Source organism: Xylophilus ampelinus, assembly GCF_003217575.1.
Taxonomy (GTDB): Bacteria; Pseudomonadota; Gammaproteobacteria; order Burkholderiales; family Burkholderiaceae_C; genus Xylophilus; species Xylophilus ampelinus.
In genome coordinates this window covers 1-54,053 of record NZ_QJTC01000026.1, presented here as the reverse complement: position 1 = coordinate 54,053, position 54,053 = coordinate 1, and the positions used below count along the sequence as shown (strand labels likewise).

The following is a 54,053-nucleotide window of genomic DNA, read 5'->3' as shown; positions in this document are numbered from 1 at the left end:
CCTGATCTGGTCATCTTTGTAGTTTCCTGGACTTGGAAACTCATGGATAACCATTCGTCAACTTAGTTCGGCTTATTTTTGAGACACCACACTAGCGAGCAACCCGGGTGTGCCGTGAGGAGCGAGGACGTACGGCAGAACGGCGCAGACCAAACCGTTCGATCGGACAGCGCAGCAGGTTCTTTTCTCTCTCAATGGAAATCCCGGCTGCGCGAAATCGCGTTGTCGGGCATGGCCAGCAGCGGCGTCATGTCCTTCATCCGGCGCGCCAGCAGGTGGCGCACCTGGCCGCCGCTTTCCTTGTCGCGTTGCCAGACGCCTTCCACCGCCAGCAGACGGGCCTTCAGCAGCGGCTCGCGCTGCTCTTCCACCAGGTCCTTCCAGACGATGACGTTGACGATGCCCGTCTCGTCCTCCAGGGTGACGAACATCGTGCCCTTGGCGGTCGGCGGGCGCTGGCGCATGGTGACGATGCCGCAGGCGCGCACCGTCCGGCCGTGCGGCAGCGGCGCCAGTTGCCGGGCGGTGAGCAGACGGCGGCGGCCCAGGTAGTCGCGCAGCAGCGCCAAGGGGTGGCGGCGCAGGCTCAGGCCCAGCGCGGCGTAGTCGCCGGCGATTTCCTCGGCCTCCTGCGCGGCCGGCAGTTCCAGCCGGCCTTCGTGGATCGGCACGCCGCGCAGCAGCGCGGGCGACAGCCGTTGCGCGGTGGCCTCCCAGACCTGCTGGCGCCGGTGGCCGGCCAGCGACCGCAGGGCATCGGCCGCGGCCAGCGCCCGCATGTCGTGGCCGTCCAGCTGCGCACGCAGGGCCAGGTCTTCGACGCTGGCGAAAGGCGCTTCGGCCCGCGCCGCCACGATGCGCCGCATCGCCGCGTCGGACAAGCTGGCGATGCGGCGCAGCCCCAGGCGCACCGCGGGCTGGGCCAGGCGCAGCGGCTGCGGCACGGTGGTGCCGGGCCAGACGGTTTCGCCGGGCGCGGCGCGAGCCGGCAGGCCGAGGCCCACCGCGGGACGCTCGGCATCGGTGGGCGGCATCCGCGTGGCGTTGCCGCCCGCGCGCCGGCCGCCGGGATCGCCGTCGTGCACCGGATGCGCCTGCCGCTCCAGCGACGAATGGACGACGCTCACCGTCACGTCCACCGGCCGCACCTCCACCCCGTGGCGGCGCGCGTCCTGCACCAGCTGCGAGGGCGAGTAGAAGCCCATCGGCTGCGCATCGAGCATGCCGGCCAGGAAGGCCGCCGGCTCGTAGCACTTGAGCCAGCAGCTGAAGTACACCAGCAGCGCGAAGCTGGCCGCATGGCTCTCGGGGAAACCGTATTCGCCGAAGCCCTTGATCTGCTCGAAGATGCCCTCGGCGAACGCCAGCGGGTAGCCGCGGCGGGTCATGCCCTCGACCAATGGCTCCTTGAAGCGGTGCACCCCGGCGCTGCGCTTCCAGGCGGCCATCGAGCGGCGCAGCGCATCGGCCTGGTCGGCGCTGAAGCCGGCCGCGTCCATCGAGAGTTGCATCACCTGTTCCTGGAAAATCGGCACGCCCAGGGTGCGGCCCAGCGCGCTGCGCAGCTCGTCCTTGATGTACCTGATGTCCTTCTCGTCGCGCCGGTCCTGCCGCGCCTGCAGGTAGGGATGCACCATCTTTCCCTGGATCGGCCCGGGCCGCACGATCGCCACCTCGACCACCAGGTCGTAGAACTCGCGCGGCCGCAGCCGCGGCAGCATCGACATCTGGGCCCGGCTCTCGACCTGGAACACGCCGATGGTGTCGGCGGTGCAGATCATGTCGTAGACCTCCGACTGCTCGGTCGGGATATCGTGCAGGCCCCAGGCCGTGCCGCGCCAGGCGTTGCGGAATTCCAGCCCGCGCCGCAGCGCGCTCAGCATGCCGAGCGCCAGCACGTCGACCTTCATCAGGCCCACCGCCTCCAGGTCGCGCTTTTCCCACTGGATGATCGAGCGGCCCTCCATGCTGGCGGCCTCCACCGGCACCAGCCGCGTCAGCGGCCCGTCGGTCAGCACGAAGCCGCCGACATGCTGGCTCAGGTGGCGCGGAAAGTCGCGCAGTTGCGCCGTCAGCTCCACCCACAGCGCGAGCAACGCGGGCGATTCGCGCACGCCGCAGCGGGCCATGGCCTCCTCCATCCTCTGCTCCAGGATGCCGGCGTCGAACCAGTAGTGGTCCTTGGCGAAGTCGTCGACCAGGGCCGGGTGCACGCCCAGCGCGGCGCCCACGTCGCGGATCGCCATGCGGGAGCGGTAGCGGACCACCACCGCCGCGATGGCAGCGCGCTCGCGGCCGTATTTTTCGTAGATGTACTGGATCACCTCCTCGCGGCGCTGGTGCTCGAAATCGACGTCGATGTCGGGCGGCTCGTCGCGCTCCCTGCTGATGAAGCGCTCGAACAGCAGGTTGCCCAGGTCGGGCGGCACTTCGGTGATGCCCAGGCAATAACAGACGACCGAGTTGGCGGCCGAGCCGCGGCCCTGGCAGAGGATGCGCCGGCTGCGGGCGAAGCGCACGATGTCCTCCACCGTCAGGAAATACATCTCGTAATTTTTGAAGGCGATCAGATCCAGCTCGTGTTCGATCTGCCGGCGCACCTTTTCGGTCTCGCCCTGCGGGAACCGGCGCCGCACGCCCTCCTCCACCAGCCGCCGCAGCGCCTGGGCCGGCGTCATCCCCGCCGGCACGCTCTCCTGGGGATAGCGATAAGCGATCTGCGACAGGTCGAAGCTGCAGCGCGCCGCCAATTCCACGGTGCGGGCGAGCAGCTCCGGCGGATAGAGCCGCGCCAGCCGTTCGCGCGGCCGCAGGTGGCGCTCTGCGTGGGCCTGCAGCGCGAAGCCGCATTCGGCGACGGTGCGGCCCTCGCGCACCGCGGTGATCACGTCCTGCAGACGCTTGCGCTTGCGCACGTCCATGTGCACGTCGCCCGCCGCGACCAGCGGCATGCCGTGCCGCGCGCCGGCCTTCTGCAGCGCGGCCAGCCACAGGTCGTCGTCCAGGTCCTGCAGCAGTTCCACCACCAACCACAAATCGGAGCCGAATTGGCCTCTGGCCGTTGCCAATCGACGACCTATAGCTATTGAATCTATAGCATCGCCCGGGGTGCGGGCCGGGATGAAGAGCCGCTCGCAGCCCGCCAGCAGCGACCAGTCGGTGGCGGCGTCCAGCAGATAGCCGCCCTTCTCGGCGGCCATGCGGGCGGCGGTGATGAACTGGCACAGGCCGCCCCAGCCGTCCAGGTCGCGCGCGATCGCGACCAGCCGGCCGCCGCAGGGCAGTCGGAACTCGCTGCCGAAGAGCAACCGGAACGGCGCATGCGGCGGCACCGGCGTATCGGGACAGGCCTTGCGCCAGGCCTCGTCGTGGTCCTTCTGCATCTGCCGCAGGCCGTCCCACATCCGCACCACGCCGGCGACCGAGCATTCGTCGGTCAAGGCCATGCCGTCGTAGCCGAGGCGCAGCGCCTGCTCCACCAGCTCCTCGGGATGCGCCGCGCCGCGCAGGAAGCTGAAGTTGGAGATGCAGTGCAGCTCCACATAGGCCGGTAGCCGGTGGCGCTCGGGCGGCTCCGGCGCATCGCCGGCGGCGTGCCCGGGCCGGCGCTGCGGCAGCCTCGGAAACCGCAGCACCGGGGCCGGGCGGCCCTGCAGGGGAATTTCGCGCTCAGGCATAGAGACCGTGCAGGAACCAGGCCGCAGGCGCCGCAGCGCTGGACGCGCGCCCCTCGGCCGATGCCGCCGAAGCACTGGCGACTGCCGAAACGGCAGCGCCGTGCGGCCGTTCGCAGAACACCCAGACCAGCCCGGCCGACGGGCTCTCGGCGATGTAGTAGTCGCGCACCGCCGGCGCCGGCTGGCCTGCATCGGCGGCCGCCGGGGGCGCCCACCAGCCGGTCTCCATCCGCTGCGGGCCGGCCAGCATCCGCAGCCGGCCGCGGTAGCAGGGACCGTCGTCCTGCAGCTCCAGCCGTACCGGGCGCGCAAGCAGCCAGGGCGGGTAGAGGGCGTCGGGCTGGAGGACGGCCGGGCGGGCGGGTTTGGACGCGCTCCTGGGTTTGCTGCCGATCGCGGCACCGGCCGTGCTCGTGCTGTTGCCACTTCCGTTGCTGGTGCTGGTGCTGGTGCTGGTGCTGGTGCTGGTGCTGCCGCTGCGCGCATGGCCTGCCGGATCGCTCTTGCCTAGGCCGGATCGCTTCTCGAAAATGCCGCCGGCGTCGGATTGCGCCGCCCGCCGCTCTTCCCGCGCCTCGGCCTCCGGCACCCCGTCGATCGACATTCGGCCGGCCGGTGCAGACTCGGCGAGCCCGTCGTCGTCGTCGTCCGGAGCTGCGTACCCCGCCTCGCCCGCCATCGGCTTCTGCCGGCGCGGCAGGCCGGTGGCGGCGGGGACACCCGTGCCGGGGACGACCGTGGGCGCGCCGAAAGCTGCCACCAGCGCGCCGATGCGGCCCTGCGCCGGCTCCCAGCGCTGCATCGCCTCGGGCCGGTGGTCGGCCTGGGCGACCGGGGTGAGCACGCTGCCGGCACCCAGCCGCTCCGACAAGCGCTCGACCAGCTCGTGCAACTTGTCGCCCTTGCGGCTGTCGTCGGGCAGGAAGGTGGTGCTGGCGCCTGCCAGGGGCGCCGTCTCCAGGCTGCGCAGCCGCAGCCAGCTGGCGGGCGCCGACATGCGGGTGCGGCCCAGCCGCTCGCCCAGCAGCCGCTTCAGGTGGGCCATGTCCTGCACCGGCTCGGCGGTGCGCACCACCAGCGATTCGTGGGGCGGCAGGTCGATGCCGTCGACCCGCCGCAGGTCCAGCGTCCATTGCAGCTCGACCGCCAGCACCCCGCGCTGCCGGCCGCGCAGCCAGATCTGCAGATCGGCCAGCAGCCCGGCCGCGGCCCACATCAGCTCGCCCGCGGAGTGGGCCAGGGCGCGCAGCTCCACCTTGCGGTCGAAGGATTCGGGCAGCGCCAGCCAGCGGTAGCCGTCGGGGACCAGGCCCCAGGCCCGGTCGAGCGCCTGCCGCAGCGGCGTGCCGAAGCGCCGCGACACTCCGGCCCGCGGCAGCGCCGCCACGTCGCCCCAGGTGCGGCAGCCCATGCGCTCCAGGATGAAGAGATGCGGCCGGGCGGCGCTGAGCGTGTGCAGCGGCAGGGCGGCCGGCATGTCCGCCGTGGGGCGTTGGCCCTGCATGAACAGCCGCAACCGGCCCAGCGCTATCAAACTAGTAGCACCTTGTCCGCACAGGACACCGGCCGGAGCCGGATTTCGCTTGCGAATCTCGGCCAGCAGCCCGAGCCGCCCGCCCCAGATGCGCTCGCAGGCCGAGACCTCCAGCAGCAGCGCCTCGTCCACCCAGGCGGCATGGGGCGTGAACTGCAGCGCCCACCAGCCGAGGGCTTGCGCAGAAGGCGGCTCCGCAGTGGCCTTGACCGGGGATGCAGATGCCGAAGCAGCCGCCGAGGCCAGGGCCGAAGCCGGGGCAGGAGCGACAGCCGGAGCCGGAGCATAGGATGGCGAAGGCGACGACGAAAGCGCAGGGCCGCCTCCCCCCGGCGCCTTCGGAGCCGCGCCCGCACCGGCGTCAGGCGGCCACTGCAGCGCGAGCCAGTGCATCGCCCTCTCCCCTTGCCGCATCGGTCGTCCCGGTGTCGCCTGCCGGGCCGTCGCCCGTCCGGACCGGTGGACAGGGAGCCGGTGGCGGCGGCCGGCCCGGTGCGGCCGGCGGCACGGCGGCCCGCACCCGGAGGGCGGCCGCCACCCCCGACACGCCTCCCTGGAAATCCAGCCGCACCACCTTGGCCGTGGACGGCGGCGATGCGGGCGGTGCAGCCACCGCCGCCGGCGACGGCCCCTGCCAGCGCTGGCCCAGCCGGCTGGCGGCGATCAGCGCGGAGAGGCGCGGCGGATGGGCCGGCACCTGTACCGGCCGCTCCAGCGGCGGGCCGCGCCGCTTGAGGATGTGCAGTTCCAGTGCGCTGCCGTGTTCGCCCGCGGCTTCCACCCGGATCCGCAGCCGGGCCGGCGCCGAGCTGCCCGCCGCCTCGGCCGGCCGGAACACCCACAGCAGCGCGTCGTGCTGGGCCGCCGCCAGCTGCAGCCGCCGCAGTTCGGCCGGCCGCGCCTGCGGCAGCCAGGCCAGCACCGCGGCCACGTCGGCACAGCGCAGCGCCTGCTCGCAGGCCCAGAGGCGTGCCGCCGCGGCCTGGCTGCGCACCCACAACAGCTGCGCCGGCGGCAGGCCCTGCGCCGCCAGCGCCGGCCCGAAAGGCAGGTGCGGCGCCCCCACCAGCAGCACCGGCCGGCGCCGCGCCGACACCGCCGGCCCCAGCGCCGGCAGCAGCAGCGGCCATGCGAAGGTTTCGGGGCCGGCGTGCAGGATCTCGGTCATCGCGCCCACCGGCCACCCGCCGCCGGGCAGGACCGCATCCAGCGCCGCGAAGCCGCTGGCGCTGACGCCGGTGTGCGAGGCGCTCAGTTCGTCGGCGCACCAGACGTCGTCCCGTACGAGGGGCTGGAGCGCAAGGCTGATGGTCGCGAGGACGGGCATGGGGAAGTTGGCACACAAACATTCGGTGGGCCAAGAATACTGTAATTTCATACAGTCATCCACATATGACTGTTTTTTCGTCCAGCTTTTCTGGCTCCCTTCCCGGCTACCAGAACGATCCGGGGCCGGCGCGCTCTCAGGATCGTGGCGCTTGCATTCGGCATTCTTCAGCCTGGTCCCAGGTCTCCGGCACGCAAAATCCGATTCGTTTGTTTCGAATTTCGTTTATTTCGATTAAAATTGCGGTTTGCAATTGCATTCAAGCCAGGAGCCCACCATGACCAGCACGACAACCCACGCAAAGGTGACCTTGCCTGCTGCAGGGGAAGTGAAGGCGGCCGTGCAAGGGCAAAGGGCTTTGGCCGCATATCTGGCGACTGGCTTCGAAACTCAGCAGATCCAGATCTTTGACGATCACAAGCAGGCCCACCTAGTGGAGTTGCCTACTTCGGCTTTGCGACTGCTGGTAGACATATTGGCCGAATTGGCTGATGGCAATGCGGTCAAGGTCGTGCCCGTGCACGCCGAACTTACGACGCAAGAAGCGGCCGATCTGCTCAACGTCTCCCGCCCGCATCTGGTCAAAATGCTCGAACAGGGGGTGCTGCCGTTCCAGCGCGCCGGCAAGCACAGGCGCGTCAAATTCGCTGACCTGATGCAATACAAGGATGCGCGCGACAAGGCCAGCACCGATGCCATGGCCGAACTCACCCGTCAGTCCCAGGAACTGCGCATGGGCTACGAATGAGGCATTCCCCGTTTACTGTCGTCTATGGTGGAATTGCGCCTCGACGCCCTCGCCCCTTTTCTCCCTTTCCGCCCCGGAGTCCTGTTTGTTCCGATATTTCGAAGACCGCCTCGCCCCGTTCCCCGACACCGTTCCCACCCTGCCGCCGACGGGCCTTGTCGCCTTCATGTGGTCCTGCCTGAAGGGGCTGCGGGGGGCGGTGCTGCTGATGGTGCTGCTGACGGCGGCCATCTCGGCTTTCGAGGCGGTGCTCTTCGCGCTGCTCGGCCGCATGGTCGACTGGCTGGGCCAGGTGGAGCCGGCGCGGCTCTGGACGGAGCACGGCACGCTGCTCGGCGGCATCGCGGCGCTGGTCGCGGGCAGTGTGCTGCTGGTGGGGCTGCAGACGCTGGTCAAGCACCAGACGATCGCGGTCAACTTCCCGATGCGGATGCGCTGGAACTTCCACCGGACGATGCTCGACCAGAGCATGGTCTTCTACCAGGACGAGTTCGCCGGCCGCATCACCACCAAGGTGATGCAGACCGCGCTGTCGGTGCGCGACATCGTGTTCCTGATGACCGACATGGTGGTGTCGGTAGGCGTGTACTTCGTCGCCATCGTGGCTCTGGTGGCCGCCTTCGACCTGCGGCTGGTGCTGCCGCTGGTGGTCTGGGCGGCGGTCTATGCGGCGGTGTGCGTCTGGTTCGTGCCGCGGCTGGGCGCGGTGGGCCGGGCCCAGGCCGATGCCCGCTCGCTGATGACCGGCCGGGTGACCGATGCCTACACCAACATCGCCACCGTCAAGCTGTTCTCCCACGGCGGGCGCGAGGCCGGCTTCGCGCGCGACGCGATGCGCGAGTTCATCTCCACCGGCCATGCGCAGATGCGCCTGGTGAGCGCCTTCGAGACGATCAACCGGGCGCTCTCGATGGGCCTGCTGCTGGGCGTCTGCGGCCTGTCGCTCCGGCTCTGGTCGCAGGGCCAGCTGGGCATCGGCGCGGTGGCCGCCGGCACCGCCATGGCGATGCGGCTGACCGCGATGTCGCAGTGGGTGATGTGGCAAATCTCGGGCCTGTTCGAGCAGATCGGAACGGTGCAGGACGGCATGGCGATGCTGGCCAGGCGCCGCACCGTGCTCGACCTGCCGAACGCGCCCGCGCTGGTGGTGCCGCGCGGCGAGGTGCGCTTCGACGCGATCACCTTCGGCTACGGCGGCAAGCGCAACGTGATCGACCAGCTGACGCTGACGGTGCGCCCGGGCGAGAAGATCGGGCCGGTCGGGCGCTCGGGTGCCGGCAAGTCGACCCTGGTCAACCTGCTGCTGCGCTTCTACGACCTGGACGGCGGCCGCATCCTGATCGACGGACAGGACATCGCCGGCGTTACCCAGGACAGCCTGCGCAAGCATATCGGCATGGTGACGCAGGACACCTCGCTGCTGCACCGCTCGGTGCGCGACAACATCACCTACGGCCGTCCCGACGCCGACGAGGCCGCCCTGCACCTGGCCGCCGAGCGCGCCGAGGCGACCGATTTCATCGACGAGCTGGTCGATCCGCAGGGCCGTGCCGGCTACGAGGCGCATGTGGGCGAGCGCGGCGTGAAGCTCTCGGGCGGCCAGCGCCAGCGCATCGCCATCGCCCGGGTGATGCTCAAGGACGCGCCGATTCTGTTGCTGGACGAGGCCACCAGCGCGCTGGATTCGGAAGTCGAGGCCGCGATCCAGGCGAGCCTCTACCGCCTGATGGAAGGCAAGACGGTGATCGCCATCGCCCACCGCCTCTCGACTATCGCCGCGATGGACCGGCTGGTGGTGCTGGACCAGGGCCGCATCGTGGAGGAAGGCGACCATCACACGCTGCTGGCCCGCGGCGGCGTGTATGCCCGGCTCTGGGCCCACCAGAGCGGCGGCTTCCTGGGCGAGGCGACCGACGACGCGGTCGAAGAGGCCGTGCCGGCATGACGACCCGGCCCGCCCCGCGGGCGGCCTGCGCCGCGGGCCCGGGCACAGGCCGGGCCGACCTTTCCTTGGCCTGCTCTCATGGGCGCCCGGTCGATGCAGGCGGCCGCTGATTCCGTCCGTACTGCGCCCGCAGGCTCGGCGACCGCCCGGCCGTCGCTGCAGGCCGCCCTGCTCACCGAGGCAATGCGCTGCGCCGAGCTGGCCGGCCCGCTCGACGATGCCGACGTACTGCGCACCGCCCGGGCCGCAGCGCCCGACGGCCCCGGCCGCCTGCAGGTGCGTGCCCGGCTGCTGGCCGAACGGCTGGGCCTTCCCCCGCTGATCGACCGGGCGCGCGCCTGGTCCAGCGTGCTGCTGCTGGCGATCGCGGCGCTGGTGCTGGTCGCGGGGCTGGGCCTGGCCGACCGGGTGCTGGGCGGTGGCGGCAACCGGCAGATCAACGTGATGGCGGCGCTGGCGGGGCTGCTGGGGCTGCACGCCCTGACGCTGCTGGCCTGGGTGGGCAGCGTGTTGTTCGCGCCCGGTGCCTTCCGGCTCTCGCTCGGCGGCCTGTGGCTGCTGCTGACCGCCCGGGTGGCCGGCGGCCGGCAGGGCCAGGGGCCGCTGCTGCTGCAGGCCGCATGGCAGTCGCTGGCGCGTGCGCGCCTGTTGCCCTGGGCGCTGGGCCTGGCCAGCCACGCGGTCTGGACGCTGGCGTTCGCCGTGGCGCTGGCGTGGCTGCTGTTCGCCCTGGCCTTCCACCGCTACACCCTCGCGTGGGAGACCACGATCCTGTCGCCCGGCTTCTTCGTGCGCAGCGTGCAGGCGCTGGGCTGGCTGCCGTCGCAGCTCGGATTTCCGATGCCCGATGCCGCGACGGTGCTGGCCGCGACGTCCGCCCCGCCGGCCACCGACCCGGCCGGCCAGCGCACCTGGGCGCTGTGGCTCACCGGCTGCCTGGTGGTCTACGGTTTGCTGCCGCGGCTGCTGCTGGTGACGCTGTGCACCGCCGTGTGGCGCGCCCGGCGGGGTGGGCTGCAGCCCGATCTTTCCGATCCCTACTACCGGCAGGTGCTGGCGCGCTTCGATGCGCTGGCGCCCTCCCGCGTCGTGGAGGCCGACCCGGGCCGGCCGGTGCAGGCGGCACCGCAGGCGCTGCCGCCGGCCGAGGTGGCCGACCTGCTGCTGGTTGTCGGCTTCGAGTTGCCACCCGAGGCGCCCTGGCCGCCCGCCGGCCTGCCGCGGGGCGCGGAAGCGCTCGCGGTCGATGGCAGCGTCGCCCAGCGCAACGCCCTGCTCGACCGGCTGGCCCTGCTGCGGCCGCGCCGTGTGCTGGTCGCCTGCGACGCCTCCGCCAGCCCCGACCGCGGCACCGAGCGCTTCCTGCGCGCGGTGGCCGGTCATTGCGGGGCACTGCAGCTCTGGCTGGTGCCGCCGGCGGATACCGACCCCGCCCGTTCGGCCGCCGCGGCCGGCCGCTGGCAGGCCTGGCTGAGGGACTGCGGGCTGATGCAGATCGCTGCGCACGGCGGCACCTTGGCCGAGGTGCTGGAGCGAACGCAATGACATCGCCTGCGATGGCCCCCGCTTCCGTACCGGGCAGCGAGCCGATCCGCATCGCCGTGGTGGGCCATACCAACGCTGGCAAGACATCGCTGCTGCGCACCCTCTCGCGCCGGATCGATTTCGGCGAGGTGTCCGACCGGCCGGGCACCACCCGGCATGTCGAATCGATCGACCTGCGCGCCGACGGCCGTGCCGCGGTGCGCTTCTTCGACACGCCCGGCATCGAGGACGCGGTGGCGCTGCAGGAGCATCTGCACCTGCCGTCGATGGCACCGGCCGACGCACTGCCCGCCGAGCGGGTCCGCCGCTTTCTGGCCGGCCCCGAGGCGCACGGCGTGTTCGAGCAGGAGGCGAAGGTCCTGCGCACCTTGCTCGGCGCCGACGCGGCCTTCCTGGTGATCGACGTCCGCGCACCGGTGTTGCCCAAGTACCGTGCCGAGATCGCGCTGCTCCACGCCTGCGCCCGGCCGGTGCTGCCGGTGCTGAACTTCGTGCGCGACGGTGCCGGCCGCGAGGCCGACTGGCGCGCGCTGCTGGCCGATGCCGGCCTGCACGCGGTGGTGCGATTCGACGCCACCGCGCCCTTCACCGGCGCCGAGCGCGACCTCTACCAGGACCTGGGCACGCTGCTGCCGACGCACCGCGTCACGCTGCAGCGGGTGGTCCAGGCGCTGGGTACCGAGGCCGAGGCACGGCAGGGGGCGGCCCTCCGCGAGATAGCGTCGCTGCTGGTCCGCTGCACAGCCTTGCGCCGCAGCGTGCCCGACGCCTCCGCCGCGGCGATGCGATCGGCGGCCGATGCCTTGCAGGCCGAGGTGCGGCAGGCCGCCCGGCACTGCATCGACACGCTGCTGGCGCTCCACGGTTTTCGTGCGGACGATGCCGACGAAGCGCCGCTCCCGCACCTGGAGGGCCGTTGGGAGATGGACCTGTTCAGCCCCGAGGCCTTGAAGGCGGCCGGGCTGCGCCTGGGTGCCGGCACCGCGGCCGGTGCCGTGGTGGGCGTGGTGACCGACATCGCGCTGGCGGGCCTGTCGCTGGGTGCCGGCGCTGCGCTGGGCGGCGCGATCGGCGGCGCGGTGTCGCAGGGCTGGGGGCCGCTGGGCCGCAAGGTCTGGAACCGGGCGCGCGGCGTGCGGGAACTGACGGTCGACGACGCTGCGCTGGCGCTGCTGGTGCGGTGGCAGCGGGTGCTGTTGCAGGCGCTGGAGCGGCGCGGCCATGCCGATCCGCAGCGGTTGCAGACATCGTCTCTGCCCTACGACACGGCGGCGGGCAGCGCCATGGCCGCGTTGCGGGCCGCCCATCCGGCCCGCAGCCACCCGGATTGGGCCGACCTGCGCAGCGCCGACCCGGCGCGGCAGGCGCTGGTGAAGGCCGTGGCCCACGCGCTCCGGGCCGGACAGTCCGGCTGACGGTCCACACCGGCATCGTCGGCCTGCGACTACACCGCCCGTCGGATCGATGCGCTAAGGTGACGCTCTTGTCCTTTCTGCCGGAGTGCCTCCATGAACCCGCCTTCCTCCCCGACCGGTGCACGGCCTGCAGAGCGCAAGCATTTCTCTATGATCCGCGGCTTCCACCTGGCCGATTTCTTCACCCTGGGCAATGCGGCCTGCGGCGTGGCGGGCGTATTCCTGGCGATGGCCTATATGGCCAGCCGGTCGGTGACGCAGTTCCTCTGGGCGGCGGCGCTGGCGCCGGCGGCCTTCGTGTTCGACGTGTTCGACGGCCGCATCGCCCGCTGGCGGCAGACCCATTCCTCGCTCGGCCGCGAGCTGGATTCGCTGGCCGACATCATCTCCTTCGGCGTGATGCCGGCGGCCCTCGGCTTCGCCGCGGGCCTCGACGGCGGCTGGGACTGCCTGCTGCTGATCTACTTCGTCTGCTGCGGCGTGAGCCGGCTGGCCCGCTACAACGTGACGGCCGAGGCCCTCTCCGAAGGCGCCGACAAGGTGAAGTATTTCGAGGGCACCCCGATCCCCACCAGCGTGGCCCTGGTCGGCCTCCTGGCGCTGGCCGCCTGGCAGGGCCGGATCGGCGATGCGCTGTGGGGCGGTGCCTGGATGCTCGGCCCGTGGCAGCTGCATCCGCTCTCGTTCGTCTTCGGCCTGTCGGGCAGCCTGATGATCAGCAAGACGCTGCGCATCCCCAAGTTCTGACACCGCCCGCGGCGCCCGCACCATGCTCTACCGCTACCTGCTGTTGGTCCTGGCCGGCACCGCGCTTCTGCTGGGCATCCAGATCCCGAACTTCGTCGACCAGTACCAGAAGCGAGTCGATGCGCACCTGGTCGAGGTCGAGACCAACCTGCGCGGCTTCCAGCAGATCGCCGACCGCTTCGACAAGGGCTCGCTCGACGCGCTGATCGCCCGCCACGAGGCCAGCAACGACCCGGCCTTCCGCGCCGAGGCGGTGCCGCTGCGCGACATGGTCGAGCGCCGTGCCGCCTTCCGGGCCGAAGCGCTGGCCCTGCAAGCGCCGATGCCGCAACAGGTGGTGCATCTGGCGCTGCGCGGCAACCGGCCGCTGATCGCCGAGACCCGCGCCGCCTACAGCTTCAACATCCCGTTGACCCGCGACGCGGTGCTGGCCGGCGCGGTGTCGGCCCTGGCCGTGGTGCTGGTGCTGGAACTGCTGAGCTGGCCTGTGCGCCGTGCTCGCCGAAGCGGCGTGCCGGTGCGCGGCACCTCCCGGCTGCGCGACCTGTAGACAGGTTTTAGGAGACTGCGCGCCGCGGCCACCACCGGCGGCGCGCCCGCACGGAAACGGTCGTTTCCCGCCGCAGCCAGGCACTGGCCGCATCGACCAGCACCACCAGCGCGAACATCGCCAGCAGCACCGTCATCGACTGCGCCTGCTGGAACAGCGACAGGTGGAAGTACAGCATCTGTCCCAGCCCGCCCGCGCCGACGAAGCCCAGCACCGCGGCCGTGCGGATGTTGATCTCCCAGCGATAGAGGCCATAGCCCAGCCACTGGGGCGCCGCCAGCGGCAGGCTGGCATAGGTCCAGGCGGCCACCGTGCCGGCACCGGCCGCGCGCAGGGCCTGCTCGGGCGCGGGCGGCAGGTTCTCCAGCGTCTCGGCGAACAGGCGGCCCAGCACGCCGGTGGTGTGCAATGCCAACGCCAGCGTGCCAGCGAAAGGCCCCAGCCCCGCGGCCAGCACCATCAGGGCGGCCCACACCAGCTCGGGCACGCTGCGCAACAGGTTGAGAAACAGGCGCGCCGCCGGTTGCGCCACCCGGCCCCAGCGGCCTGCGGCGGGCAGGGCCAGCGCCACGGCGGCGGCGGCCGCCAGCAGCGTGCCCAGGCTGGAGACGGCCAGCGTCTGCAACGCCGCCCAGCCGGTCTGCACCAGGAAGGCCCGCGACGTGTCGGGCGGAAAGAATTCGGCCATGAAACGGCCCATGCGCCGCAGCGCGTCGCCGGCCAGCAGCCCGCGCCAGTCCACCGCCAGATAGGCGAAGCTGGCCGCCACCGCCGCCACCAGCACCGCCAACATCCCCGCGCCGGCCAGGGCGATGCGCAGGGCACGCGGGTCGAGGTGCTTCATGCCAGCATCCGCCGCAGCAGCGCGCTAAGCGCGTCGGCCAGCAGCACCAGGGCCAGGAAGGTCAGCAGGATCGCGCTGGCCTCGCCGCCATCGAGCATCTTCATCGACCGGTCCATCAGCTGGCCCAGGCCGCCGGCGCCGACGAAGCCCATCACCACCGAGGCCCGCACCGCGCACTCCCAGCGGTAGACGGTGTACGAGGCCAGCTCCTGCGCCGCACCCGGCACCAGGCCGTAGCAGAGCGCCGCCAGCCGGCCGCTGCCCGCCTCCAGCAGCGCGCGGGCAGGGCGTGTGTCGCCCGACTCCAGTATCTCGCTGTACACCTTGCCCAGCATGCCGCCGTAGGCGATCGCGATCGCCAGCACCCCCGCGCCCGGCCCCAGGCCGAGCGCGCGCACCAGCACCAGGGCCCAGACGATCTCGGGCACCGCCCGCAGCACCGTCAGCACCAGCCGCGCCACCGGCCGCAGTGCCGCGGCCCGCAACGCGCCCGGCCCGGGGCCGATGCGGGAGATCGACAGCGCCCGCGTCACCGCCAGCGCCAGGGGCGCCGCGATCAGAAACGCCAGGAAGGTGCCGGCCGTCGCCATCGCCAGCGTCTCCAGCGTGGCGCGCAGCAGCAGCGTGCCGAAGGCCGCATCGGTCGCGGGCGGCCAGAAGCCGCGCAGGAAGCCCTGCATCGCCTGCAGGCCCTGGCCGTCGAACAGCACCCAGGGCCGGAACTCGGCCAGCACCAGCGTCGGCCAGGCGATGGCCAGCGCGGCGACGGTCCAGAGGCAGCGGCCGCGCCAGGCCGGGTCGCGCAGCGGCACCGCCGGCAGCAAGGGTTGCGCCGCACGCGGGGCGGTGTTCACAGGCAGTCGGGCCGGGCGACGCCGCCGCGCGGTGCAAGGGTGGCGGTGGCGGTGGGTGCCGCATCGCGCCCCGCGTTGCCCGCATCGTCCGACGCGTACAGCGCCCGCAGCATGCCGGGCGTCACCGCCGCCGCCGACAGGTCGAAGACGATGCGCCCCTCCCGCATGCCGACGATGCGCGGAAACCATTTCAGCGCCAGCTCGACGGTGTGTAGCGATGCGACCAGCGTCGCGCCGCTGCGGTCGGCCTGGGCGGCCAGCACCGCCAGCGCCCTGTCGGCCAGGGCCGGGTCGAGCGAGGACACCGGCTCGTCGGCCAGCAGCAGGTCGGGCGCCTGGTAGAGCACGCGGGCGATGCCCACCCGCTGCAGCTGGCCGCCGGAGAGCCGGTCGCAGCGGTCGAACAGGCGGTCGGCCAGCTGCACTTCGGCCAGCACCGCCGCTGCGCCGCGCAGATCGCTCGGGTACACCAGAGAGGCCAGCGCCCGCCAGAGCGGCCACTGCCCCAGCCGCCCGGCCAGCACCGCGGTGACGACCCGCAGCCGCGGCGGGATCGGTGCCTGCTGGTGCACCGTGCCGATGCGCCCGCGCAGCCGGCGCAGGGGCGCGCGGCCCAGTTGCCAGGGTGCGGCATCCAGCAGCGCGACCGTGCCTTCTCCCGGCCGCAGCGCGGCGCCCAGCACCCGCAGCAGCGTCGTCTTGCCCGCGCCCGAAGGCCCGATCACCGCCACGCGCTCGCCCTGGGCGGCCGCCAGCGTCACCGCCTGCAGCGCACGTCGGCCCTGGGCGTGGACCAGACCGCAATCGACCAGAGCGAAGGACACGCGCCGCTTTCTCCTTTTCTCTCTGCCTTACTTGATCAGGCCGGCCGACTTGCCCGCCGCCTCGATGCCGTCGTAGTTGGACGATTGGGTGGGGATGAAGCGGGTCGCGCGTTGCAGCGACAGGATTTCCTTGTCGGCGGGGCGCGAAGGATCGAGCTTCAGGAAGGCGTCGGTCAGCTTCTTGGCGAGGGCGGCGTCGAGGCCCGGGCGCACCGTCCAGTTGTAGTCGTAGTAGGTGGGCGTGGTTGCCAGCACCCGCACCTTGGCGGCGTTGGGGTTGCCGGATTCGACCAGCTTGTCCCACACCGAAGCGTTGAGCACGCCCGCCTCGGCCCGGCCGGCGGCGACGAAGGCCACCGTGGCGTCGTGCGCGCCGCTGAAGGCCACGGTCTTGAAGTCGCGCTCGGGCACCAGGCCCGCCTGCTGCAGGAAATAGCGCGGCATCAGGCTGCCCGAGGTGGACGACGGCGCGCCGAAGGCGAAGCTGCGGCCCTTCAGGTCGGCCAGCGTCTGCGCGGTGCTGGCGGTGGGCACGATGAACTTGCTGGTGAACTTCTCGTCTTCCGCGCGCTGCACGATCGGCACCGCGCCGCCCCGGGTGCGCTGGCGGGCCTGCACGAAGGTGAAGCCGCCCAGCCAGGCCAGGTCGATCTTCTGCGAGGCCAGGCCCTCGACCACCGCGGCGTAGTCGGTGACCGGGGTGAACTGCACCGCCATGCCGGTCTCGCGGGCCAGGTAGTCGCCCAGCGGCGCGAACTTGCGCTGCAGTTCGGTCGGCGCCTCGTCGGGGATGGCCGAGACGCGCAGCGTGCCGGTCTGGGCATGGGACAGCAGCGCGCAGGCGGACAGTGCGAGGGCCGAGGCGAGGCGAAGGAGTTTCATGGAGGGAGGCTGGAAGCAGGTAGGGGACAGGGAGGCGCAATGCGCGGAGCGCACGGAGGGCACGCAGAAGCCGCGATTCTAGAAACCCTGGCGCTCGCGATAATTCTGTTCACCCCAAGGCCCCCATGCACCCCACCTCCCTCCCCGCTCCAACCCTCCCTTCCCTCCCCGATGCGCCGATCCGGCTCACCGCCTTCTCGCACGGCGGCGGCTGCGGCTGCAAGATCGCGCCGGGGGTGCTGTCGCGGATTCTGCGCAGCAGCGGCGCGGGCCTCGTCCCGCCCGAGCTGATGGTGGGCATCGAAACCGCCGACGACGCCGCCGTCTACCGCCTGAACGACGAGCAGGCGCTGATCGCCACCACCGATTTCTTCATGCCGATCGTCGACGACCCGTTCGAGTTCGGCCGCATCGCCGCCACCAACGCGATCAGCGACGTGTACGCGATGGGCGGCCGGCCGATCATGGCCCTGGCCCTGGTCGCGATGCCGGTGAACCAGCTGCCGGTGGAGGTGATCGGCCGCGTGGTCGAGGGCGGCCAGGCGGTGTGCCGCGCCGCGGGCATCCCGATCGCGGGGGGCCACACCATCGACTCGGTCGAGCCGATCTACGGCCTGGTGGTGATGGGCCTGGTGCATCCGTCGAAAGTACGGCGCAACCGCGACGCCCGCGCCGGCGACCTGCTGGTGCTGGGCAAGCCGCTGGGCGTGGGCGTGCTGTCGACCGCGCTGAAGAAGAACCTGCTCGACGCCGATGGCTATGCCCGGCTGATCGACACCACCACCCGGCTCAACACCCCCGGCATAGCCCTGGCCGACTGCGAGGGCGTGCATGCGCTGACCGACGTGACCGGCTTCGGCATCGCCGGCCATACGCTGGAGCTGGCCCGCGGCGCCGGCCTGCGCGCCACGCTGCACTGGCCGGGCCTGCCGCTGCTGCCCGGCGTGGCCGCGCTGGCCGAGGCCGGCTGCATCACCGGCACCTCCGGCCGCAACTGGAGCGGCTACGGCGCCGACGTGGAACTGGCCGCCGGGCTGCCCACCATCGCCCAGGCCTTGTTGACCGACCCGCAGACCAGTGGCGGCCTGCTGGTGAGCTGCGCGCCCGAGGCGCTGGGCACGGTGCAGGCGATCTTCCGGGCCGAGGGCTTCGGCGACGCCGCTGTGGTCGGCCGCATGGACAGCGGCCCACCCGGCCTGATGGTGACCGCATGAGATCGCCCACCCGGGTGGCCGACCGCCACGGCTTCGACACCATCGTCGACGCCCGCTCGCCCGCCGAGTTCGCCCTCGACCACATTCCCGGCGCGATCAACTGCCCGGTGCTCGACGACGAAGAGCGCCGCATCGTCGGCACGCTCTACAAGCAGCAAGGTGCCTTCGAGGCCCGGCGCATCGGCGGCGGCATGGTGGCGGCCAACCTGGCGCGCCACCTGCAGAACCATTTCGCCGACCGGCCCGCCGGCTGGAAGCCACTGGTGTACTGCTGGCGCGGCGGCCTGCGCAGCGGCTCGATGACCACTTGGCTGCGCATGGTCGGCTGGGACGCGCAGCAGCTGGCCGGCGGCTACAAATCCTGGCGCCGCCACGTGATCGACACGCTGGAGCAACAGGGGCCGCAGCTTCCGCTGATCGTCGTCTGCGGCCCCACCGGCAGCGCCAAGACCCGGGTGCTGCACGCCCTGGCGAGCCGGGGCCACCAGACGCTCGACCTGGAGGGCCTGGCCCGCCACAAGGGATCGCTGCTGGGCGCCCTGCCCGACACGCCCCAACCGTCGCAGACCGCCTTCGAAACCGCCATCGCCACCGTGATCGAGCGCTGCGACCCGTCCCGGCCGCTGTACGTGGAAGGCGAAGGCCGCCGCATCGGCCGACTCAACCTGCCGATCCCCTTGGTCGAGCGGATGCGCGACAGCCCCTGCGTGGAACTGCAGGTGCCCGACGCGGCACGCCTGGACTACCTGCTGCGCGACTACGCCTACCTGGGCGATCGCCCCGAATGGCTGGCCGGCCAGTTCGAGCCGCTCAAGCAATTGCACGGCAAGGAGGTCATCGCCGCCTGGCAAGCCCTGGCGTTGGCGGGCACGCTGCCGCAGCTTTTTTACGAGCTGGCGACGCAGCACTACGACCCGTCGTATGCGAAGTCGCAGCGGGCGCACTTCCGCCGGTGGCCGGAGCGCCGCCAGGTAAAGGCGACGGGGCTTTCGCAGGATCGGGTCGCGCAGTTGGCACGGGACATCGCGGAGACTTTGGCTTAGAGCGGCTAACACAACCCTTCTGGCGTCGTTGCCGCACCTTGTCGTACTACTCGTACTGTCTGCGATGCGGCGCCTAGCCAGAACCGCTTCGCTGGGTTGTGTTAGCCGCTCTTAGAGCGGCGGAAGCCTCGTCGGCTGCGAAGCGACCGCGGCGGTCCATTCAGGGTGTACCGACAGGCCGGCGCCGCGTACGGCTCGTCAGTTCACCAGCATCACATCCATGCGGTTGGCCAGTTCCCGGTCTTCGCCGGCGCTGGAGCCACCGGCCTGCGCGGACGAGCGCAGTTCGATCTTGTCGTCCGGCAGCCCCAGGCCTACCAGCATCTCGCGCACCTGGGCCGCACGGCGTCGGACAAGGGCCGCGCTGTCGCCCGGGCCGATTGCCGGGTACCGGTAGCTGAGCACCACCGCCCGCATGCCCACGTCCATTCCCTTGACCACGCTGGCCAGCGCTTTTTCGGTACCCGGTGTCAGGGTCGCGCTGCCAGGCGCGAAGTAGATCTTGACGATGCCTTCTTCGATCAGCACCCGGGCACCTTCGACCGAATTGGAATCGGCGACCGCGGCCGTTCGGTGGTGCGGATGCAGGTGGCGCCGCACGACCGAGCCCATAACGACGGCGAGCAGGATCACGATCAGCCCGCCCATGAGGCTCAAGGCGAAACGCTGCTGGCTATCGGGGTCGCTCGAGGTGTTCATGCGGAAAGTCCAGGTGAATAATGGCCTGTCGCCACTGCGAAATTGTAAATGTCCTCTCCCTCACCTACCCCGCCCTCGCGCGACGGCGTACCACCCGTCATCGAACCGACACGCCGGCAGCGCGACCCGCAGGCGATGCTGGAGCAGGCGCTTGCGCAGTGGGGCGGACAGGAGGATCTGTGGATCTTCGGCTACGGCTCGCTGATCTGGCGGCCCGATTTCCCGTTCCAGGAGTGCCGGGCCGCACTGGTGCACGGCTGGCACCGAGCCCTCAAGATGTGGAGCGCGGTGAACCGCGGCACCCCGGAATGCCGTGGCCTCGTCTTCGGCCTGCTGACCGGCGGCAGCTGCAGGGGCATGGTGTTTCGGGTGCAGCGCGCGCGGGGCCTGCAGACCTTGATCGACCTCTGGAAACGCGAGATGGTGACCGGCGTCTACGATCCGCGGTGGCTGCCGCTGCGCACCGCGGAAGGCCCGGTGCGGGCATTGGCCTTCACCCTGTCGCGCAACAGCCCCCACCACACGGGCGAGCTGACCGATGCCCAGTACCGCAGCATCTTCGCGACCGCTGCCGGCCGGTTCGGCACCACCCGCGACTACGCGCACGCCACCTATACATCGCTGCGCGAGATGGGGATCGAGGACAAGGCGCTGGCCCGCATACTGCGGCTGTCACAAGCGGAAGCACCCGGCTGAGGCGTGCCGCTTAGAGTGCGGCGCATGTTCGCCCGTTCGTCGCCCGATCGTCGTCCGCTCGCCTCGTCCACCGCGGCCGCCTGCCTGTCCCTGTTGCTGACGGGATGCGCCGGCCCGCCCTGCGGCAGCACCGCGGTGGCAGATCTGCGACCCACGCCCGGCCATGCCGCGAGCGGAAACATCGCCTTCCGGCAACTGGGCGGCATCGTGCAGGTCACCGGCACGGTCTGGGGCCTGCCGCCCGGCACCGAGCACGGTTTCCACATCCACGAGGTCGGCGATTGCGGACGCGACGGGGACGCGGCCGGTGGCCACTTCAATCCGCAGGCGGTGCAGCATGGCCGTTTCGGCGAGGCCGGCGTGCATGCCGGCGAACTGCCGAGCCTGCATGCCGACAGCACCGGCACCGCTACTTTCAGCATCGACACGCGGGCGATCAGCCTGGGCAACGGGCCCACCGGAGTGCTGGGCCGGGCGCTGGTCGTACACCGCGACCGCGACGACTACCACAGCCAACCCGCGGGCGATTCGGGCCCGCGCATCGCCTGCGGCGTGATCGAGCAGCGCTGATCAGGCCGCAGGCGCGGTGCCGCGGCCGTGCAGCAGATCGGCGGCGCGCTGCAAATCCTCGATGGTGTCGATGTCGGTAACCGCGCCGACATCGTCGAGTTGAACATTTGCTACGCTTTTCATAGCATCCAGCCGTGAAATGATGCGCCTGGCGCCCTCTTTTCCTTCGAGGCTCGACAGCTCCTGACCCAGCGGGCCCGCGAAGCCGACCGGATGGGCGCGCCGGCCCCCCACCCACGGCAGCACGGCCATGGCCGTGCCGGCCATCAGCGTCCGGGCCACCGAGACGAGGGTCGCCGCCGCGATCAGCGGCAGGTCGGCCGGCAACATCAGCCAGCCCGGCGCATGCCGCGTCGCCCGCACCGCCGCGGCGACCGAATCGCCCATGCCCGGATGGCCCGCATCCTCCAGGTGCCAGGGCAGACCGCTGGCCCGGACCGCGTCGAGCGTCCGGTCGAGGACGCTGCGGCCGCACAGATCGGCCTGCAGCTTGTGCACCCGGCCGCCCGAGGCGCGAAAGCGTTCGCCCTTGCCGGAGGCGAGGACGAGAACCGTGGGCAGGGGCGGGGCGACTGGCGGCATCGGGCGAGGTGGTTCGGATGGTGCTGGCGGGTAACCACCCGCGCGGCGGCCGCGGCATGACCTGCGGAAGGCGCACTCTATGCGATGCACAATCCCGCGATGGCTTCCCACCCCACCCCACCGCCCGCGCCTGCCGACCTCGCGGCCCTGCGCAAAAGCTACGAACGCGCCGAACTAGGCGAGCAGGATTCCGATGCCGATCCGCTCGAACAGTTCGAACGCTGGCTCTCGGAGGCGCTGGCGAGCGCGGTGCCCGAGCCCAATGCGATGACGCTCGCCACCGTCGGCAGCGACCTGCGGCCCAGCAGCCGTATCGTGCTGGTCAAGGGCTACGACGCACGCGGCATCGTGTGGTTCACCAACTACAACAGCCGCAAGGGCCGGCAACTGGCCGGCAACCCGTTCGCGGCGCTGCAGTTCCACTGGGTGGAGCTGGAGCGGGTGGTGCGCATCGAAGGCCGGGTGGAGCGGACGAGCGCGGAGGAAAGCGACGCCTACTTCCGCAGCCGGCCGCTCGATTCGCGCATCGGCGCCTGGGCCAGTCCGCAGAGCCAGGTGATCCCGAGCCGGTCGGTGCTGGTGGCCAACGCGGCCACGTACGGCGCGCAGTTCCTGCTGCAGCCGCCGCGTCCGCCGCACTGGGGCGGCTACCGGCTGGTGCCCGACCGCTGGGAATTCTGGCAGGGCCGCAAGAGCCGGCTGCACGACCGGCTCCAGTACCGGCTGCAGGCCGACGCCTCCTGGCAGCGCGAGCGGCTGGCGCCCTGAGCGTCGGCCCGCCCGCGCCGGCCCGCCGGATCAGAACTCGGCGCGCAGGCCGACCTTCAGACTGCGTCCGGGCAGCGGCGCGCGCGGAAACGCGGTCGTCGTCAGGATCGAGCTGGCGCTGTACGCCAGCCGGTCGGTGATGTTGTCGAGCCGGGCGTACCAGAGCACCGAACTACGCAGGTTGCCCATCTGCACCTGGGTGGTGTAGCCGAGCGACGCATTCCAGAGGGTGAAGGCACCGGTAGCGCGCGAGCCGTCGTTCGGCACGCGGCGCTGTGCGGCGCTGTGGTCGAAGCCGCCACCCACGCGCCACGGTCCGCTGGACCAGACCAGGCCGGCACCGGCACGCACCGGCGCGATGCGCGGCAGCGGCTGGCCGGTGTCGGTGTTCTCGGCGCGCACCAGGTCGCCGCGCAGGTTGAGGTCGAGCGCCGAGTTCGCAGCCGCGCCCGGGGCCGCGGCAAGACCGCTCGCGCCCCAGAGTCGCACCGTGCCGCTGGCCTCGACGCCGTAGAACCGGGCACGCACGCCCGCGTAGCGGTACTCGGGCAGGGCATCCACGCCCTCGGGCGGATTGCGCTCTCCCTCCTCCGAGATCGTATCGCCCGTCGGCGCCAGGCCGATGTAGTTGGAAAAACGGGTGACGTAGCCGGTGACCGAGAAGCGGTGCGGGCCGTCCTTCCAGGCGGCCCCCAGATCGAGGCCGGTCGATTTCTCCAGACCGAGCGCGCCGTCGCCCGTCTCCCAGGCCGCGGTGGCCACGTGCGGCCCGTTGGCGAACAGCTCGTAGTCCTTGGGCGCGCGCTGGGTGTAGGCCAGGTTGCTGGTGAGCTGCCATTGCGGTGCCAGCTGCACCAGCGCGCCGACGGCGGCACTGTGCGGATGGAAGGTGCGCGATCCGATGTCGAACCGGTCCACCTCCGGATTGCCGAACGACTGCACCTTGACCTGCTCGGTGCGGGCACCGAAGGTCAGCTTGCCCCAGCCGGTGGCGAGTTCCTCGTGGGCGAAGAGCGCGGTCGAACGGGTCCGGCTGGCCGGAGCGAAGGCCTCCTCGCCCAGCGCGGAGAAGCGGTTGGCCTCGGCCTGCAGGCCGACCACGCCCTGCAGGGCGCCGATCGGGCGATGGCGTGACTCGATCCGCAGGTCGTTGCCCCGGTTGCGGAAGGTGGTGCCGGCAGCGCCGCTTTCGAACTCGGTATGCACGTAGTCGGTGTGGCTCGCATTGAACTTGATACTCTCCAGCGGACCGGCGTCGATGCGCCACAGGCCTTCGAGCGCATAACGATCGGAGCGCATGCCGATGGTCACGTCGTCCTCGGCCACGGTGCCGTAGTCGGTGCGGTAGGTGCTGGCCGATGCGCCCAGGTAGCCCCGGTCGAAGAACATGGTGCCGCCCACCGCGCCGCCGTGCGAGCTGCTGGCCGAGTTGCAGATGCGCCGCGCGAGGCCGGGCGCACCGGGCTTGGCGCAATCGAGCTGCACCGGCACCCGCACGTCGTCGGTCTTGCGGTCGAACACGTCGGCGTGGATCGCGAAGCGCTCGTTGCCGCCCTCCACCATCGCGGCGCCGCTGCGCTCGCCGTTGCCGGCGGCCAGGCCGCCGTCGACCTTGCCGGTCACGCCGTCGATCGGCGCATGCGGGATGCGGTCGTCGATCACGTTGACCACGCCGCCCACGGCGCTACCGCCGTAGAGCAGCGCGCCCGCGCCCCGCAGCACTTCGATCCGCTCGGTGGTCAATGCCTCGGTCGGCACCGCGTGGTCGAAGCTGAGCGCCGACGCATCCAGCGTCGCGCCACCGTTCTGCAGGATGCGGATGCGGTCGCCGTCCTGGCCCCGGATGATCGGCCGGCTGGCGTTGGGACCGAAGTAGGTGCTGCTGACGCCCGGCAGACCGTCGAGCGTTTCGCCCAGCGTGGTGCGACTGCGCAGCGTGAGCGCGTCGCCCTCAAGGCGTTCGGCCGGCACCACCGTGTCGGTGGCGCCGAGCGGATTGCCGGTGACCGTGATTTCGCGCAGGTGAGAGGCACGCGACGAAGCGGGGTCGGCCGTGGACGCGGTCTGCGCAGAGGCGGGGCCGGACGCCATGAGGGCGCACAGCGAGAAGGCGGCGGCACCCAGGGCGCTGCTGCGGAAAGGGATGGACATGGTGAAAACACTCGTTGAACAGGACATGCCGACGCCACGCGAGGCGCATGCGGACGGCCACGGGCATCCGCCGCGCAGCGGACGCCATGAGCGGCAGCGCGCCGGGCGCTGCGCAGCTTCAACGGACGGGAGGCGGCGCGCGGGCCTCGAAGACGGCACTGCCGCAGGACGGCGACGGCTGCGGCGGGACGGCGAAGCGCACTGCCGCCCAGAACACCGGTACCACGGCCGGCGGCATGGAAAGCAGCGCGTCCGCCTGGAGCAGCTGGTCGTAGACGCGGCAGTCGCCCGCGTCGTGCGGACCGAACAGGCGCGCGAGCCCGTGTGAATCCGCCGCATGGCCCTGCGCAGCGCCTGAGACAGCGCCGTGCCCGACAACGTGGTGCAGAGAGGCCGATACGCCCGCCGGGACGACCGGATGCACGACCGAGTGCAGCATGCCCAGCCACGGCGCCACCACCAGCAATGCGAGCAGATACCAGCCGCCCGCGCGACGGCGCAGCAGTTGGGATCGGTCACGGAAGAAGGGGGTGCGGGAGTGCATCGGCGGCGGAGGTGCGACCGCCCAGAGGCCGCGCAGGCGCCGATTCTCGCCTAAAGCTGCAGTACCGCCGCGACAGCAACCGGGGGACGCGACGCCGCAAACGCCTAGGCTTTCAAATGCTGGGAGAACGTCTTTCGGAACTTCTCCACCTTGGGCCCGACGACGAAGGCGCAGTAGCCCTGCTGGGGATGCTGCAGGAAATAGTCCTGGTGGTAGTCCTCCGCCGGATGGTAGTCGCGCAGCGGTTCCACCTCGGTGACGACGGTCGCTCCGCGCAGGGCCGGATCCTGCTGCACGCGGGCGATCGTCTCGTGGGCGATGGCCGCCTGCGCGTCGCTGGAGGTGTAGATGCCGCTGCGGTACTGGCTGCCGACGTCGTTGCCTTGGCGGTTGAGCGTCGTCGCGTCGTGCACCACGAAGAAGATTTCCAGCAGCGCGCCCAGTTCGATCACCGACGGGTCGAAGTTAAGCTTCACCACCTCGACATACCCGGTGCGGCCGGTGCAGACCTGTTCATAGCTCGGGCGTGGCCCGTCGCCGTTGCAGTAGCCGCTCTCGACGTCGGTGACGCCGCGCACGCGGTCGAAGACGGCTTCGGTGCACCAGAAGCAGCCGCCACCGAGCACGATGGTTTCTTGGGAAGCAGACATGGGTTCCTTTGTAGAGCGGCCTGAAGGCCGCGAAGCATGGGATCGGTCAATAAGCGCTCCAGGTGGGGCTCGATCCTCCCGGTGCAAGACAAGGCCGCCACGCGCTACCGGTGCACCTTCGCGCGCATCGACCTGTACGGCAGGCTCCCGTACACTAATAACCAGCCAGTCATTAGAATGTCGAACGCCGAACCCACCTCCACCGACGAAACACGACGCCGAGAACGCCGCAAGAAAGCCCGTCCGGGCGAACTCCTGGCGGCGGCGCTCGACGTGTTCGTGGAGAAAGGTTATGCGGCCACCCGCGTCGAAGAGGTCGCGGCGCGGGCGGGTGTCTCCAAGGGCACGCTGTTTCTCTACTTTCCCAGCAAGCACGAACTCTTCAAAGCCGTGGTACGCGCGAACATCAGCGTCATGTACGCAGGCTGGTCGGTGGAGATCGACGAGTTCGCAGCCGACTCGGCCGGAATGCTGGTCTACGCCATGAATGCCTGGTGGCAGCAGGTCGGCCGCAGCAAGGCGAGCGGCATTTGCAAGCTGATGATGGCCGAGGCCTGCAACTTCCCCGAACTGGCGGGCTTCTACGAACAGGAGGTGGAGGCGCCGGGGACCGCCCTGCTGGCCCGCATCGTCCAGCGGGGCATGGACCGGGGCGAATTCCGTACGGTGGACGTGGCGTATGCGGCCTATGCGCTCAAGGCGCCGATGTTGTTCCTGATGCTCCACCGCGACAGCGCCATCCAGGGCTTCGATCCCGAGCGTTTCCTGCGCACCCAGATCGACATGTTGCTCCAGGGTCTGGCGATACCGCCCGTCGCCGTATCCGCAGCGCCCTAAAATCGGCAGGTTTGCCTCGACGCTCTCGAAAGAATCCGATGAACATGCCCCTCAACACGCCCTTCCCCAACGCCACGACCACCGACCAGGCCCGCTTCAACATGGTCGAGCAGCAGATCCGCCCGTGGGACGTGCACGACAACGATGTGCTCGATCTGCTGGCCACGATGCGGCGCGAGGATTTCGTGCCGCCTGCGACGCAGAGCCTGGCCTTCATGGACCTGGAAGTGCCGCTTCCGGGGGGGCAATGCATGCTGGCCCCCAAGGTGGAAGCCCGCACGCTGGAGGAACTGGGCGTGAAGCCGCACGAGACGGTACTCGAGATCGGCACCGGTTCAGGCTACATGGCCGCGCTGCTCGCACGTCGCGCCTCCCGCGTGCTGACGCTGGAGATCGACCCCGCGCTGGCCGAGATGGCCCGCCGAAACCTGGAGCGCGCCGGCATCGCCAACGCCGAGGTGCGCAATGCCGATGGCGCGATCGGCGTGTCTCTCGGCGGTCCGTTCGACGTGATCGTGCTCAGCGGTTCGGTCGCGCAGGTGCCGCAGGCGCTTCTCTCGCAGCTCAAGGTCGGCGGCCGGCTGTCGGCCATCGTGGGCGAGGAGCCGATGATGCGGATGACCTACGTCACCCGCACCGGCGAGACCAGCTACGAGACGCGCCAGCCCTGGGACACCGTGGCCCAGCGTCTGCAGCACTTCCCCGAGCCGTCCCGCTTCCAGTTCTGATTTGTCCCTCCGTCCGGATCTGTCCATGCAGCCTTCCCCCGTCGCCCAGGTACGCCCCGCCGAATTTGACGCCTGGCGCGCCGGCAGCGCTACGGCCCAGCCGGTCGTGCTCGACGTGCGCGAGGCCTGGGAGACCCAGACAGCCGCCGTCCGGCCGCTGGGCTTTACCCTCGTCGCGATTCCGATGAACGAGATTCCGGCGCGTTTGTCCGAACTCGACGCCGATACGCCCATCGCCTGCCTCTGCCACCACGGTGCCCGCAGCCAGCGAGTAGCTGCGTTCCTGGCGCAGAACGGATTCGTGAAGGTGGTGAACATCGCCGGCGGCATCGATGCCTGGGCCATCGAGCAGGACGCCTCGGTTCCGCGCTACTGACAGGCTATCGGCTTTTTACTTCTCACTGGATTTCCGACCGATTCGGATCTGGAAGAGGCGCAAGCCGAGCCACGCCTGTCGGTTCTCAATTCTCGCTACCCATCATGCGCACTCCTCGGATCGAGTCTTTGCGGCCCCTTCGCCCCATTTCGCTGGCGGCATCGGCATTGCTCGCTGCGGGCCAGTTGCCGGCGCAGAGTCTGGTGGAGCTGTACGATGCAGCGCGTGGTCATGACGCCGCATTTCAATCGGCCCAGGCAAACTACGACGCCGCAGTCAGCCGCGGCGAACAGGCGCGCGCCGGGCTTCTGCCGTCGGCCGGATTGTCAGCCGGCATCTCCCGGGGCTACAACGACCTGAGCCTGCCCCGGGCCGACAGTGGCGTGACGACCCAGCAGGTGGGCGTCAATGCGTCACAGCCCTTGTACCGCCCCGTCAATGTCCTGACTTTCGCACAGGGCCAGCGGCAGACCGAGATCGCACGGGCGGCACTCGACACGGCCGCGCAAGATCTGATCGTGCGGACCAGTGTGGCCTACTTCGACGTGCTGGCCGCGCAGGACACGCTGAGTGTCGTGCGGGCGCAGAAGCAGGCAGTGTCGGAGCAGCGCGCGTCGGCACAGCGTAATTTCGAACTGGGCAATGCGACCATCACCGACTCGCGCGAAGCGCAGGCACGCTATGACCTGGTGGTGGCACAGGAAATAGGGGCCGACAACGATCTGCGTACCAAACGTGCAGCGCTCGACCAGCTGGTCGGCCGCTACGGCACCGTGCCCCATCCGCTCGACCCGAATGCGCACCTGCCGCGGCTGGTTCCCGACACGCCCGATCAGTGGGTCGACGAGGCGCAGGCCTACCAGCCGACGATTCGCCAGGCGCAGATCGCCCTCGACGTGGCCCGCCTGGAGATTCGGAAAGCCGAGGCGGGCAATCTCCCCACGATAGACCTCACAGCCGGCTACAACCTGGCCCGATATCCGAGCGGAACGACCGTGATTCCGTCGGTGTCGTACAGGGCCCGACAGGCTTCGGTCGGTGTTCAGCTCAACATGCCGCTCTTCGCCGGCTTCTCCATCCAGAACCGCGTGCGCGAAACGCTGTCGCTCGAGGAGAAGGCTATGTCCGATCTCGACGCCACCCGGCGCAACGTGGCGCAGGCCACCCGCTCCCTGTTCTTCGGCACCCTGTCGGCCGCGGGCCAGGTGCAGGCGCTGGAAGCGGCCGAGATGTCGAGCCAAAGCGCGCTGGAGGCCAACCGGCTCGGCTACCAGGTGGGTGTGCGCATCAACATCGACGTGCTGAACGCCCAAAGCCAGCTCTACCAGACCAAGCGCGATCTGGCACAGGCCCGCTACAACCTGCTGCTGGGGCAGATACGGCTGCGTCAGGCGGCCGGCACGCTGACGGCGCAGGACATCCACATGATCGACGCACTGCTGGCGAAACGCTGAGGTTTCGCAGGCTCCGCGCCGCACAACACGGCAGAATTTACGGATTACTAACCAGAAACAGCCGACCGAAATCTGTTCATCGAGCATTCACTATTAGCGTTTCGTCAAGTTAATGCGAATCGTGCAGAATAGGCTTTTCCATTGTTGCTTTGCAGCATCGATTTATCCGTAAGCATGTCCCCGGCTCCGACTTTTCGCACCATCGCCGTCACCGCCCTGTTGCTTCTGCTCGCGCTGGCGGCGCTGGCGGGCAACGGCTGCCGTCGGCAGGCGGCCGAGATCACGCTTGCACCGGTTCCGGGCAGCGTCATTCCAGCAGATGCGGCAGTCGCGGTGACAGAGACGCTTTTCGTCTTCTGCTATCCGGAGTCCGACAGAAGCGGCCTCAGCGCAGCGGCCGCTCAGGTGGTGTCTGACGTCCAAGCCACGAACGACGACCGTACCGAGATGATGGCCTGGCAGCCGTTGTCGCAGATCTGCACGCAGGCGGCGCACACGATCGTGCCGCTCGAACGCATCGCTGCGCTCACTCCATGGGTGCGCGACCTCCTGCGCCCGCCCCGCACGCTTCGCGCCTGATCGGGCGCCCGGGTGCGGGCGCCGTTCCGTTTCCGCATCCGTATCTCCGGCACCGCCGGATGGCATGCCGTTTCGTCTTGTTCCGCCTTTTCGCAAGGCCGCAATCCATGTCACATCGAGTGAAGACAATTCATCCTGCGCTGGCAGCGGTGGCGTTCGCGCTGCTGCATTCCGGAATCGCCCTGGCCCAGACCCCGCAGTCCATGCCGCCCGACACCGAGGCGCCCCGGTCGGCCCCGCCCGTGCCTGCGGGCGGCGCACCCGCCCTCAGCCTGCCGGCCGCCACGGCGGCCGGGGCCGCGGCACTCGCTCCGATGGCCGATGCCCCCCGGATCAGCCTGCAGCAGCTGACCGACACGGTGCTGCAGTACAACCCCGGCCTGCTGGCCGCCGAGCGGGCGCGCCAGGGCGCGCAGGCCGCGATCACCTCGGCCGGCGCACTGCCCAACCCGACGCTCGACTACACCCGGGGCGACCAGACGCCCCGCGCGGGCGCCAGCAGCCTGTCGGGCCGGCTGCAGACGGTCGGCGTGTCGCAGCTGATCGAGAACCCGCTGGTGCGGCGGGCTCGGGTGGAGGCCGCCACCGCGGGGGAGCGCGGCAGCGCGCAGCAGGTGGCGGTGACCCGCAATGAGCTGGTCGCCCAGATCCGGCTGCGCGCCTACGAGTACCTGCTGCGCCAGTCGGAAGCGGTCGCGGCCGGCGAGGCGCTGTCGCTGCTGGAACAGGTCAATGCGCGGGTCCGCGCCCGGGTCGACAGCGGCGAGGCGCCCCGCTACGAACTGATCAAGGCCGAGGCCGAGATCGTCAACGCCCGCTCGCTGCAGCAGTCGGCGTTGCTGCAGGCCGAGCAGGCCGCCATCTTCCTGAACCGCCTGGCGGCAGGCGCCCTGCCCGCTCGCTGGCAGTTGGACGCCTCGCTGACCGACTCGGTCAACGTTCCGCCGCTCGAGACCTTGCGCGCAGAAGCGCTGTCGCAGAACCCCGAACTGCGGGTACTGCAGGCCGAGAACGACCGGGCGCGGGCCCATCTGGGCGGCGCGCGTGCCGGCCGCTGGCCGGGCGTGACGCTCAACTACACCCAGAGCCGCGAGCCCGAGGTCAAGCAGAACATCCTGGGCGTGAGCCTGCAGATTCCCTTGCTCGACCAGCGCGCCGGCCCGATCGCAGAGGCCGATGCCGAAGTGGCGCGCACGGGTGTACGCCTCGAAGGCCGCCGCGCCGAGCTGGAACAGCAGCTGCAGTACGCCTCCAAGGCACTCGAGATGGCGGGTCTGCGGGTGCAGGCATTGAGCGAAGGCGCGGTGCGCGATGCCGAGGCCGCCCTGCGTGTGGCCGACGCCGCCTACCGCTTCGGCGAGCGCGGCATCCTGGACGTGCTCGATGCCCAGCGGGTGCTGCGCGGCGTACGCGCCGACCTGATCACCGCCCGCTACCAGGTGCAGGCCGCCCGCACCGAGCTCGATCTGCTCTCCGGCCGCTTCGCCACCCCCGGCGCCCTGGCGCGCTGAGCGCCCCTCCTTTGCTCCAGTCGAGACCCACCATGCAGACTTTTTCTTCTTCCTTCCCCCGCCGCCCCGGCATGGCCGCCGCGCTCGCGCTGTGCACCCTGCTGGCCCTGCAGGGCTGCGGCAAGTCCAACGAAGCGCCTGCCGCCCCCGCCGCCGAAGCCGCGCCCCAGGACCCGATGGTCGTCAAGGTCAAGCCCGAGATGGCGTCCAACTTCAAGGTCGAGCCGCTGAAGAAGGCCGACATCGCCAGCGTCCAGGAAATCCCCGGCCGCATCGAGGCCAACCAGCGCTTGCTGTCGCGCATCGGCGCATCGGTGACCGGCCGGGTGACCGACGTGCTCGTCGAGCCGGGCGACAACGTCCGCGCCGGCCAGGCGCTCGCCCGCGTCGCCAGCCCCGAGCTGACCCAGGCCCAGCTGGCCGTGCTGCGCGCCAACTCCAACAAGTCGCTGGCCGCCCGTGCCGTCGAACGCGCCCGCCAGCTGATCCAGGCCGACGTGATCGGCTCGGCCGAACTCCAGCGCCGCGAAGCCGAGCTGGCGATCGCCACCGCGGAGTTGCGCGCAGCGACCGACCAATTGCGGCTGATGGGTGTCTCGCCCAACGCGATCGCGCAGCTGCGCAGCCAGGGCACCCTGTCCGAGGCCACCGTCGTCAGCGCCCCCCGCGCCGGCGTGGTGATCGAGCGCACCGTCAGCCAGGGCCAGGTGGCCCAGCCGGGCGACCCGATGTTCACCGTGGCCGACCTGAGCAACGTCTGGGTGGTCGGCGCACTGCCCGAGCAGGCGGCCAGTTCGGTCGAGGTCGGCCAGTCGGTCGAGATCGACGTGCCGGCGCTCAACGGCGTGCCGATCACCGGCAAGATCGTCTACGTCGGTGCCACCGTGCAGCCCGAGACCCGTACCGTCGCGATCCGCACCCAGGTCGACAACGCCCAGCGCTCGCTCAAGCCGCAGATGCTGGCCACGATGCGCATCTCCGGCGCGGCCACGCCCGCGCTGGCGCTACCGGTGGCGGCCGTCGTGCGCGAAAACGACCGCGACCACGTCTTCGTGAAGACCGGCGACAACCAGTACCGGCTGACGCCGGTCGAACTCGGCGCCGGCAACAACGGCGTGCGCCCGCTGCTGCAGGGCCCGAAGGAAGGCGAACAGATCGTCACCGACGGCGCCTTCCACCTGAACAACGAGCGCAAGCGCGCCGAACTGGAGTAACCCGATGATCGCTTCCCTAATACGGGCCGCGCTGGGTCAGCGGCTTCTGGTGGTGGTGCTCGCCCTCGCGGTGTGCGCCTTCGGTCTGCGGGAGGCCACGCGCCTCTCGGTGGACGCTTTTCCCGACGTGACCAACGTCCAGGTGCAGATCGCGACCGAGGCGCCCGGACGGTCGCCCGAGGAGATCGAGCGCTTCGTCACCGTGCCGCTGGAGATCGCGGTGACCGGCCTGCCGGGCATCGAGGAGATGCGCTCGCTCAACAAGAGCGGCCTGTCGATCATCACCCTCGTCTTCACCGACGCGACCGACGTGTACTTCGCACGGCAGCTGGTGATGGAGCGGCTGATCGAGGCCACGCCGCGGATGCCGGCCGGCATCGTGCCGGTGCTCGGCCCGGTCTCGACCGGCCTGGGCGAGGTGTACCAGTACACCCTGAGCCATCCGGACGACGGCGAGCGGGCGCTGACGCCCGCCGAGCTGACCGAACGCCGCACGATCCAGGACTGGGTGGTGCGGCCGCTGCTGCGCTCGATACCAGGCGTGGCCGAGATCAACTCGCAGGGCGGCTACGTGCGGCAGTACCAGGCGCTGGTCGATCCGGCGCGCCTGCGCCACTACGGCCTGTCGGTGCAGAAGGTGGTCGATGCCATCGCCGCCAACAACTCCAACGCCAGCGGCGGCATCCTGCCCCAGGCGACCGAGCAGTTCCTGATCCAGGGCGTGGGCCTGATCCGCACGCTCGAAGACATCGGCAACATCGTCGTGAAGGAAAACAAGGGCGTGCCGGTGTTCGTGCGCGACCTGGCCGAGGTGAAGCTGGGCCACGAGGTACGCCAGGGCACGATCGTCAAGGGCGGCTACACCGAGGCCGTCTCCGGCATCGTGCTGATGATGCGGGGCGGCAATGCCAAGGAAGTCGTCACCCGGGTCAAGGCGCGGGTGGACGAGATCAACAGCAAGGGCATGCTGCCCGGCGGCCTGCAGATCCAGCCGTTCTACGACCGGACCGACCTGGTCGATTCGGCCATCTGGACGGTGGCCAAGGTGCTGCTCGAAGGTATCGCGCTGGTGGTGGTGGTGCTGTTCGTGTTCCTGGGCGACGTGCGCTCCAGCCTGATCGTGGTGGCGACGCTGATCATCACGCCGCTCACCACCTTCATCATGATGAACCGCTATGGCATCTCGGCCAACCTGATGTCGCTGGGGGGGCTGGCCATCGCGATCGGCCTGATGGTGGACGCGACCGTGGTGGTGGTGGAGAACGTCTACCACCGCCTGGGCCAGATGAAGGACGACGGCGCATCCCGGGTGCGGACGATCCTGCAGGCGACCAACGAGGTGGCGGTGCCCACCATATTCGGCATCATGATCATCATCCTGGTGTTCCTGCCGCTGATGGCGCTGCAGGGCCAGGAGGGCAAGATGTTCGGCCCGCTCGCCATGACCATCGCGATCGCGCTGTTCGTCTCGCTCCTGGTGTCGCTCTTCCTCTCGCCGGTGCTGTGCTCCTACTTCCTGAAGGTCAAGGCGGGCGCGGGCGACCACGACACCCGCATCATCGCCTTCATGAAGCGGCACTACCTGCGGCTGCTCGACGGCGCCACCGCGCGCAACAAGCTGACGCTGGCGGTCTCGGTGCTGCTGCTGCTGGCCTCGCTGGCGCTGTTCCCGTTCCTCGGCAAGTCCTTCATGCCGACGATGAAGGAAGGCGCGCTCACGCCGCAGATCAACCGGGTGCCGAGCATCTCGCTCGACGAGTCGATCCGCATGGAGATGCATGCGATGAAGCTCATCTCGGGCATCGACGGCGTGAAATCGGTGGTGTCCAAGCTGGGACGCGGCGAGTCGCCGGCGGACCCGGCCGGTCCGAACGAATCCGATCCGATCGTGATCCTGGATCCGGAATCCAAGCGCACCCAGGACGAGATCGACGAGGAAATCCGCCAGAAGCTGTCGTCGATTCCGGGCGTGCAGATCGTGCTGTCGCAGCCTATCTCGGAGCGGGTCGACGAGATGGTGACCGGCGTGCGTTCGCAGGTCGCGATCAAGGTCTTCGGCGACACGCTGGCCGATCTGAAGCGCATCTCCGAGCAGGTGGCGCGCATCCTGAAGGACATCCCGGGCAGCCGGGACATCCGGATCGAGCGGCTCTCCGGCCAGCAGGCGCTGATGATCGACATCGACCGCAACGCGATCGCACGCCAGGGTCTCAACGTGGCCGACGTGCAGGGCGTGATCGAATCGGCCATCGGCGGCAAGGCGGTCACCACGCTCTACGAGGGCGAGCGCCGCTACGCGGTGGCGGTGCGCTTCCCCGAGGAGGTGCGCAACTCGGTCGAGGCGATCGGCAACATGCTGCTGCCGACGCCGCACGGCGCGCAGGTGCCGCTCTATTCGGTCGCCAAGATACAACTGATGGACGGCCCGGCGCAGATCAGCCGCGAGAGCGGCAAGCGCCGGGTGGTGGTGGGCGCCAACGTGGAAGGCCGCGACCTTGCCAGCTTCGTGGCCGAGGCGCAGGCGCGCATCGACCGCGAGGTGAAGCTGCCCGACGGCTACTACTTCGAGTACGGCGGGCAGTTCGAGAACATGGAGCGCGCCATGTCCACCCTGTCGGTGATCGTGCCGCTGACCATCGCCGCGATCTTCTTCCTGCTGTTCATGCTGTTCAACTCGGTGAAGCTGGCGGGGCTGATCATCCTGGTGCTGCCCTTCGCCTCGATCGGCGGGCTGATCGGCCTGTTCGTCACCGGCGAATACGTGAGCGTGCCGGCGTCGGTGGGCTTCATCGCCCTGTGGGGTATCGCGGTGCTCAACGGCGTGGTGCTGGTGAGCTACATCCGCAAGCTGCGCGAGGACGGCATGGACGTCGCGACCGCGGTGCGCGAAGGATGCGTGGCCCGGTTCCGCCCGGTGATGATGACCGCCACGGTGGCGTTGCTGGGCCTGGTGCCTTTCCTGTTCGCCACCGGCCCCGGCTCCGAGGTGCAGCGGCCGCTCGCCATCGTGGTGATCGGCGGCCTGCTCAGCTCGACATTGCTGACCCTGGTGGTGCTGCCGGTGCTCTACCGCTGGTTCGACGAAAAACCCCTCGAGGCCTGACGGCCCGCCAAAAGGAATTCCTCCCATGAAGGAAATACGCGCCATCGTGCGTCCCAGCCGCGTCGAGCGCCTGCGCCAGGCCCTGCGTGCGATACCCGACTTTCCCGGCGTGACGCTGTTCAAGGCCGAGGGCTTCACCGCCCCGACCTCGATGGACAAGCGTACCGTGCGGGAGCAGCTGGCCGACTTCTCCGACAAGATCATGGTCAGCGTGCTGGCCGACGACGAGATGGTGCCGGTGATCCGCACCGCGATCATCGACAGCTGCCACACCGGCAACATCGGCGACGGACTGGTCTGGGTGGTCGAAATCGCGGAAATGCACCGGATCCGCGACCGCAGCGCCTACTTCTGACGCCATTGCCTCGGTGAACGATGGCAGATAAGACGCCGGCCCGGGCCTGCCTGGCCCTCGGCCGGCGTTCTCGCGTTCGGCGGGTACAGAACCACGCACCTGGCCGAAGACGCGGGCGATGTCCGGCAGCGTACGGACAGCAGCATCCAGGAAGCCGACGAACCGCTCGACGCCACCGGGCGAGCCCAGGCAGCGGCCGCGGCTGCGCGATTGGCATCGACCGGCGTCGCCGGCATTGTCGCCAGCGATATGCGGCGGCGCCTTTGCGCTTCCGCCGCAGCGACGATGGCTGAACGATCAGGCCGCTGGCGCCGGGGGTCGAGGAAGTCCGACAGCCGCCCTGAAAGCCCCGGCTTCTCGGCGACGGCCGACTCCGGGGACAATGCCCATCCTCTTGCCCTCCCGGACGAATCACCGATGACCACCATGGAACGCTCCACCCGCCAGAGAAGCTCGATACGTCAGGTGCTTCAGACGGCCGGCCGGCCCCTGCTGCCGGCCGAAATCCTAGAGGCGGCGCAGAAGGAGGTAGCAGCGATGGGTGTGGCCACCGTCTACCGCAACCTGAAGCTGCTGTTGGAAAGCGGCGAGATCCGTGCGGTGGAGTTGCCGGGCGAAGCGCCGCGGTACGAGTCTGCCCACCACGCGCACCACCACCATTTCCAGTGCCGGCTGTGCGACCGGGTGTTCGACGTGCACCGCTGCCCGGGCGACTTCAAGCGGTTGGCGCCCGCCGGCTTCCAGGTCGACGGGCACGAGCTGACGCTGTACGGCCTTTGTGCCGATTGCAGCGCAGCCGCGGTACGGCAAAGCAAGTTTGAGTGAAAAGTGCCTGTAGCCGGCGTTTCAAGTCGACCACCCGCTATCAATACTATAGCGCTCGACAGCGAGACTGTCGCAGCGCAGCCGTGAAAGCCGCCGCGTTCGACAGTCGGGAAGCCACTTCTCTTCAAGGCGCAGCGCGCAATCGACACGTGGGGAAAAAAAGCATGGCTGGCCGGCGAACCGATGGCTAGCAAAAAACGACCCTTGGACCGAGGTCCCGGAGTCGCTTCACGATGAAACCTATTTGGTGAGGATCAACTTGCCCAGCTTGGTCGCCTGCAGCCGGTAGACCGATCCGTTGTGCGCGATCTCGACCACCTTGCTGCCGCGCAACAGCGCCATGCTGTCGAAGCTGGGCGCGGCCGACGACGCGAGCGGCGTCGGCTGTTCGTCGGCGGCACCGCGGGGCCTGCCGGCGGGGACGCGCTGCAAACGGAGAACGGGACGGTCGATGGACAGGGTCTGCATGGTGAATCCTTTGGTCATGCGCGCTGCGAAGCACGCGGTGTCTTGCAGTAGCCGTTTTCTCCGGTCACACCTCGGGCCGTGGCCGGCAGTGCGATCCCTGGAAAAAAGCGAGAACCGGAAGCATGGGTCCATCATAGCACTCGAATAAGAATCGTTTTCATTGTCTATTACGCATTGAATCAAATTGGCCTCCAACCTTACCCGACTGCTGCGGAAGCCACCCGCCAGAGTCCCACATACCCCGGGTCGGCAAGGGCCCGGAGGACGACGCCAAAGTCTTGCCCACCATTGCTAGTGAGCAGGCCAACGACGTTTTCAAGGACCAGCCACTGGGGCCGTATTTCCTCGGCTATGCGGCGGACCTCCCGGAAAAGGCCGGTCCGGGCACCGGCGAGGCCGGCGCTTGCACCCATGCTCGACACGTCCTGGCACGAGAACCCGCCGACGAGCACGTCGACGGGGCAGAGGTTGTGGGCGCCGACTTCGCGCACGTCGGCGAACTGTCGGGCGTGCGGAAACCGCAGTGCGAGCGCCTCGCGCAGGTGCGGCTCGATTGCGACCTGCCAGGCGGTCCGGTATCCGGTTTGCTCGAATCCAAGGGATGTGTGGCCCTCAGCTGATTAATGGTCCCGCAGCGGGGGCACTCGATGGCCAGGCGGGGGTACTCACCCTCGCCCAGCTTCTTGCGGCAGGAGCCGCACCGTATCTCTGTCATTGCAAGCCAGTTTCCGTAGGTGAAACGCATGACCGAGCGCGGCCTGCGCAAACTGATCGCCCGGGTCCGTGCCAAACTCTCCCGCCAGGCCGCAACCCAGCAAGGCGACATGTTTGCCCGAAACCCTGAAGACTGACCCTCACGGGTGTTTCACTGGCAGCAAGGTCTTTTCATAGGCCTGTCCCTCTCCATGCCGGCCGGTCCCGCCAAATCCCAATTTATCGCGCCCGTTTCGGGTTTGGTTTCTTAATTCCCTTCATGCCGCCGAATGGGCCCCGCACCGCGGTCACCGGGGCGACTGATTTCCCGCCGCCAGTCGCTTTTGAGACCTTTTCTACGGGCGGGCCGATATGCAATCGCTTACTGCTACAAAACTGCCATTCCATCCACGAAAGGGACGACGCGATGCTGGGAGAACACTCCGCCAAGACTCGCGATCTGCTGCAACGCATGCAGGCGTTTTTCGACGCGCACATCTATCCGAACGAAGCGCGCTACCACCAGGAGATGGAAACTCTGCGCCGCGAAGGCGATCCGTGGCGCCAAGTGCCGGTGGTCGCAGAACTGAAGACGATCGCGCGTGGGACCGGCCTCTGGAACATGTTCCTGCCGCACGCGTACGACGGCGTGCCCGGCATCTCCAATCTCGACTACGCGCCGCTCTGCGAGATCATGGGCCGTGTCACCTGGTCGGGCGAGGTGTTCAACTGCTCGGCGCCCGACACCGGCAACATGGAGACCATCGAGCGCTACGGTACCAGTGCGCACAAGAAGCAGTGGCTCGACCCGCTGCTCGCCGGCGAGATCCGCTCGGCCTTCCTGATGACCGAGCCGGCGGTCGCATCGTCCGACGCCACCAACATCCAGTGCGCCATCCGCCGCGAAGGCAACGAGTACGTGATCAACGGCCGCAAATGGTTTTCCTCGGGCGCCGGCGTGCCTCACTGCAAGATCTTCATCGTGATGGGCAAGACCGATACCGAGGCGCCCCGCCACCGGCAGCAGTCGATGGTGCTGGTGCCGCGCGACACGCCCGGCGTCACCATCGTGCGGCCCATCAGCGTCTTCGGCTACGACGACGCCCCGCACGGCCACATGGAAATCCTGATGGAGAACGTCCGGGTGCCCGTCTCCAGCATCCTGCTGGGCGAAGGCCGCGGCTTCGAAATCGCGCAGGGCCGCCTCGGCCCGGGACGCATCCACCATTGCATGCGCTCGATCGGTGCGGCGGAGCGTGCGCTGGAGACGATGGTCGACCGGCTGCGCAGCCGGATCGCCTTCGGCCGGCCATTGTCGGAGCAGTCGATCTGGCACGAGCGGATCGCCGAGTCGCGCTGCCTGATCGACCAGGCCCGCCTCTTGACCCTGAACGCCGCCCACAAGATGGACACCGTCGGTAATAAGGAAGCCCGCGCCGAGATCGCGATGATCAAGGTGGTCGCGCCCAACATGTCGTGCAAGGTGGTCGACTGGGCGATCCAGGCCCACGGCGGCGCGGGCGTCAGCCAGGATTTCTGGCTGGCCGAGGCCTACGCCCACCAGCGCACCGTGCGCATCGTGGACGGGCCGGACGAGGTGCACCGCAACGCGATCGCCAAACTCGAGATCGCCAAGCGTGCCGCGACCGTACCGCCCCACTGAGCGGACCCGCCGCGCAGGCAAAAAAAACCGCAGCCGCTTCATGCGTCTGCGGTCTTTTACATGGGCCACCCTGCGCGAACAGGGCGACTGCCGTGCCGATCAGTCGGCGGTGGCTTCTTCCGGCTCGGCCGGCTCCGACTTGGCGGAGCGGTCGCGCTTGGGCAGCGGCGTAATGTCGAGCATCACCTCCGGCTCGGTCGCACCCTCCTTCTCCACCAGATCCACCGTCAGGCGTCCGCCTTCGGTCAGGCGACCGAAGAGCAATTCGTCCGCCAGAGCGCGGCGCACCATGTCCTGGATCAGACGCTGCATCGGCCGTGCGCCCATCAGCGGATCGAAGCCCTTCTTGGCGAGATGCTTGCGCAGCGCGTCGGTGAAGGTGACCTCGACCTTCTTCTCGGCCAGTTGCGTCTCCAGCTGCAGCAGGAACTTGTCGACCACCCGCAGGATGACGTTCTCATCGAGCGGCTTGAAGTTGACGATCGCATCCAGCCGGTTGCGGAACTCGGGCGTGAACAGCCGCTTGATGTCGGCCATCTCGTCGCCCGCCTGGCGCGGGTTGGTGAAACCGATGGTCGCCTTGTTCATCGTCTCGGCACCGGCATTCGTCGTCATCACCAGGATGACGTTGCGGAAGTCGGCCTTGCGTCCGTTGTTGTCCGTCAAGGTGCCGTGGTCCATCACCTGCAGCAGCACGTTGAAGATGTCCGGATGCGCCTTTTCGATCTCGTCGAGCAGCAGCACGCAGTGCGGCTTCTTGGTGATCGCCTCGGTCAGCAGCCCGCCCTGGTCGAACCCGACGTAACCCGGAGGCGCGCCGATCAGGCGCGAGACCGCATGGCGCTCCATGTACTCCGACATGTCGAAGCGGATCAGCTCGATGCCCATGATGTAGGCCAGCTGCTTGGCGGCTTCGGTCTTGCCGACGCCGGTGGGGCCGCTGAACAGGAACGAACCGATCGGCTTGTCGCCCTTACCCAGGCCCGAGCGCGCCATCTTGACGGCCGAGGCCAGCACTTCGAGCGCCTTGTCTTGCCCGAAGACCACGCTTTTCAGGTCGCGCTCGACCGTCTGCAGCTTGCTGCGGTCGTCGTTGCTGACGTTGGCCGGCGGAATGCGGGCGATCTTCGCCACGATTTCCTCGACCTCGATCTTGCTGATCGTTTTCTTGCGCTTGTTCGGCGGCAGGATGCGCTGGGCGGCACCGGCCTCGTCGATCACGTCGATCGCCTTGTCGGGTAGGTGGCGGTCGTTGATGTACTTGGCCGACAGCTCGGCCGCGGCCTGCAGCGCGGCGACCGCATACTTCACGCCGTGGTGCTCCTCGAAGCGCGACTTCAGGCCCTTGAGGATGTCGACCGTCTCGGCCACCGTCGGCTCGACCACGTCGACCTTCTGGAAGCGTCGCGACAGGGCCGCGTCCTTCTCGAAGATGCCGCGGTACTCCTGGAACGTCGTCGCGCCGATGCACTTCAACTGTCCGCTGGAGAGCGCCGGCTTCAGGAGGTTGGACGCGTCCAACGTGCCCCCCGATGCGGCGCCCGCGCCGATCAGGGTATGGATTTCATCGATGAACAGCACCGCGTTCGGGCGGTCCTTCAGAGACTTGAGCACGCCCTTCAGACGCTGCTCGAAGTCGCCACGGTACTTGGTGCCGGCCAGCAGCGCGCCCATGTCGAGCGAATACACCTGAGAATCGGCCAGGATCTCAGGCACGTCCTCCTGGGTGATGCGCCAGGCCAAGCCCTCGGCGATCGCGGTCTTGCCGACGCCGGCCTCGCCCACCAGCAGCGGGTTGTTCTTGCGGCGGCGGCACAGGATCTGGATGACCCGCTCGACCTCGTACTCGCGGCCGATCAGCGGATCGATCTTGCCGTCCTTGGCCTGCTGGTTGAGGTTGACGGTGAACTGCTCCAGCGGGGACGACTTCTCGCTCTTCTCGCTGCCGCCCTCCTCGCTCTCGGCCTGCGGCTCGCCGGGTTTGGCGGGCTCCGGCGGCTCGCCCTTTTTGATGCCGTGGGCGATGAAGTTGACCACGTCCAGCCGGGTAACGCCCTGCTGGTGGAGGTAGTAGACCGCATGCGAATCCTTCTCGCCGAAGATCGCGACCAGCACGTTGGCGCCGGTGACTTCCTTCTTGCCGTTGCCGGTGGACTGGACATGCATGATCGCGCGCTGGATGACGCGCTGGAATCCGAGGGTGGGTTGGGTATCGACCTCGTCGCTACCGGCCACCTGGGGCGTGTTGTCCTTGATGAAGTTCCCGAGCGACTTGCGCAGGTCGTCGATGTTGGCGGAACACGCGCGCAGCACCTCGGCGGCGCTCGGGTTGTCCAGCAGGGCGAGCAGCAGGTGTTCCACGGTGATGAACTCGTGGCGTTGCTGCCGGGCCTCAACGAAGGCCATGTGCAGACTGACTTCCAATTCCTGGGCAATCATGAGATTTCCTTTTGCCTTGCTGTGAATACTTGCCTGAATACGAGCCGTACCTGGGTACGACCCCGTTTTATTCAACTGGTTCGCTGACGCACTGCAATGGATGGCCGGATTTGTGGGCCGCCTCCATGACTTGGTCGACCTTGGTGGCCGCCACGTCGCGGGAGTACACACCACATACGCCTTTCCCGTCCAAGTGGATTTTCAGCATGATCTGCGTAGCCGTGCCATGGTCTTTACCGAAAAACTCCTGGATCACCACGATTACGAACTCCATCGGCGTGAAATCGTCGTTCAGCATCACCACCTGGTACATCTGCGGCGGGCCGACCCGTTGGCTGCGCCGCTCCAAAACGACAGAGTCGCCGTCGTTGCTGCCGGGGATGGGCCGGGTGGCCGGCGGCTGCTTGGGTGTTTGGGTCGCCATGAATTTCATTCTATCGATGGGAACGGTGCGCTGCAGAAGGCAGAGGTGGGGTCGCCGTCGGGCCACTTCAAGGTTCGGAGCCGGCGCGGCTATTCATACACGATGACCGCCTTGCCCTGATCCGACTGGGCGATCCAGCTGGCGAGCGCCGCGTCCGACGGGTAGAACACCGCCTGGTCGCCCAGCCGCAGGTCCACGCCCACCTGCATGTCCTGCGATTCGCAGCACACCGACAGCCGCACTTCCAGCCCGCGCACCAACTCGCCGTGCTCGGTTTCCTCGCGCAGGGCCGGAAAATCGCGCAGCAGCCGCGACACGTCGGGCATTCGGCCGTTCACCGCCACCCGCAGGAACTTGCCGAAACGGCAGCGCGCGCTGGCGAGGTCCGACACCTGCTGCACCACGAAGCGCGCCTCGAAGCCGCCGCGCCCGGGCTGCAGCCGGCCGGTGACGATGACCAGCTCGTCCTCTTTCAGCACGTTGCGGGCCGCGGCGATCACCGCCTCGTCGGCCGTGGCCTCGATGGTCCCGCTGGTGTCGTCCAGGGTGAAGATCGCCAGCTTGCCGCGCTGGCCGTTGATGACGCGCAGGCCGCTGACGATGCCGGCCAGCGTCTGCGGCTCGCGGATGTCGATCAACTCGTCGATCCGGCGCCGCACGAACTGCCGTATCTCGCGCGACACCTCGTCGAACAGGTGGCCCGAGATGTAGAAGCCGATCGCCGTCTTCTCCAGCGTCAGCCGCTCCTTCACACCCCAGGGCGTGGTCTCGATCAGATCCGGCTCCCGGGTGCTCGACCCGTGGGTGTCCTCGCCCATCATGTCGAACAGGCCGCCCTGGTTCGCGTTGGCCTCGCAGGTGCCGGCGAATTCGAAAGCCCGGTCGATCGAGGCTACCATCGCCGCCCGGTTGAGCTGGATCGCGTCGAAGGCACCGGCCTTGACAAGCGCCTCGACCGCGCGCTTGCTGACCGCCTTGCGGTCGATCCGGCAGCAGAAATCGAACAGGCTGGTGAACGGCCCGCCCTTCTCGCGCGCCGCGACGATCGCCTCGATCGCCTGCTGGCCCGAGCCCTTCACCGCGCCCAGGCCGTAGCGGATCACTTTGTCGGTGACCGGCTCGAATCGGTAGCGGCCGCGGTTGACGTCGGGCGGCTCGAAATCCAGGCCGAAATTCTTCTTCGCGTCCTCGTACAGCACCTTGAGCTTGTCGGTGTCGTCCATTTCCACCGTCATGTTGGCGCAGAAGAACTCGGCGGTGTAGTGCACCTTCAACCAGCCGGTGTGGTACGCCAGCAGCGAGTAGGCGGCGGCATGCGACTTGTTGAAGCCGTAGCCCGCGAACTTCTCCATCAGGTCGAAGACCTCGTCGGCCTTGTCGGTGCTCAGGCCGTTCCTGGCCGCGCCCTCGCGGAAGATCTGCCGGTGCTCGGCCATCTCCTCGGCTTTTTTCTTGCCCATCGCGCGGCGCAGCAGGTCGGCACCGCCCAGAGAGTAGCCGCCCAGGATCTGCGCGGTCTGCATCACCTGCTCCTGGTAGACCATGATGCCGTAGGTCTCCGACAGCATCTCGGCCACCAGCGGATGCGGATACTCCACCTCTTCCTTGCCGTGCTTGCGGGCGACGAAGCTCGGGATCAGGTCCATCGGGCCCGGCCGGTAGAGCGCGTTGAGCGCGATCAGGTCTTCCAGCCGCGTGGGCCGCGCGTCCTTCAGCATGCCCTGCATGCCGCGGGATTCGAACTGGAACACCGACTCGGTCTTGCCGTCGGCGAACAGCTTGTAGGTGGGGGCGTCGTCGAGCGGGATGTTCTCGAAAGAGAAATGCTCCTGCCCCTTGTGCCGCTGGACGATGAATTCCCTGGCGATCTCGAGGATCGTCAGCGTGGCCAGGCCCAGGAAGTCGAACTTCACCAGGCCTATCGCCTCGACGTCGTCCTTGTCGTACTGGCTCACCGCCGATTCGCTCCCCGGCTGCTGGTACAGCGGGCAGAAGTCGGTCAGCTTGCCCGGCGCGATCAGCACGCCGCCGGCATGCATGCCTATGTTGCGGGTCAGGCCCTCCAGCTTCTGCGCCATCTCGATCAGCGTGCGGACCTCTTCCTCCTTGCGCACCCGCTCGTAGAGCACCGGCTCCAGCTCCAGCGCGTAGTTGTTCTTGTCGCCCGGCAACTTGCTCTCGGGCGGGTAGGCCAGGGTGTAGGACATGCCGGGCTTGCCCGGCACCAGCTTGGAGATGCCGTCGCAGAAGGTATAGCTCATATCCATCACCCGGCCCACGTCGCGGATCGCCGCCTTGGCCGCCAGCGTGCCGAACGTGGCGATCTGGCTCACCGCGTTCTTGCCGTACTTGCCCTTGACATAGTCGATCACCCGGTCGCGGTTGGACTGGCAGAAGTCGATGTCGAAGTCGGGCATCGAGACCCGTTCGGGGTTCAGGAACCGCTCGAACAGCAGGTTGAACTCCAGCGGGTCCAGGTCGGTGATCTTGAGCGCGTACGCGACCAGCGAGCCCGCGCCCGACCCCCGGCCCGGCCCCACCGGGCAGCCGTTCTCCTTGGCCCAGCCGATGAAGTCGCCCACGATCAGGAAGTAGCCCGGGAAACCCATCTTCAGGATCACGTCGATCTCGAACGCGAGCCGGTCCTCGTAGCGCTTGCGCACCGCCTCGCGCTTCTCGACCTGCGGGTACAGGTGCTGCAGCCGCTGCTCCAGCCCCTCGAACGAGGCGATGCGGAAATACTCGCCGATCGGCATGCCGCCCGGCGTGGGGAAGTCGGGTAGCTGCGGCTTGCCCAGGTCGAACACCAGGTTGCAGCGCTTGGCCACCTCGACCGTGTTGGCGATGGCCGACGGCACGTCGGCGAACAGCGCCTCCATCTGGGCAGTGGTCTTGAAGTACTGCTCGCGGGTGAACCTGCGCACCCGGCGCTGGTTGCCCAGGATCTCGCCCTCGGAGATGCAGACCCGCGCCTCGTGCGCCTCGAAATCGTCCGCCTCGGTGAACTGCACCGGGTGGGTGGCCACCACCGGCAGCTTGAGCCGGGCGGCCAGCTGCACAGTGGCGACCACCTGCGTCTCGTCGTCGGGCCGGCCGGCGCGCTGGATTTCCAGGTAGAAGCGGTGCGGGAAGATGCCGGCCAGCAGCAGCGCATGGTCGGCTGCTCCGGCGAAGTCGTGCCTGCCCAGCGCCTGGCCCACCGGCCCCGCCTGGGCACCGGCCAGCAGGATCAGGCCCTCGTTCAACTCGCGCAACCATTCCAGCTTGCAGACGGCTTGGTTCTTGACGTGGTTGCGGGTCCAGGCACGGGCCAGCAACTCCGACAGGCTCAGATAGCCCTGCCAGTTCTGCACCAGCACGACGACCCGCGACAGGGCCAGCGGATCATCGCCCAGACCCTCGACGAACACCTCGGCCCCGATGATCGGCTTGATACCCTTGCCGCGGGCTTCCTTGTAGAACTTGATGGCGCCGAAGAGGTTGCTCAGGTCGGTGATCGCCAGCGCGGGCTGGCTGTCGCCCGCGGCAGCTTTGGCGACTTCGTCGATGCGGTTGGTGCCGTCGACGACGGAGAATTCGGTATGGAGGCGCAGATGGACGAACATGCCCCCATTGTAGAAAGCCGATCCGCCGCGCCGGAGCGCCTCGGGCGATCGGCCGGTGCCTCCGCGGGAGACGGTCGATGCCGCCACCCTGCGGCGCTGGCTGGGCCCGGGCCACGCCGACAAGGGGCGGCCGGTGGTCACGCTCGACGCCCGCAACGCCTTCGAGTCGATACCCGGCGAACGCTCAACGCGGCACTCCGCCCTGCCGAGCGCACGGCACGACCGATAACAGGCACCGTTCGGCGTAACCGTCACCGCCAGGGATTTTCTGCGCGAATCCCTGGGCGTTTCATAGGATGCAGGGGTGCCGAGGCTTTGCACTACTCTTGGAAAGCCCACGCACGCATGGTGCATCACGCCGGCTTAGAACGCAAAGCAGGCATTAGCTGTTTCTGCAATCCCAGTAACTCGTGATAGGGAAGCCTCCATTGACAGGTTGTTGTGATTTCTGCTCCCAATTGGTCATATATACCGACACAGTCGCCGGATATCTTTGTCTACAATTGTCGTATGCCTTCCCCCAGTGCTGATTCGAGACCGCATCATGCGGTGAGCGTGAATCATCCTCGGAAACATTGGCTACTACAACAACTTGGCCGATAACCTTGGCATAAGCCGCACCACTCAACGTAGCAGCAATCATCAATACAAGGGCACTGAAACTCCGTTTGGCAAAAATTTTACCGTGGTTGTTTGAATAGCGCATATTGCAGTCATCACTCATAAAAGGTTGAAAACCAGTAAGCTCGGTAAGAAATGCAAATACCGAGTTACCTCCAGCACACGAAGCACGCTGTCAGTAGCCATTCGCCTCATGCAAGCGAGACATTACAGTACGCAACTCGCATTTTTCAAGTAACGATCCTAGAATTTGATAGACGATTCGTATCGTATCCGGGCGATTTTAGAAGGCTTTTTTACGACGAGCTTCTGCACCTCTGCGCCGGCGGCATCCGCTGCAAGAAGGCGGCATCCTTCGCTACTTCGAGGACACCGCACCTACCGCGGCCGCTACCACGGCGGCTGCTTCGTGTTCGACGCCCGGGCGGACGCTTGACGTGGAACTCGACCGTGCCGAATTCGAGACATGGGCGATGACAGCAGCGCTTTCAGCGCAACCGTCACCGCCCGCGTTTCGCTTTAATACCGGCCGCCGAAGGCCTTGCACCGCGTGCAGCAGCGTGACCGCGATCCACGCAACAGCCATGGAAGCCACGCGCCGGTTTCAGTTTCGCTCCCGAGCCCGGGTGCTCCAGGACGATTAAACCCCAGAACCACTTATCCAGGATTGGCATCGACCGGCGAGCCGGCGCTTGAAAAGCATTGTTGAGGAATTATTTTTCGAAAGCCTATGCATCGCATAATGAATACCGGCCGCTCAAAATACAACAGCAGGCCTCAATGGTCTCTGCAATTCCAGAGGCTTTCAATAGGATAAACACCCTCCGAGACTACGCTTCCATTCTGGTAGTATTTGACCAAATCCACCGCCACCGTCGCACTATACGCTTTTTTGCAATTGGTATATGCAGCCGACCAGTGCTGATTGAAGACAATTTGTTTGGGTGGAGCAGATTGATTGTCGGTGACATCGGCATCTACAGTGACCGAACCGATGTTACGGGCATACGCCGCACCATTCAACGTAGCAGCAACTACCAAGATCAGGGCACTGAAACTTCTCTTAGCACAAATTTTTCCACTGTTTTTCGAATAGCGCATTTTCAGTCATCATCCATAAAAAGTTGAAAACCGGTAAGCCCAGTACGAAACATACGCAATGAGCTACCCCCATCACACGAAGTATGCTGCTGAGAGCAGCCGCTTCGTGCAACGAGGTCACATTTGAATATGCTGGTCACATTTTTTCAAGCGAGAATTCTACATTTTGATAAATGTTACAAATTCACATTATATCCGGACGATTTTCAGGGTTTTATTTTTTCGATCCCGCAGCGAGATGGTGCGCGGCCTCATTGCACATTTCGAGTGCGGCTTTATTTAATCCGCACAAAAACCAGCGGGCCCACAGGGCGGCGGGCTTGCTGGGAGGCCGTGGCCGTGGATGCGGCGCAGGTGCGCCGGCCGAGTGCGAGCGTCAGCCGGTGAAGCGGCCGGCAATCGCGGCCACGCGGGCACCGTAGAGGCGGCCGGTTTCCAGGTCGCCCGGCAGCATCTCGGCGGCGCTCGCGTCCGACGGGCTCTGGGCCAGTGCGCCGACCGAGCCGCCCAGGTTGTTCGGATCGTTGCGGTCGGCCGCCTTGGCGTTGCTCGGCAGAAGGCCCAGGCTGACCCAGACGCCGCCGTGCTGAGAGGCCAGCGTCACCAGATACTGCAGCGTCCCCTGCTTGTCGCCGTTGAGGCTGGCGCTGTTGGTGAAGCCGCCGAAGACCTTGTCCTGCCAGGCCCGGCCGAACCAGGGCTTGGAAGACGCATCGGCGAACTTCTTGAACTGCCAGCTCGGGCCGCCCATGTAGGTCGGCGTGCCGAAGATGATCGCGTCGGCCGCGGCCAGGGTATCCCAGGCGCCTTCGGGCAGGTTGCCTTCGGCATCGATCGCGATCAGTTCGGCCTGCGCGCCGTCGGCGACCGATTGCGCCAGGCGCTGAGTATGGCCGTAGCCGGAATGGAAGACGACGACGGTCTGGGTCATGGGAATCTCGCAGTAGAGCACTAGGAAGTACACCGGTGCGCCCCGAAAGGACGCATCGGCGGCAAGGCAAGGCCCGGATCAGCCGCGGCGCTTGGCGTCGACGCTATAGGCGCCGGCACCGAAGGTGGCCAGTACCAGCAGGCCGCCGGCGATGGCGATATTCTTGTTGAAGTTCATCTGCTGCATCATTTGCTGCGCTTGCGGCACCGCCCAGAAATTATGGAACAACACGGCGGCCACCACTGTGAATACCGCCAACACGATGGCCGCGACGCGGGTGCCGAAGCCGGCGATCAGCGCCAGGCCGCCCAGTATCTCGACCAGCAGCGCCACCCCGGCCGCCGCGCTCGGGGCCGGCAGGCCCTTCGAGGCGATGTAGCCCACGGTGCCCGAGAAACCCATCAGCTTCGAGATGCCCGCGGGCAGGAACAGGGAGGCCAGCATCAGGCGGCCCACCAGGGCGAGGCCGTTCTGCGCGCCGGAAATGGTGGTCGAGACAGCTCGGGTCATGGCAAGGGCTTTCGATAAAACAGGAGGTCAATGGAGGAACGGGGCCTTCGGTGGGCGGCAGAGCCCCGGACGCCGGCCCGTCCGACCAGACTGTAGCCGGTGCGCCGCGGCCGATCAGAGCGATGGACTCCACCTCTCACATCGACTGCATCCCCGCCGCAATGCCAGGCCCGCGCGACGTGTTCACCCCCGACATGCCGGCGATGCCGCGGCATATCGCCGCAGCGGGCAGTTTCGCAGCCGCGGCGCGGGCGCTCTGCATGCGCCCGACGCCCTCGCCGCCGGGTGCTCGTGACCGGGTCGGCCCGAGAAAACCGGCCCCGGCGTGCTGGCATCATGGCGCGGCAACCGTGCAGACGATCTCGCCCGCCCCGCGGCCTTTCCCAGGAAACTCCATGCCCCCCTTTCCCGCGCCACCCGCCCGCACCCCGACCTCTCGCACCGCGCCGCGCTCGGCCCGGTCGGCCGCCGCGTCGGCGGATACCCCGACCGCGCCCCGCCGTACGGTCGCCGTGGTCGGTGCCGGCCTGGCGGGCATCGCCTGTGCCCGCACCCTGGCGCAGGCCGGCCATGCGGTGACGGTGTTCGACCGCGGCGCGCAGCCCGGCGGCCGGATGGCGACCGAGGCCTCGCCCTTCGGCGGCTTCGACAGCGGCGCTCAGTATTTCACCGTGCGCGACCCGCGCTTCGCCTTGGCGCTGGAGCGTACCGCGCCCGGGTTGTGCCGTCGCTGGAGCGCCAACACCGTCCGAGTGCTGGACACGCAGGGCCGCGTGGCCGCCGCCGGCCTGCCGCCGCGCGATGCCCACTGGGTGCCCTCGCCGGGCATGGACGCCCTGCCGCGTCACTGGGCGGCGCCGCTGGCGGCGGCCGGCCGATTGCACGCGGGCACCTCCGTCTACGGCCTGGTGCGCGACGCGCTCGACCCGGCCCGGTGGCAACTGAAGACCTCGACCGCCGACGGCGCCGCCCGCGTCTTCGCCGGCTTCGATACCGTCGTGCTTGCGGTGCCGGCCGCACAGGCGGCGGTGCTGCTGCGCGGCGCCCGCGACAACGCCCTGGCGCCGGCCATCGAAGCCTGCGAGGTCGCGCCGTGCTGGACCCTGATGCTGGCGTTTCCGCAGGCCTCGCAACCCGGCTTCGTCACCCTCGGGCCGCAATGGAACGCGGCGCGCAGCACCCACCACCGCATCGTCTGGCTGGCGCGCGAATCGTCCAAGCCCGGCCGCGGCGGCGTCGAGCGCTGGACGGTGCAGGCCAGCGAGGCCTGGTCGCGCGAGCACCTCGGCGACGAGCCCGACCGGGTCCGCGCCAAGCTGCTGCGCGCCTTCTCGGAGGTGACCGGCATCCGCGCCGAGCCGTCGCACGCCGAAGTGCTGCGCTGGACCGACGCCAAGACGGTCGAGCCGCTCGGACGCTCCCACCTGTGGGACGCGCAGGCCGGCCTGGGCGCCTGCGGCGACTGGTGCCTGGGCCACCGGGTGGAGGACGCCTTCGTCTCCGGCCTGGAGATGGGGCTCGCGCTGGCGTGATTCCGCAAGGGGACACCGGGGCCGGCGCGGCGGGCTATGTCGGCCGCTTCGCGCCCTCGCCCACCGGTCCGCTGCACGCGGGCTCGCTGGTCGCGGCGCTGGCCAGCTGGCTCGACGCCCGCGCCCACGGCGGCCGGTGGCTGGTGCGGATCGAGGATGTCGATGCGCACCGCTGCATATCCGGCGCCGATCGGACGATCCTGTCGCAGCTGGCCGCCTGCGCATTGGTGCCCGATGCGCCGCCGCTACGGCAATCGGCCCGCACCGACCTGTACGCGACGGCCCTGGCGCAACTGGTCGCCGGCGGCGCCGCCTACCCGTGCGGATGCTCCCGGCGCGACATCGAAGAGGCCCAGGCGGTGTTCGGCGTGCAGCGCCAGCGCCATGCGGCCCTTCCCTACCCGGGCAGCTGCCGTACCGGCCTGCACGGCAAACCGGCACGGGCCTGGCGGTTCAGAACCGATATTTCCACACGAAAAGTGCCTGTAGCCGGCGAGGATCGACGACCACGCGCTATAAGATTAATAGCAAATCCGTACGCGCACCTGGCAATGCCGCCGGTGCGCTGGACCGACCGCGCCTACGGCCCGCAGTCCCAGGCGGTCGAGGACACGGTCGGCGACTTCGTCCTGCTGCGCGCCGACGGCCTCTACGCCTACCAGCTCGCGGTGGTGGTCGACGACGCGGCGCAGGGCATCACCGACATCGTGCGCGGCGCAGACCTGCTCGACAACACGCCCCGGCAGTTGCTGCTGCAGCGCGCGCTCGGCCTGGCCGCACCGCGCTACCTGCACACCCCGCTGGTGCTGGCCGCCAGCGGAGACAAGCTGTCGAAGCACAACGGCGCCGAGGCGTTCGACGCGGCCCGGCCGGCCGAGGCGCTCTCGGCCGCCGCGGCCGCGCTGGGCCTGCCTGCGGCGGCGCCGAGCGACACGGTGGCCGACCGGCTGGCGCGGTGGGTGCCGGCCTGGAGGGCGCGCTGGGGGATGCAGCCCGGCGTGTTCGGGGCCGCACCTAAAATCGACGGGTGAACACACCACTTTCCGCATCCGGACCGCCCGCCGACGCGACGTCCGCCGCCCCTCCGACCGCCGCGCAGGACCCGTCGAAGCCGCCGGCCGCACCGGCCGCCCTGCCAGGCGCAGCAGCCGCATCCGCCCCCACCGGCGACGCCGCCGCGCCCGCGCCGTACCGCAAGCCGATCAAGAGCTTCGTCCGCCGCGCCGGCCGCACGACCAGCGGCCAGGCCAAGGCCTTCGAGACGCTCGGCAGCACCTACATCCTTCCCTACCGCCCGGAGCCGCTGGACCTGGTCGCCGCCTTCGGCCGTGCGGTACCCACGGTGCTGGAGATCGGCTTCGGCATGGGCGAGGCCACCGCACGCATCGCGGCGCTGATGCCCGAGAAGAACTTCCTGTGCTGCGAGGTGCACGAGCCCGGCGTGGGCGCGTTGTTGAAACGCATCGGCGAGCACGGGCTGACCAACATCCGGATCGTGCAGCACGACGCGGTCGAGGTGGTCGACCGGATGCTGGCGCCCGACGTGCTGGCCGGCCTGCACCTGTTCTTCCCCGACCCGTGGCACAAGACCCGCCACAACAAGCGCCGCTTGGTGCAGCCGGCGTGGGTGGCCCGTGTCGCGGCCCGTATCGCGACCGGCGGCTACCTGCACTGCGCCACCGACTGGGAGCCCTATGCGCAGCAGATGCTGGAGGTGCTGAGCGCCGAGCCGCTGCTGCGCAACAGCACCGCGACCGGCTTCGCGCCGCGGCCCGCCTACCGGCCGCTCACCAAGTTCGAGAACCGGGGTATCCGGCTGGGCCACGGCGTCTGGGACATCGTTTTCACCCGAATCTGAAATGCCCCCTGTCGCGCGGTACATTTAACCCGGATCAGATTCCGCTTTTCGACCCGGAACTTTGCGCCGGCCGTGCGCCGTTGCGGGCACAATGCCACCACTCCTCCATTTCGCCCTCCCGGTTTCACCCGAGAAGATGACCCAGATTCTCCAGCACCTCGTAGAAATCACAGGCCACCGCGATCAGGACCGCCTGGAGGTTTCCGTCGTGTCGGCGATGCGGCACCTGGTCGACATCCGTCGTGTGCGCAAGCTGGAGCTGGTGAACACAGCCGAGGGCCGGCTGATCCGGCCGGTGCTGTTGCTCGACGCGGGCCAGCCGGTCACCACCGACCGCCGGTCGCCTTCGTTCGGCGAGCTGGAGCCGTTTTCGGATTTTCCCGAACTGGACCAGGCGATCGAGCACCGGCTCAACAGCGCCGAGCGGCGGCAGGAAGACCGCTACACGCTCTGGTTGCCGGTGCGGCTGCAGGACAAGGTGGTGTCGGTGCTGGAACTGTGCAACGACGTACCCTACAACCCGCAGGCGCTCGACGTGGTCTACGGCATCGCGGAGGTGTACCGCAACTACCAGAGCCTGCTCGACTACAGCGAGCGCGACGCGCTCACCGGCCTGCTCAACCGCAAGACGTTCGACGAGCAGTTCTCGCGCTATTCGCAGATCGAGGTGCAGTCCCGCGGCACCGAGATCCCCGCCAACGCCGCCGAGCCCGAGCAGCACTGGCTGGGCGTGGTGGACATCGACCATTTCAAGCAGGTCAACGACCGCTTCGGCCACCTGTACGGCGACGAGGTGCTGATCCTGGTCACCAACCTGCTGCGCTCCTCGTTCCGCACCCACGACCGCATCTTCCGCTTCGGCGGCGAGGAGTTCGTGGTGCTGCTGCGCTCGGTCACGCTCGAAGACGCCCATCGCATCTTCAACCGTTTCCGGACCAACATCGAGCAGCACGTGTTCCCGCAGGTGGGCCGCGTCACCGTGACCGTGGGCTTCACCGGCACCGCCGGCGGCTCCTCGGTCGAGGTGCTGGGCCATTCCGACCAGGCGCTCTACTACGGCAAGCAAAACGGCCGCAATCAGGTCCAGCACTACGAGACCCTGGTCGCCAGCGGCAAGCTCGAATCGTCGAACCTGGCGAACAACGACGTCGAGTTGTTCTAGCCGGCCTCTCCAACACTCCCACTACCGCCGCCCCCGCAGTCCCAGAGATACCGCGGAACCGGCTCCGCCGGGCCGCTGGTATCGCCCCCCGCAGTGCGCGCAGCCTGGGGGCGAGCTTGATGACCCGAGTTAAATATTCAGTAGCGACCACGCTTTGTCCAGCCGCTTGACGCTCACCGGCTGCGGCGTACGCAGCTCCTGGGCGAAGAAGCTCACCCGCAGCTCCTCCAGCAACCAGCGCAGCTCCTGCATCGG

Annotated in this window: 49 protein-coding genes and 2 pseudogenes; 28 read left to right on the top strand and 23 right to left on the bottom strand. The window is 68.8% G+C overall.

The window, feature by feature from the left end; genetic code table 11:
• Positions 1-191: 191 nt before the first annotated feature.
• From DFQ15_RS14735 to imuA, 3 genes are read right to left on the bottom strand one after another with little or no spacing between them, the layout of a single operon-like run.
• Complete coding sequence (locus DFQ15_RS14735; RefSeq protein WP_110466705.1) at positions 192-3,677, bottom strand: error-prone DNA polymerase; 3,486 nt, start codon at positions 3,675-3,677, stop codon at positions 192-194.
• Positions 3,670-5,604, bottom strand: a complete 1,935-nt coding sequence (locus DFQ15_RS14730; protein ID WP_146228768.1) for a DNA polymerase Y family protein — start codon at positions 5,602-5,604, stop codon at positions 3,670-3,672. Before DFQ15_RS14730 ends, DFQ15_RS14735 begins: the two co-directional genes overlap by 8 nt.
• Complete coding sequence (gene imuA / locus DFQ15_RS14725) at positions 5,573-6,538, bottom strand: translesion DNA synthesis-associated protein ImuA (RefSeq protein WP_110466703.1); 966 nt, start codon at positions 6,536-6,538, stop codon at positions 5,573-5,575. Before imuA ends, DFQ15_RS14730 begins: the two co-directional genes overlap by 32 nt.
• Before the next feature lie 277 nt (positions 6,539-6,815).
• On the opposite strand from imuA, the gene DFQ15_RS14720 reads away from it, so the two are divergent.
• The 6 genes from DFQ15_RS14720 (at position 6,816) to DFQ15_RS14695 (ending at position 13,488) form a co-directional block, all read left to right on the top strand.
• A complete protein-coding gene (locus tag DFQ15_RS14720) occupies positions 6,816-7,286 on the top strand; it encodes a helix-turn-helix domain-containing protein (protein ID WP_110466702.1) in 471 nt (156 codons plus the stop codon).
• A gap of 85 nt (positions 7,287-7,371) precedes the next feature.
• Entirely contained in the window at positions 7,372-9,231 is a 1,860-nt protein-coding gene (locus DFQ15_RS14715) for an ABC transporter ATP-binding protein (RefSeq protein ID WP_199399891.1), read from the top strand.
• A gap of 78 nt (positions 9,232-9,309) precedes the next feature.
• Positions 9,310-10,776, top strand: coding sequence for a DUF2868 domain-containing protein (locus DFQ15_RS14710; protein WP_233504535.1), 1,467 nt, complete (start codon positions 9,310-9,312; stop codon positions 10,774-10,776).
• A gap of 11 nt (positions 10,777-10,787) precedes the next feature.
• A complete protein-coding gene (locus tag DFQ15_RS14705) occupies positions 10,788-12,191 on the top strand; it encodes a GTPase/DUF3482 domain-containing protein (protein ID WP_110466700.1) in 1,404 nt (467 codons plus the stop codon).
• Between the two features lie 93 nt (positions 12,192-12,284).
• Positions 12,285-12,938: a CDP-alcohol phosphatidyltransferase family protein gene (locus DFQ15_RS14700; RefSeq protein WP_110466699.1), complete on the top strand. Its 654-nt coding sequence runs from the start codon at positions 12,285-12,287 to the stop codon at positions 12,936-12,938.
• A gap of 22 nt (positions 12,939-12,960) precedes the next feature.
• Positions 12,961-13,488, top strand: coding sequence for a DUF2937 family protein (locus DFQ15_RS14695; RefSeq protein WP_110466698.1), 528 nt, complete (start codon positions 12,961-12,963; stop codon positions 13,486-13,488).
• Between the two features lie 7 nt (positions 13,489-13,495).
• Here DFQ15_RS14695 and phnE read toward each other — a convergent pair whose 3' ends face one another.
• The 4 genes from phnE to DFQ15_RS14675 are packed head-to-tail and all read right to left on the bottom strand — an operon-like array spanning position 13,496 to position 16,892.
• Positions 13,496-14,332 carry a phosphonate ABC transporter, permease protein PhnE gene (gene phnE, locus DFQ15_RS14690; RefSeq protein ID WP_199399890.1) on the bottom strand — a complete coding sequence of 279 codons (837 nt, stop codon included), beginning with the start codon at positions 14,330-14,332 and terminating at the stop codon, positions 13,496-13,498.
• Positions 14,329-15,186 carry a PhnE/PtxC family ABC transporter permease gene (locus DFQ15_RS14685; RefSeq protein WP_199399893.1) on the bottom strand — a complete coding sequence of 286 codons (858 nt, stop codon included), beginning with the start codon at positions 15,184-15,186 and terminating at the stop codon, positions 14,329-14,331. Before DFQ15_RS14685 ends, phnE begins: the two co-directional genes overlap by 4 nt.
• On the bottom strand, positions 15,183-16,010 hold the full coding sequence (locus DFQ15_RS14680; RefSeq protein WP_110466696.1) for a phosphonate ABC transporter ATP-binding protein: 828 nt from the start codon (positions 16,008-16,010) through the stop codon (positions 15,183-15,185). The genes DFQ15_RS14685 and DFQ15_RS14680 overlap by 4 nt, the downstream gene beginning before the upstream one ends.
• Positions 16,011-16,037: 27 nt before the next feature.
• Positions 16,038-16,892 carry a putative selenate ABC transporter substrate-binding protein gene (locus DFQ15_RS14675; RefSeq protein ID WP_110466695.1) on the bottom strand — a complete coding sequence of 285 codons (855 nt, stop codon included), beginning with the start codon at positions 16,890-16,892 and terminating at the stop codon, positions 16,038-16,040.
• A gap of 125 nt (positions 16,893-17,017) precedes the next feature.
• Here DFQ15_RS14675 and selD point away from each other — a divergent pair, with 125 nt between their 5' ends.
• A complete protein-coding gene (selD, locus tag DFQ15_RS14670) occupies positions 17,018-18,106 on the top strand; it encodes a selenide, water dikinase SelD (RefSeq protein ID WP_110466694.1) in 1,089 nt (362 codons plus the stop codon).
• Positions 18,103-19,149 carry a tRNA 2-selenouridine(34) synthase MnmH gene (gene mnmH, locus DFQ15_RS14665; protein WP_110466693.1) on the top strand — a complete coding sequence of 349 codons (1,047 nt, stop codon included), beginning with the start codon at positions 18,103-18,105 and terminating at the stop codon, positions 19,147-19,149. Before selD ends, mnmH begins: the two co-directional genes overlap by 4 nt.
• A 198-nt stretch (positions 19,150-19,347) precedes the next feature.
• Here the strand turns inward: mnmH and DFQ15_RS14660 are convergent, their stop codons facing one another.
• Positions 19,348-19,848: an OmpA family protein gene (locus DFQ15_RS14660; RefSeq protein WP_110466692.1), complete on the bottom strand. Its 501-nt coding sequence runs from the start codon at positions 19,846-19,848 to the stop codon at positions 19,348-19,350.
• 135 nt (positions 19,849-19,983) lie between these two features.
• On the opposite strand from DFQ15_RS14660, the gene DFQ15_RS14655 reads away from it, so the two are divergent.
• Together DFQ15_RS14655 and DFQ15_RS14650 are read left to right on the top strand one after the other, a co-directional pair.
• Positions 19,984-20,544, top strand: a complete 561-nt coding sequence (locus tag DFQ15_RS14655; RefSeq protein WP_110466691.1) for a gamma-glutamylcyclotransferase — start codon at positions 19,984-19,986, stop codon at positions 20,542-20,544.
• A 24-nt stretch (positions 20,545-20,568) separates the two neighbouring features.
• Complete coding sequence (locus DFQ15_RS14650; protein WP_110466690.1) at positions 20,569-21,114, top strand: superoxide dismutase family protein; 546 nt, start codon at positions 20,569-20,571, stop codon at positions 21,112-21,114.
• Here the strand turns inward: DFQ15_RS14650 and DFQ15_RS14645 are convergent, their stop codons facing one another.
• Positions 21,115-21,696: a nucleotidyltransferase family protein gene (locus DFQ15_RS14645; protein ID WP_110466689.1), complete on the bottom strand. Its 582-nt coding sequence runs from the start codon at positions 21,694-21,696 to the stop codon at positions 21,115-21,117.
• A gap of 84 nt (positions 21,697-21,780) precedes the next feature.
• Here DFQ15_RS14645 and pdxH point away from each other — a divergent pair, with 84 nt between their 5' ends.
• On the top strand, positions 21,781-22,464 hold the full coding sequence (gene pdxH / locus DFQ15_RS14640) for a pyridoxamine 5'-phosphate oxidase (RefSeq protein ID WP_110466688.1): 684 nt from the start codon (positions 21,781-21,783) through the stop codon (positions 22,462-22,464).
• 30 nt (positions 22,465-22,494) lie between these two features.
• On the opposite strand, the gene DFQ15_RS14635 is transcribed toward pdxH, so the two are convergent.
• The 3 genes from DFQ15_RS14635 to msrA form a co-directional block, all read right to left on the bottom strand.
• Positions 22,495-24,615, bottom strand: coding sequence for a TonB-dependent receptor (locus DFQ15_RS14635; RefSeq protein ID WP_110466687.1), 2,121 nt, complete (start codon positions 24,613-24,615; stop codon positions 22,495-22,497).
• Between the two features lie 118 nt (positions 24,616-24,733).
• Positions 24,734-25,159, bottom strand: coding sequence for a hypothetical protein (locus tag DFQ15_RS14630; protein WP_146228767.1), 426 nt, complete (start codon positions 25,157-25,159; stop codon positions 24,734-24,736).
• Positions 25,160-25,263: 104 nt separating this feature from the next.
• Positions 25,264-25,809 (bottom strand): peptide-methionine (S)-S-oxide reductase MsrA, encoded by a 546-nt coding sequence (gene msrA, locus DFQ15_RS14625; RefSeq protein ID WP_110466685.1) that lies wholly within the window; start codon positions 25,807-25,809, stop codon positions 25,264-25,266.
• A 177-nt stretch (positions 25,810-25,986) separates the two neighbouring features.
• Between msrA and DFQ15_RS14620 the strand changes: the two genes are divergently transcribed.
• The 11 genes and pseudogenes from DFQ15_RS14620 (at position 25,987) to DFQ15_RS17220 (ending at position 36,791) form a co-directional block, all read left to right on the top strand.
• The gene (locus DFQ15_RS14620; RefSeq protein ID WP_110466684.1) at positions 25,987-26,646 is read left to right on the top strand and encodes a TetR/AcrR family transcriptional regulator; all 660 of its coding nucleotides are present in this window, start codon (positions 25,987-25,989) and stop codon (positions 26,644-26,646) included.
• A 38-nt stretch (positions 26,647-26,684) separates the two neighbouring features.
• Positions 26,685-27,374, top strand: a complete 690-nt coding sequence (locus tag DFQ15_RS14615; protein WP_110466683.1) for a protein-L-isoaspartate O-methyltransferase family protein — start codon at positions 26,685-26,687, stop codon at positions 27,372-27,374.
• 25 nt (positions 27,375-27,399) lie between these two features.
• Complete coding sequence (locus tag DFQ15_RS14610; protein ID WP_110466682.1) at positions 27,400-27,750, top strand: rhodanese-like domain-containing protein; 351 nt, start codon at positions 27,400-27,402, stop codon at positions 27,748-27,750.
• A gap of 104 nt (positions 27,751-27,854) precedes the next feature.
• Positions 27,855-29,204 carry a TolC family outer membrane protein gene (locus DFQ15_RS14605; protein ID WP_110466681.1) on the top strand — a complete coding sequence of 450 codons (1,350 nt, stop codon included), beginning with the start codon at positions 27,855-27,857 and terminating at the stop codon, positions 29,202-29,204.
• Between the two features lie 174 nt (positions 29,205-29,378).
• Positions 29,379-29,783 (top strand): hypothetical protein, encoded by a 405-nt coding sequence (locus DFQ15_RS14600; protein ID WP_110466680.1) that lies wholly within the window; start codon positions 29,379-29,381, stop codon positions 29,781-29,783.
• A 119-nt stretch (positions 29,784-29,902) separates the two neighbouring features.
• Complete coding sequence (locus DFQ15_RS14595) at positions 29,903-31,294, top strand: TolC family protein (RefSeq protein WP_233504534.1); 1,392 nt, start codon at positions 29,903-29,905, stop codon at positions 31,292-31,294.
• 32 nt (positions 31,295-31,326) lie between these two features.
• Positions 31,327-32,508, top strand: a complete 1,182-nt coding sequence (locus DFQ15_RS14590) for an efflux RND transporter periplasmic adaptor subunit (RefSeq protein WP_110466679.1) — start codon at positions 31,327-31,329, stop codon at positions 32,506-32,508.
• A gap of 4 nt (positions 32,509-32,512) precedes the next feature.
• Complete coding sequence (locus DFQ15_RS14585) at positions 32,513-35,611, top strand: efflux RND transporter permease subunit (protein WP_110466678.1); 3,099 nt, start codon at positions 32,513-32,515, stop codon at positions 35,609-35,611.
• Between the two features lie 25 nt (positions 35,612-35,636).
• Complete coding sequence (locus DFQ15_RS14580) at positions 35,637-35,966, top strand: P-II family nitrogen regulator (RefSeq protein WP_110466677.1); 330 nt, start codon at positions 35,637-35,639, stop codon at positions 35,964-35,966.
• Between the two features lie 27 nt (positions 35,967-35,993).
• Positions 35,994-36,215: pseudogene (locus DFQ15_RS18230) on the top strand (histidine phosphatase family protein); the annotation flags it as partial.
• A 177-nt stretch (positions 36,216-36,392) separates the two neighbouring features.
• A complete protein-coding gene (locus DFQ15_RS17220) occupies positions 36,393-36,791 on the top strand; it encodes a Fur family transcriptional regulator (protein WP_146228769.1) in 399 nt (132 codons plus the stop codon).
• A 240-nt stretch (positions 36,792-37,031) separates the two neighbouring features.
• On the opposite strand, the gene hemP is transcribed toward DFQ15_RS17220, so the two are convergent.
• The 3 genes and pseudogenes from hemP to DFQ15_RS17930 all read right to left on the bottom strand — a co-directional run.
• Complete coding sequence (gene hemP, locus DFQ15_RS14570) at positions 37,032-37,259, bottom strand: hemin uptake protein HemP (RefSeq protein WP_110466710.1); 228 nt, start codon at positions 37,257-37,259, stop codon at positions 37,032-37,034.
• 197 nt (positions 37,260-37,456) lie between these two features.
• Positions 37,457-37,813, bottom strand: a complete 357-nt coding sequence (locus DFQ15_RS18225) for a DNA cytosine methyltransferase (RefSeq protein WP_374940991.1) — start codon at positions 37,811-37,813, stop codon at positions 37,457-37,459.
• A 98-nt stretch (positions 37,814-37,911) separates the two neighbouring features.
• Positions 37,912-37,974 (bottom strand): annotated as a pseudogene (locus DFQ15_RS17930) (Com family DNA-binding transcriptional regulator); the annotation flags it as partial.
• A 405-nt stretch (positions 37,975-38,379) separates the two neighbouring features.
• Here DFQ15_RS17930 and DFQ15_RS14560 point away from each other — a divergent pair.
• Positions 38,380-39,615 (top strand): acyl-CoA dehydrogenase family protein, encoded by a 1,236-nt coding sequence (locus tag DFQ15_RS14560; protein ID WP_110466674.1) that lies wholly within the window; start codon positions 38,380-38,382, stop codon positions 39,613-39,615.
• Positions 39,616-39,714: 99 nt separating this feature from the next.
• Here DFQ15_RS14560 and clpA read toward each other — a convergent pair whose 3' ends face one another.
• The 3 genes from clpA to dnaE all read right to left on the bottom strand — a co-directional run bounded on the left by clpA (position 39,715) and on the right by dnaE (position 46,083).
• Complete coding sequence (clpA, locus tag DFQ15_RS14555; RefSeq protein ID WP_110466673.1) at positions 39,715-42,054, bottom strand: ATP-dependent Clp protease ATP-binding subunit ClpA; 2,340 nt, start codon at positions 42,052-42,054, stop codon at positions 39,715-39,717.
• A gap of 67 nt (positions 42,055-42,121) precedes the next feature.
• A complete protein-coding gene (gene clpS, locus DFQ15_RS14550; protein WP_374940985.1) occupies positions 42,122-42,487 on the bottom strand; it encodes an ATP-dependent Clp protease adapter ClpS in 366 nt (121 codons plus the stop codon).
• An 80-nt stretch (positions 42,488-42,567) separates the two neighbouring features.
• A complete protein-coding gene (dnaE, locus tag DFQ15_RS14545; RefSeq protein ID WP_110466672.1) occupies positions 42,568-46,083 on the bottom strand; it encodes a DNA polymerase III subunit alpha in 3,516 nt (1,171 codons plus the stop codon).
• A gap of 55 nt (positions 46,084-46,138) precedes the next feature.
• On the opposite strand from dnaE, the gene DFQ15_RS18220 reads away from it, so the two are divergent.
• A complete protein-coding gene (locus DFQ15_RS18220) occupies positions 46,139-46,312 on the top strand; it encodes a hypothetical protein (RefSeq protein ID WP_374940986.1) in 174 nt (57 codons plus the stop codon).
• A 153-nt stretch (positions 46,313-46,465) separates the two neighbouring features.
• On the opposite strand, the gene DFQ15_RS17475 is transcribed toward DFQ15_RS18220, so the two are convergent.
• The 4 genes from DFQ15_RS17475 to DFQ15_RS14530 all read right to left on the bottom strand — a co-directional run bounded on the left by DFQ15_RS17475 (position 46,466) and on the right by DFQ15_RS14530 (position 49,246).
• Positions 46,466-46,807 carry a hypothetical protein gene (locus tag DFQ15_RS17475; RefSeq protein ID WP_158529080.1) on the bottom strand — a complete coding sequence of 114 codons (342 nt, stop codon included), beginning with the start codon at positions 46,805-46,807 and terminating at the stop codon, positions 46,466-46,468.
• A gap of 674 nt (positions 46,808-47,481) precedes the next feature.
• Positions 47,482-47,805 carry a hypothetical protein gene (locus DFQ15_RS17215; RefSeq protein ID WP_146228766.1) on the bottom strand — a complete coding sequence of 108 codons (324 nt, stop codon included), beginning with the start codon at positions 47,803-47,805 and terminating at the stop codon, positions 47,482-47,484.
• A gap of 376 nt (positions 47,806-48,181) precedes the next feature.
• Positions 48,182-48,736, bottom strand: coding sequence for a flavodoxin family protein (locus DFQ15_RS14535; protein WP_110466708.1), 555 nt, complete (start codon positions 48,734-48,736; stop codon positions 48,182-48,184).
• A gap of 78 nt (positions 48,737-48,814) precedes the next feature.
• Positions 48,815-49,246 (bottom strand): DoxX family protein, encoded by a 432-nt coding sequence (locus tag DFQ15_RS14530; RefSeq protein ID WP_110466671.1) that lies wholly within the window; start codon positions 49,244-49,246, stop codon positions 48,815-48,817.
• A gap of 395 nt (positions 49,247-49,641) precedes the next feature.
• On the opposite strand from DFQ15_RS14530, the gene DFQ15_RS14525 reads away from it, so the two are divergent.
• The 4 genes from DFQ15_RS14525 (at position 49,642) to DFQ15_RS14510 (ending at position 53,798) form a co-directional block, all read left to right on the top strand.
• On the top strand, positions 49,642-50,778 hold the full coding sequence (locus tag DFQ15_RS14525; protein ID WP_110466670.1) for an NAD(P)/FAD-dependent oxidoreductase: 1,137 nt from the start codon (positions 49,642-49,644) through the stop codon (positions 50,776-50,778).
• Entirely contained in the window at positions 50,775-51,809 is a 1,035-nt protein-coding gene (gene gluQRS, locus DFQ15_RS14520) for a tRNA glutamyl-Q(34) synthetase GluQRS (protein ID WP_233504533.1), read from the top strand. Before DFQ15_RS14525 ends, gluQRS begins: the two co-directional genes overlap by 4 nt.
• A gap of 101 nt (positions 51,810-51,910) precedes the next feature.
• Positions 51,911-52,636 (top strand): tRNA (guanosine(46)-N7)-methyltransferase TrmB, encoded by a 726-nt coding sequence (gene trmB / locus DFQ15_RS14515; protein WP_110466706.1) that lies wholly within the window; start codon positions 51,911-51,913, stop codon positions 52,634-52,636.
• Positions 52,637-52,772: 136 nt separating this feature from the next.
• Positions 52,773-53,798 (top strand): GGDEF domain-containing protein, encoded by a 1,026-nt coding sequence (locus DFQ15_RS14510; RefSeq protein ID WP_110466669.1) that lies wholly within the window; start codon positions 52,773-52,775, stop codon positions 53,796-53,798.
• A 129-nt stretch (positions 53,799-53,927) separates the two neighbouring features.
• Here the strand turns inward: DFQ15_RS14510 and DFQ15_RS18215 are convergent.
• On the bottom strand, positions 53,928-54,053 hold a 126-nt coding region (locus tag DFQ15_RS18215; protein ID WP_146228765.1), incomplete at its 5' end, for a DUF3418 domain-containing protein.

Coding starts and splice junctions, on each gene's coding strand:
- DFQ15_RS14700 (WP_110466699.1), top strand. CDS start 12,285: ATGAACCCGCCTTCCTCCCCGACCGGTGCACGGCCTGCAGAGCGCAAG.
- msrA (WP_110466685.1), bottom strand. CDS start 25,809: ATGTCTGCTTCCCAAGAAACCATCGTGCTCGGTGGCGGCTGCTTCTGG.
- DFQ15_RS14610 (WP_110466682.1), top strand. CDS start 27,400: ATGCAGCCTTCCCCCGTCGCCCAGGTACGCCCCGCCGAATTTGACGCC.
- DFQ15_RS14605 (WP_110466681.1), top strand. CDS start 27,855: ATGCGCACTCCTCGGATCGAGTCTTTGCGGCCCCTTCGCCCCATTTCG.
- DFQ15_RS14675 (WP_110466695.1), bottom strand. CDS start 16,892: ATGAAACTCCTTCGCCTCGCCTCGGCCCTCGCACTGTCCGCCTGCGCG.
- DFQ15_RS14620 (WP_110466684.1), top strand. CDS start 25,987: ATGTCGAACGCCGAACCCACCTCCACCGACGAAACACGACGCCGAGAA.
- dnaE (WP_110466672.1), bottom strand. CDS start 46,083: ATGTTCGTCCATCTGCGCCTCCATACCGAATTCTCCGTCGTCGACGGC.
- DFQ15_RS14635 (WP_110466687.1), bottom strand. CDS start 24,615: ATGTCCATCCCTTTCCGCAGCAGCGCCCTGGGTGCCGCCGCCTTCTCG.
- DFQ15_RS14660 (WP_110466692.1), bottom strand. CDS start 19,848: ATGAACACCTCGAGCGACCCCGATAGCCAGCAGCGTTTCGCCTTGAGC.
- DFQ15_RS14710 (WP_233504535.1), top strand. CDS start 9,310: ATGGGCGCCCGGTCGATGCAGGCGGCCGCTGATTCCGTCCGTACTGCG.
- DFQ15_RS14585 (WP_110466678.1), top strand. CDS start 32,513: ATGATCGCTTCCCTAATACGGGCCGCGCTGGGTCAGCGGCTTCTGGTG.
- DFQ15_RS17220 (WP_146228769.1), top strand. CDS start 36,393: ATGGAACGCTCCACCCGCCAGAGAAGCTCGATACGTCAGGTGCTTCAG.
- DFQ15_RS14730 (WP_146228768.1), bottom strand. CDS start 5,604: ATGCACTGGCTCGCGCTGCAGTGGCCGCCTGACGCCGGTGCGGGCGCG.
- DFQ15_RS14510 (WP_110466669.1), top strand. CDS start 52,773: ATGACCCAGATTCTCCAGCACCTCGTAGAAATCACAGGCCACCGCGAT.
- DFQ15_RS14530 (WP_110466671.1), bottom strand. CDS start 49,246: ATGACCCGAGCTGTCTCGACCACCATTTCCGGCGCGCAGAACGGCCTC.
- pdxH (WP_110466688.1), top strand. CDS start 21,781: ATGCACAATCCCGCGATGGCTTCCCACCCCACCCCACCGCCCGCGCCT.
- DFQ15_RS14705 (WP_110466700.1), top strand. CDS start 10,788: ATGGCCCCCGCTTCCGTACCGGGCAGCGAGCCGATCCGCATCGCCGTG.
- DFQ15_RS14695 (WP_110466698.1), top strand. CDS start 12,961: ATGCTCTACCGCTACCTGCTGTTGGTCCTGGCCGGCACCGCGCTTCTG.
- DFQ15_RS17475 (WP_158529080.1), bottom strand. CDS start 46,807: ATGAGTGATGACTGCAATATGCGCTATTCAAACAACCACGGTAAAATT.
- clpS (WP_374940985.1), bottom strand. CDS start 42,487: ATGAAATTCATGGCGACCCAAACACCCAAGCAGCCGCCGGCCACCCGG.
- DFQ15_RS14560 (WP_110466674.1), top strand. CDS start 38,380: ATGCTGGGAGAACACTCCGCCAAGACTCGCGATCTGCTGCAACGCATG.
- DFQ15_RS14600 (WP_110466680.1), top strand. CDS start 29,379: ATGTCCCCGGCTCCGACTTTTCGCACCATCGCCGTCACCGCCCTGTTG.
- DFQ15_RS14720 (WP_110466702.1), top strand. CDS start 6,816: ATGACCAGCACGACAACCCACGCAAAGGTGACCTTGCCTGCTGCAGGG.
- DFQ15_RS14580 (WP_110466677.1), top strand. CDS start 35,637: ATGAAGGAAATACGCGCCATCGTGCGTCCCAGCCGCGTCGAGCGCCTG.
- imuA (WP_110466703.1), bottom strand. CDS start 6,538: ATGCCCGTCCTCGCGACCATCAGCCTTGCGCTCCAGCCCCTCGTACGG.
- selD (WP_110466694.1), top strand. CDS start 17,018: ATGCACCCCACCTCCCTCCCCGCTCCAACCCTCCCTTCCCTCCCCGAT.
- DFQ15_RS14650 (WP_110466690.1), top strand. CDS start 20,569: ATGTTCGCCCGTTCGTCGCCCGATCGTCGTCCGCTCGCCTCGTCCACC.
- phnE (WP_199399890.1), bottom strand. CDS start 14,332: ATGAAGCACCTCGACCCGCGTGCCCTGCGCATCGCCCTGGCCGGCGCG.
- DFQ15_RS14535 (WP_110466708.1), bottom strand. CDS start 48,736: ATGACCCAGACCGTCGTCGTCTTCCATTCCGGCTACGGCCATACTCAG.
- DFQ15_RS14615 (WP_110466683.1), top strand. CDS start 26,685: ATGAACATGCCCCTCAACACGCCCTTCCCCAACGCCACGACCACCGAC.
- DFQ15_RS14645 (WP_110466689.1), bottom strand. CDS start 21,696: ATGCCGCCAGTCGCCCCGCCCCTGCCCACGGTTCTCGTCCTCGCCTCC.
- DFQ15_RS14655 (WP_110466691.1), top strand. CDS start 19,984: ATGCTGGAGCAGGCGCTTGCGCAGTGGGGCGGACAGGAGGATCTGTGG.
- hemP (WP_110466710.1), bottom strand. CDS start 37,259: ATGCAGACCCTGTCCATCGACCGTCCCGTTCTCCGTTTGCAGCGCGTC.
- clpA (WP_110466673.1), bottom strand. CDS start 42,054: ATGATTGCCCAGGAATTGGAAGTCAGTCTGCACATGGCCTTCGTTGAG.
- mnmH (WP_110466693.1), top strand. CDS start 18,103: ATGAGATCGCCCACCCGGGTGGCCGACCGCCACGGCTTCGACACCATC.
- DFQ15_RS14590 (WP_110466679.1), top strand. CDS start 31,327: ATGCAGACTTTTTCTTCTTCCTTCCCCCGCCGCCCCGGCATGGCCGCC.
- DFQ15_RS14525 (WP_110466670.1), top strand. CDS start 49,642: ATGCCCCCCTTTCCCGCGCCACCCGCCCGCACCCCGACCTCTCGCACC.
- DFQ15_RS17215 (WP_146228766.1), bottom strand. CDS start 47,805: ATGCGCTATTCGAAAAACAGTGGAAAAATTTGTGCTAAGAGAAGTTTC.
- DFQ15_RS14735 (WP_110466705.1), bottom strand. CDS start 3,677: ATGCCTGAGCGCGAAATTCCCCTGCAGGGCCGCCCGGCCCCGGTGCTG.
- DFQ15_RS14630 (WP_146228767.1), bottom strand. CDS start 25,159: ATGCACTCCCGCACCCCCTTCTTCCGTGACCGATCCCAACTGCTGCGC.